Genomic DNA, 57,671 nt, shown 5'->3' with positions numbered 1-57,671 from the left:
CATCTTTATAATGGATGACAAAAAATCATACACAGACATTTCAGGTATATTGTCTTTCACAGTCACCTTATTATATATTTCTGTTCCGCTGAAAGATGTCACACTTACCGTTGAAGCTTCACGATTTTGCCAAATTCCAAAGACCCTTACTTTTTTGTATTGAGAAACTATTATCCTAGATTGGTTTAATGCAATATAACCGCCGTCTTTGACTTCGCATAGTATTCTAAAGTGTCTTTTTTTTCCAGGTAAAAGTGATGTATTGGTTAAGTCCCATGACCATTCAAGTATCTTTTCGAAGGGCCCTGTTATATAATGGTCAGTTTGAGTAACAATTCCAAAATTTGCTTGATTATTTGTAGAAAATTCATCAACTGTGCCATCCGGATTTAGCAAAACTTCTTGTATTTTACAGATATATTCCACTGAATTTGTGCTTAAATTTTGCGTGTCAAACCTTAAATACATGAAATCGGGCATTGTATTAGCAGGAAATGTTCCAGTTGCTAAATATTGAAGTTCAACTGTGAAATAATTAGAGCCAACAGGTCCAGAAATAGCTTTTACATTGTTAGTCGGGAAAGAACTTCCCAATTTTACGACATCGCCACCAGTGTTAAATACATTATCGTTCTTATTAAGCCATAAGTAAAGGTTGTTAATCCCAGCGATATCAATATTATCAGCAAAAAATCCTCCATTGAATTCAACATTGAACTTTTGCTTTATAGCTTGGATTATAGTGTCAAATTTAATGGCTGGTCTGAGTTCTGTTCTGCGTATGCCAACAGCATTGATAGTGGCATCGGAAACATATTTTAAACGACTGTATGGGGGCAAATATCTAGTTGATGAAATCAATGGAATCTCAATTGCATTGCCGCCAATTGTGTTGTTTATGCTGTTCACTACATTAACATCAAGGAATGGGATGAATTGACCACCGATAGCACTTGTGTAATCCAAATCAGCAAGCTTTTTATCTCCAAAAATTTCTTTTAATGCTTTCAATCCAGCTGTAAATTGAATTGTGTAACTCTTTAGTTGACCATCATCATTGTAATTCGCTGAATTAACTTTTACAACTCCTTTTTTGAAGTACACACCTCCAATATCTATTCTTGCGGGAATACCGTTGGCATTTTCAAGTTGGTTGTTGTTTTTGGGGTCAAACCAATATTTAAATGCTTTGTTGTTAGTGGGTGACGGCGGCACTGTAAATGTTTGACTGAAATCGGTATAATTAACAGCTATATCCCGGATATCAGTCTGTTTCATAGTCATCAAAATCGATTCATCATCAAATAAATCAAGAGCAATTCCGTCAAGGACAATTAGATTGTTATTTGGGTCTTTTGCAACATAGATTTTAACTCCATTCATTTATATTTTTACATTGTTTTTGTAATCGCTGGCTTCTTCAAAATTTAGAGTATAATTCATCTTTGAACGGTCATTGATTCTGGTTTTTTGGTCAAAATCAGTTGACGATAATAGAAGAGGAATAAAGGCTTCTTTTTCGTAATCGACAAGGAAATATCTTTCACTAACAATCAGTTCTTCAAGCACCTTTACATTGTAATTATCAAGTAAATCAGTACTGAAAGACCATTCAATCAGAGCGTTTTTATTTATATCAACCTTATTATGATAATTGGGATTAAAATTGCTCGAATCCTGCATTTTATAATAATTCTCGCTTCTGGTTTTCAAGCTTCTATTGTGAGATTTTGGAAATATAAAAGAATCGTAAACACCTGCCCTATTTAGAAATAATATCTGTTTGCCGTTGTATTTCCCTGTGCATACGGGCATGTAATCAGTCGTTAAACTTCTCACCAGACCACCGTCAAGTAAAGTTGGGTTTAAGCTGAGATTTAAATTGAAAGTCCTGAATTTTGTGTTTGAAAATCGATTTGAATTATCGATTATTGATGTAGATTGTAATGACGGATTTACTCCTTCTTTATAAAGTCCATAGCCTAGTGTAGCGCCTCTATTATTTCCATAAATCCTTTCTGCTCTAGTTGGATTATCAATCTTATAAGCATCAAAGCAAAAAGTCCAATAGATAATTTCATTTGAAAATTTTGGTGTGGAAGAATAGAAAAAAGAATAGTCAGGCATCGGATTTAAGTATCTCTTTATATAGTCACTAATATCAATTTTTACAAAATCATCCGATTGATTTACTTTATAGGCAACCAATTTCATTGTATCATTAGATTCAAGAACAGCTCTGCTTCCATTAGGTAAGGTTTGAATTAATCTCAAAACAACATAATCAAAAGCAGATGCAGTGTTATTATAGGTCAAAAAATATGGTGAATTAGTTAGTAAAATTTCATTTAGTTTAACAGCCATTTATCGCATTTCATTTTTGTAATCACCTTGCTGAAAAACAAGTGTGTATTGAATTTTACCACGGTCATTTTCTCGTGATTTCTCATCAAAAGTGGTTGTGGTAATATTTAGAGGAATAAAAGCTTGATTTTCGTAATCAATAAGCCAATGACGGTCACTATTTACTATTTCTTCGATTATCCCAACATTGTATATATCTAAAATGCCTGTATTCATTGTCCATTCTATCGTTATTTCTTTGTTTAAATGGACTTTAGAAGCTTGATAGATGTTGTATTTGTGTGGATTTGAAATTAACCTTATGTAGCTATCATTCTTGATTTTGAGTCTTCTGTTTTCTGCAAATGGGAAGGAAAAAGTATCTAAAAACCCATTACTATTCAAATACATCACGTGCCTGCCTTTATATTTCCCGCCACAAGTTGAAATAAAGTCATTGGTGAGTTGACGTAAAATCAGGTCATTTGAACCTATTGTTTTTTCATTTAGTAAGCCATTGAAAATCCTTTCACTATTCTTGTGAAACAGCCTGGAATGATTGAATAAATTTCTATAAGCATCATTATCCGGATTTCTATAACCACCATTATCAAGTGTATGCTCAATTGAATCAATAGTAACAAGTGTACTATCGATTGTAACTAATTCATCAATCGCATGTAATGATAAAACCGGATTTGCTCCTTCAGCATAAAGTCCATAACCAAGAGTTGCAAACTTCAATGTTGATTTGACCATTCCCCACTCAAAATATTCGTTATCAATCTTGTTTAAAACATCAAATTCATAATAAACGTTGCAGCATTCATTAAAACCATCAGGTTGAATAGACGTGAAATAGGTTGAATTAGGCTGTGGGTTCAAGAAATCTTTGATATACTGGCCTACCTCAAGGTAAGAACCATTAACCGTAAAAGTATGACTTGGATTTATTGGTATTTCGGCATAAGCGCCGGACCAAATGTATAATCTAACATTAAGAATTCCATCGAAAAAAGGAATCTCATCGAAATTGATATAAAAAGGTGAATTCACCAATAAAATTTCACTTGGAACAATGGGCAAATCCGCTGGCTCAACAATAAAAAGATTAGAATAATTACTTAAATTATCAAGTGATTGAATTTGATACCAAGTGGTTACGGTCGTAATTGGTAAACCACATCTTGGTGATGCAACTGAGCCTGTCAATGATGTCCATGTAAAACCACTATTTACAGAATACATTACGTTGAGACCATTACTAATTGTGCCGTCAATTAGGAATTCAATACATCCATTCTCGACCTTAGTTATTAGAATTTCGGGGGTTTCCAATTAAGTTATAATTATTTTTAATCGCCAAATCCGTTTAATATTGAATCAGCTTGTGCTTCGGCTAAATAGTCAGTAAAGTTTTCAAGTTCTTCATCAATAGTGCTTTCTAAAAAATGAAGCGGTTTTATACCTTTCCGATAAATGCTATTTACAGCTGCATAAGGGTTGATTCCTTTTGAATTGGCCCAAGGTGTCAAAGCTTCAACAGGTGGTCTTTTATTTTTGTAACTATAGGGTGAACCCTTGACAACATCACGATTTGACTTGAAGCGATTGTCTATCTTTCCCGATTTAGTCTTTTGAAATCCAACACCGTTTACGCCTTCGTCCTGGAAAGCCATGTAATCAGAACCAATGATTTCAATTTGGAATTCACCGTCATCTGATTGACCTATTTTTGCGTCAAGTTCTTCAAGCATTTTTCCTGTCCAAATTCCTTTTCGGGATGCCTGTAATTTTTCTTTTGCTCTTTTTCTCAGGTTAACGACAAGCATTTCATATGCCTTTTGCTCATTAATTTTTAACATGCTAAATATTCATTTTTGATTTGCAGTGTAAAGCCCTGTTCAAATCCATCAAGCAAAGTCTGACCAGTTAAAACAATAGGTTGCATTGAGTCAGCACTTAATAAATCAATACCAAATTCATTTTCTAAAGTGTACATTTTTGAATAAGCATTTATAAGAATCTGATAAGATTCATTCAAGTTATCAATTAAGTTATCGCCAAATATTTTTTGTGTTTGAAAATGGTCTGGAACTGTTCTAACACCAACAACTGCAATGTCAAATGATAGTGTAATGACACCGCCACTCGGCTGTACGACACGGGGCATAATATGAACCATCGGGAAGATATCAGCCTTATTCAATTCTCTGTCGGACACTTCGCCAAAGATTACGGTGTTTACAAGGCTATCTTGTTGAAATAGGTCGGTTAAATATTTTGATACAATGGCGTAATTAGTCATTACTTTTTAGTTAATTTTTTATTTTCTATATCCCTTTTTTCTAATTGAAAATTGCACCAAAAAAGAAAGGAATGGATGTTTGATTTACATACTTCTTCTACTTTGGTAAAGTCTTCGTTCGACATCATCCAGATTAAAGGCGCAAAGCCTCGATATTTTTGAGCAAAAGCATCTTCTGTTGACCTTGAAAAGTCGAATTCGTCTTTATCTTCTGCGCCATTCGTTCTATATACCCAGTCATATGCTTTTGTAATTCGTGAAGCAAAGTCAAAAAAAAATCTAAAACATTTTCAGCAATGTCATATGGCAGGTCATTGAACTTTTCATGTGTCCCTGAGTAAGGTTCAATCGTGTATAAGTCACCTTTTTCAAATACAATAGGTCGATATAGAATTGACGTTAAACGAACCAAATCACCCGCTTCCAGATACATATCTAGGTCAGCTTTTTCAGCAACTGTGATGTCCTTATCGAAGTTTGGAATTAAGCCATACTTCACCCCTTGGTGGTTGAAATGCCTTACCATTTCAGTTCTTTCGTTAAAGATGTTACTTAGATTAAAGATAATTTCAGCATAATCAACCGATTTCAATTGGTCAATGTGATTAAATGGAATCTTACAGAAAATCTTGATTGCCATCTTTTCTTTATAAACTTCATCCAATTCCGGATTAGTCAAAATTTCACGGTATTCCTGCCAGTCAGCTAGGGTTAAATCTTTCTTTTCAGTTGGTATGGTGTAGGTTATTATCTTCTGCTGAATCACTTTCGTTAATATGTTTCTCTATATATTAAATCTTGGCATTGTCCTTCATTTTATGTGCGAACAATTGAACAACAAATGATACCGGAATAATTCTAGCGATAAAGCGTAATATCCTGCCTGCGTCTGTAGTGGCTGGCGAATCAGCATAAGTAGTGGCGGCAGCTTGAAGTGTGTCTAATATCGGATGTGGAATCTCTTTTCTCATCAATTATATCTTTATATATAAACTTAAAAGAGAAGAAACGGTTTTAAGCTAAAACATCAATCATTAACTTAATCATTATATATATTAATTATTATACTAATATGTGTCCCCCTTTTTTTAAACAGTAAGAAATTCAACACCCAAAGTGGATTTCAAATTCCATAAACAATCCTCACTTTCAAAAAAGATATTTAAAAATTAATATATAGATAAGGAAACAAATCATAGAAATTATGATATAAGTACTAAGAGGTTGCTGGGACTAATTACCCCAGCTTCTGGACCTCTTTAAAAAACCAGATTAAAAATAATCCAGAATACAATGAAAACAATAATCCCAACGGAACTTCTAACCGTTATTACTAACCAAATTAACATTGACACAAGATTTGTCAATATAAGTATAAACCATTTTCAATCACTGGCTAAACAGCTTGTAACACTTTGGTACTTCATTTACACCAATCAGCAAAGCAAAATAACAGATGAAAACGAAGTAACCCTTCATTTTTATACCAATATCCACCGAGACGAATTAAAACATTTTAAAATTAAGATTAACAAAAAAGAGTATTCTTATGCTTCACTTATTGATGTCTTACAGTCTTGTAATGTCATAAAAGTAAATAATAAGTATTCAAATTCGGAAACACCATTTACAAAAGGATATAAAATAAACACTTATTTTCTTTCTAATTCAAATCATACTGAATTTGAAATTGATTTCAAAAAGATATTCCGTAATACAAGAGAAAAGCAGTACTGGCTTGATATTTACCCACAATATAAACACTTAATTGAAGACGTATATCAGTCATCTGTCAATCTTGATGATTACTTATATTGGTTACAAAAAAACATCGGAATTGACCTTAAAAAGACTAAAAGAAAAACTTATACTTTGCCTTGTGGTAAGAAAATTATAAAAACAGAAAAACAGTATTTAACACCTGAAAGAATATATCAGCACTTTCATCAATCCCTTAAATTAAACTTTAAAAACGTTTGGTTTGCAGTATCAAACGAAGGAAGATTCTATAATAGCGTATCAAACATTCCAAGTACAGCAGTTCAGTTTCTTAAAATCTCCGGAGCAGAAACATTTAACGTCGATATTTCGAATTCTCAACCGCTTCTGCTCTCCGTTTTACTATCGGATGAACAAACAGCCTATAAAAATGATGTTCAAAATGGTGTGTTTTACCAAAAAGTGGCTGATTTTATGGGTTGTGAGCGCCCATATTTCAAGGGATTAAGCTATCAATTCGTGTTTTTTAATGATAATGTGCTGAAATCCGGGATGATATTCGATGCATTAGAAGAAATTTATCCGGGATTAATTCACGAAATCAACCAAATTAAGACCAAATCAAAACTTGCTTGTCAATTACAAGCGATGGAAGCTGATATTTTTGTCAATAAAATAGGGAAATTAGATTTCCCAAAGCTATTAAGACACGACCAAGTGATTGTGACTAAAGAAAATTTCGAGATAGTGCAACAGGAATTGGTGCAAGAGTACAAGAAATTGGGTCTAAAAGTGACATTTTGATGTAATACATTATGCTATTCATACGACATTACAAATTGACACATCAGCCTATAACTGGCGCTTCCATTAAATATTACCAAGAACAACAACTTTATGAAGATGGTTTTGTTGGTTATTGTTATTCTTTCATTAAGGAAAGTGAATTAATTAATACAAATTTTCAGGAACTCACCGTTGACAGTTTTGGTTTGTTTCCGATGAATTTATTAAATGAATGCAACATTAAAAAGTTAGAATTATACTGTCATATTGAAATGAATTACGAAAATTTTAAAATCTTAGATAGGATAACTGAAAACGGTGGTGAAATATATTTTGAGTATACAGGATATTCGGAATGGTTCAAGAGTGAAAAGAGGATGGACACTATAACTAAAATTATAAGCTAGCTAACTTTCAAAATAAAAAACAAAATATACAAAAAGTACAGAGGTAAATACGAGAGTGTAATAAAACTATCTTTTATTTACCTTTTTTCACTTGGCATTCCATATTTTTCATTTATTTCAAAAATAGTTATTAACAACATTTTACATCTTCCTAGGCGCTATGAAGCTATACAGACTGCGAAAAGTTTGTATAGTAGTTTAAACAATGTCTTATTAATTGTTCGTAAAGTTGCGTAAAGTTTTAAATAATTAATTTTGAAATTTGTTTTTATATCGAATAAATATCTACATTTGTAACCAAGGAAATACAGATAAAAAATGGAACATACGTAATTCTGGAAATTATCTCAAAACATTTAGTAACAAAGATACAATTGATATGGAAGTAATTGAAAATTTAATAGAGAAAAGAAAAGATGTTTTGAAACAACTTGAAGCCATTGACACTGTTTTAAAACTATATGGCTATGTTGGTACGGATTACAAATTCAATAATACTGAAGCAACAACACAAACTTCTAATGTATTTCCTAGTAAAGGGACTCGAGAAAAACAAGTTCTTTGGATTTTTGAGAACAAAATCAGTCGAGCATGCAAATTAAAAGAACTGCAAACCGTATATAATGAGTTGCGTGGAAAAGATGATATAAATATTGACAATACAGCTAGAAAATTGAAAAAAGATTCAAAGTTGATTTTTGTACAGTATAACAGTAAAAAACTCTTAAGCTTTTGGGGACTTCCAACTTGGCTTGAAGGTGATGATTTTAAGGAGGAACATAAACCTGAAGCAGATGGACTACCTGACCTTGTAACATCGATAGTAATGATTGGCGAAGAAAAGAAATGATGCTAAGGATTTGGCAAATAATAATCTCTAACACGAGAGGGGCAAAACGCAAAAAACCCGAACACTACGAATGTTCGAGTTTTGGTCTACTAATTAAATGTATAACTTTTAAAATTACACACGATGAGAAAAGTAGTTATTGTAAGAACTGTTCCTGTTAGGGTTCAAGTTCAAAGAACTGTTCAAGTCCGTACAACGGTAACAATCAAGCGAGTTAAGTAATAACTCAAAACGAGTTTTCCCACATTAGAGGAAAATCAAAGTAACGGGACTTCTCATTAGAGTTGGTGAATTACCTAACCGTTATCCTAACAAGGGAGTGTTCACAGCACTCCCTTTTTCATTGCAAATATATGAAAGTTGATTAAAAAAACAAGTTTTTATGCATTTTAACTGCTAATAGGCAATTCAACAGGTCTTATATTATATATTAAACTTCCACAAAATCCCAACATTAAAAATCATAAAATGGATAAAGCAGTCATTGAAAGAAATTTTTCAACAAATTTGAACAATAATTACAGTAAAATATCTAAGTATTTAGAACCCAGTTTTGAAATTTTCTGTGAATTTGACCATGTGATATATGAAATTAATAATTGTTTAATTATGCAATTAAATAAAGCGTCTATTACACTAACAAATTATCTATTGGAAAGGCTTTTGAAATTAGCATTAATTTATAATGAAGCCGGAATTGGACCAGTTCAAGACCTTAATGATTTGGATGCTGTTTTTAGAGAACCTAACAGAAAATATGGCTCAATCATGCTGAATGAATCTATAAAGAAATGTAAAGAATTCGAACTTATTACTGATAATGAAGAACTTATTTTAGATAAGAAAGTTAGGGATTTGTTAAGAAACGGATTTGCTCATGCTGATTCTAAAAAGATTCTTAAGAACATACCCGATGAATCAAAAATGTACCAAGGTAGTTTGTCAAATCCAAATGGTGAATTAAAGGAGATAACTTTAAATACTAAAATCAATCCAACCTTTCAGGCAATTCATATGAGAGATTACGCAACTAGTAACGCTCTACCGTATTATGATTTTGTTTTTAACTTAATTGGCCTAATAGAAAAAAGATTAAAGGAAAAATCTAATTAATATAAATGATGACCGAAACAACAGACCTAGCCAAAAATGTAATTGTAAATTACAAAGATGTCACTTCATGGATTTTGCTTGGAATAATTATATTAATTGGAATAATCCGATATTTCCAAAGCGTCAAACTTTCTGAGACAATTGAAACGTTTAAATCAGAACTATCTAAAAAAGAAATCAAATTTACGAGACATACAGAAATGCAAATTGATTGTATAAAGGATTTATATAACCTTGTGGTGAGTTTTGATTTTAGTTACCAAGTGCTAACCAGTCCAAAATATTTAAGACATAATTTATTTAAGAAAAATATAAACTCATTTATTGATAGCCATAGTGAATTAATATTATTTGGACATAGAAATAAAATTCTAATAACAGATGAAATTATCAATCAATACAATTTAGTTTTTGAAAATTATCAGTTGGTGAAAGAGTTATGCGAAGGTGAATTAAGTAATATTTCAGAATTTGAAGAAGCGAATAGCACGAATGACATTCAATATTTGTATACTAATGATGAAGATGAAATTGCTTCAATAAAGATACGAGCAGAAAGATTAAACACAAATAGAGAAGGTGCTAAATTACATATTGAAATTAAAAGACTTCGAACGACTATAGAAAATTACTTTAAAGAATTAGTCGGTTAGTTTACAATATATAAATCACAGATATATATATTTGTATCTAAAAGTATAAATTTGTATAGTTTTTTGATTTACTTTTGTATTAAATAAAAAACCACCAGACCCTCAAAGAAAGTCTAGTGGATAAAGTTTTTACTTTTTCCAGGCTAGGATTAGTTTTCTAACCTGTTTTACTAAGGGAGTCAGCTTTGACAATATCAAAATGCCTCCCATTAAATATAGTATTTCCATAACACCGAAATAGGGAATTGTTATTAATTCCACCTTAAAACCAGAAGCAGCAACTTCTGGTTTTTTTATGGCTTCAAGTGACTTACTCGCTTGCATTACAAATATAATTAAACTAACGTTAAAGCCTATCAACACTTATCAACAGAAACTTTTGTGTTATCTCGAAGTTATTATTTTAAAAAATATTTTTAAAACCTAAATAGCATATACGTATTTTTGCACTTTATATTTTTGTAAAAAATAAGAAAAATCTTCACCACTTTGAAGTTATCAACAACCAAAAACGCTCTTTTCGTTTTGAAAAACGTCGTATTACAATAAAATTTAAATTTTAATGTAATTATATTTATAAGACGCATTTGAATCAACCGCCTTAAATAAAGCCAATAAAAAAGCCAATCAGGTTAGATTGGCTCGATAATATACTTCCTATTAACGTTATTCTTATCATCGTGACTGGTCCAGTTTTATTTCATTTTCAAACATATCGTAGTGAGTCCACGCACTTCTTGCTCGATTATATTTGTCAATTAGAAAAACAATTTCAATAGGGTCATCACATTTTGCCATACTATCAAGCATGTAGCTTGATAGATTAAAATAAGATTCTTTTGAATCGGTTATATGTTTTGCTATGGAAACATTATCATCCTTTGTATTTTGTTTGATAATTTTTTCCATTGTATAGAAATTATATCCTACTGTGTAATCGAATTTTAAATCTTCCATGACAATTGAATTAATGATTTATTATGTTATCTAAAGTTATACTTCTTTTTTTGTATAACTTTCAGTTGAAGATTTTTTTTTGAGTAATAATTCCCCCCGGTTTTATTAAATTTCATTTAGTATTCTATCAATTTGATTTGAAACAACATCCCTATCAATATTATTATTTAATGCAATTTTCAAATAACGAACAATTATTTCAATCGTGACTCTATCCAATCCTTCATGTTTGATTGATTCAATTAATACATCTATGTTTTCTGTAAATTTATCTTCATTCATATTATCTTTCATCTTGTTTAGTTAATAATTTGTGCAATTGTATGTTGGCGCTTAGCTATGGCATAATTAAACATACTTCCAGCTGGCAGAAGGTCATTAAATTCCAACCATGTTTTGGCATTAACATCAAAATCATTTCGTGAATCAATGTATTCGTTAAAATCAAAATACCCATTAATGAAAGTAAGAACTCTTTCTTCGGATTTTGGTGATAGTTCAAATATTGAATCAATTGTAACCAACGTGTCAAAGCAAACAAAACCTCCTAAAACCTCAGGCATTCCCTCTAAGCAAGTAATTGGATTTCCACTACATTCAAAATTATACTGAACGTAATCGGGTGCACCGTCAAGAGAAGTCAAACTTAAATCAGCACAATGTAAATTACCAAACACACTTCTAGGACTGCCTTTTAATGATGTAAAATTGTCACTTCCCGTTAATCGAAAGTCACCATTGACCTCATTAAATTGAACAGGAAGTTCGGTATCTTCAATAGTAAGACACACACTGCCATCCACATCAATTGAAAGGTCATCGTTAATATAATAGCTGGTAATTGCATTCGCTTTACAAAAAGCTTTAATTTCTTTTTTTGTCATATTTCTTTTGAATTAACTTACTCTTTCTATTTTTGAAATATTATTTAATTTATAGTCGAAACCATCTTTGAAATATCCTTTGCGATATCCATTAACCCGTGCATCAAATTTTATAACTTCATTTATTTCTAGCTTTAATTTTTCAATTGTCTTCCCTACAGTAAACCAAATATGGTCAGTTAACTGATTGCCATCGCTATCTTTAATATTACACAAACAAATAGTAGGTTCTGAATATCCGTGGTAGCTTTTCTTTGTTCCAAATCTTCCGACTTTAGCTGTAAAAGTCATTCGAATTGTTTTTAGTTTTTCTAATTCTTTTCTCAATTATCTTATTTTAAAATATCATTGATTATATTCATTCTACGGTTAGCTATAAAATCAAACCATCTATTATGAGATATAATTTTATCACTATGTGCATAGTCATTATATTTTTCAATTGTAAAAATATTTGGGTCATCTACATCTTTCGAAAGCTTTTCAATTTCGTTTATAATATTACTATAAATACGCATATTTGAACCAAAAGAATCCGGAATTTCCATCCAATCAACCACTGTCTTCAAATTTTCAAAGAGATTGAAGTTTGATGACTCCATATTTAATTTTTCATAATTCTCATATACTTTGTCCATAGCAACTTTAAATGCTTCCGTAATGCCAAGGCTTGAATCTTTTAGTGAAAGCAGCAATTTAACTTCAGTTATTAAAAAATCAACTAAATCATTATAATTTTTTTCTGTGAAATTATGTGTAAGTACTGATTCCATTTTATTCTTTCTGAAAGTATTGTCCGTTATCTTCATTACCTCGGCAGCTTTAACGCCAGACATACCTAGTCTTTCAATTATCATTAAAATTCTATCTTTTGGTGTTTCCATATTCAATAAATTAGATTGCAAAGATACTCAAAATATTTTAAATACGCAACTATTTCATTCTTTTAAAGAATCATTTTAATATCAACTACTTAAATAGGTCTGATACTGTTGAAGCATAGAATATACCACCACGGGATGACTTAAAGCCATTATTGTTTAGTTCGATTGCAATATCACGTAATGTTAACTTGGCATTTCTCAAGGATATAGCGAACGCCCTAGCTTTGACCAGGTTCGGATTGTTCTTCTTTTTGTCTTTAATTGCCTGAACACCCATAAGCCTATTTTCATCATTGATATGGTCACGTCCTAAAGACGTGATTCTATTTCCAGCCTTACTCATATGGTAACCATTCCTTTTAATATTATCCTTGATAGTGCTTAATGCAGATTTGGTTCTGTCTTGGATAAGTTTAAGTTCCTGCTCAGCAAATGAAGCAAAGATATGTAAATGAAAAGGAGTTGCATTGGGCAGGTCAATGGCACATAAAGTAATCTTTGATTCCATTAAAGCCGAAACGAAGGCAACGTTTCTTGATAATCGGTCTAATTTTGCAATCAATAATGTTGCTCCTGTTGCCTTGCATTGTTCAATAGCTTTATTCATTTCAATTCGGTTTGACTTTGAGCCGGATTCCTTTTCCGTGTATGTTTGTATGATAATATCATCTGACTGTACAAATCGGTTGATTATAGCCTGTTGTGCTTCAAGACCTAAGTCTTGTCTTTTCGTTGAAGTTCTTATATATGCGATATATGTATTCATAGTGTATCTGTAGTAAAATTATTATAAAAATTAACATTAAAAACTGGTGCAAGTCACCAAAATTTACGTTCTTTACGTTGGTGCTTTAGAATGAAAAAAACATGACGTAAATGAAGGGTGTATTTCTACACCCTTTGTTATTTAATCCTTTGTAGTATCTAGCCTAACGGGGTATATTTTGGTTGTTCCCATGTCCTGTAATACCACTTACCATCTTCAAATAAGTATGCAAAAGCATCGAATCTGAGTGTAGTATTATCCTTATGTATTCTAGGTTGTACATTTGCCATTGATTCACCCCTATCTCGCCAATATGAAAACACAACCGAATCATCATTAGATATTAAGGGGTCTTGCTCTGATAGCCTAGCGCCAATAAACGAAAGGTCGCCCAATTCTAATAATGCTTTGATTCGTTCCGAAGTATTATAATATTCTAACAGGATTGAGCCTGTATATTCTAAGTACCCATCATTGTGGCAATATATATCCTTGTAAATATTCCCATCTTTGTATGCAATAAAACATCTTGTAGCCATTTTTTAAAGTTTAAATTGGGTGGCTTTCGCCACCTGTAATTAATATTATTTCGTTTCAATTAACTTATCGACGGTATATTGCAACATATCGAAATAGATTCCGGTTTTCGGTTCGCCAACTACTTGAAGTTTAGAATCTAAAAGACTGACTATGTATGTGTCATCCCATCCTAAACTTATAAGCAAATAATCCTTGTGTAAAAAACCATTGACTTTTAATAATAATCCTTTGTGCTCAATGTGACCGTAGCTAGCAACTCCCCAACACCAATAAATATTAATAGGTGATTGCAACACTTTATGTGTTTCGTTTACATCAAATTCTCTTTGGAGTAGATGCTCCAAATGTTCAAACATTTTTTCCATAATTTCAATAATTTAAATTGTTTCATTCTTACAAAATAAATGTACGAAATCTCTGGCGAACGATAGTGATTTAGTACAGGTATTTCAATACTAAAAAACGATGTTAAACCTTACTGTAGAAGGTTTTAACTATACTACAGATACTCTAATTTCTTCTTACAAAAATGAAAATATTATTATAAATATAATTCACGAAAAGCTGGCGGGAACGGATATCATTTTGTATCTTAGCAGTAAATAAATGGAATGATTATGAAGAATAAAAAAAGGTCGGCACGAAAGGTTTGCGAGGTTGCAAGAATTTAGGATAATGTAAGAATTCTGAATAAGACATTCATATCGGTCATCGCTGTTTAATTTCATACATCTATCGTATTTCTTATAAACATTACGAGTTGTGTAATAATCTTAAGTATTACTTAAATAGGTTAATTAGCATTTAATAAACCGAGTGTTTACCTGACATTCCACCCCTTAAGTAGTGAGTGCAAGCGTATCTAATCGCATCTAAAAGGTGATTGAAATCATCACGAGCAATATTACCACGGTCCAGCCATACATAATTATTCAATTCAGTCATCAAATTTTTACTTGATGGGTCTACTATCAGTTCGTAATCCTTTAAAATCTTGATTCCCTCAAGTATTGACCCCGCTCCTTTCGTACAGGCACGTATTTTAAGTCCATGACCTTTGATTTCGGCAATCAATCTTGGTTCGGCTGAATCTGCTATGATTAGACGATTCCCACATGTATTTTGATATATTTCAGCCAATTGTGGCGTGGTTAAACCGTTTTGATATAAATGTTCTTTTAGATAAATTTTTCGTTGTCTTCTATTAATGTGAATTCCAACAAGCGTATCAGGGTCACGAGAAAAACCGAAATCACTACCGAAAATTACATCAACATCGTTCGGGAACTCACCCATCGACCAGTTATTGTAAATTGTACCACTTAGCTTGGTTAACCAGCCACCCATTACATCTAAGTTATAAGATGCTGGGTCAGTTAACTTCAAAGTTTCTAGCTGTTTCACAAAGCTTTCAGAAAGATTCTCTTTATTATCCAAATAAGTTGTATGAACATAATTAACATCACCCACTACACCATTGTGTCCAGGATTAACACCTTTCGATTGAAAGAATCTATTATAAACCCAGTGCGCCTTAGTTGTAGGGTTCATCACAAGGAATATTCGATTCTGTCTTAATTTGGAACGAATCGACAAATCAATTTTATTAAAATCCTTTTCGACGCATTCCTCCGCTTCTTCAATAATTAAAGTTGTGGCCCCAGTTAATGATTTTGTATTTGATGTTTGAGTTCCACCTCCCGATTTCAAACCGATAAAACGTATCTTAGAACCTGATTGTTTGTTTTCTATTTCATTCGCCACGACACGGAAATAATCATCCAACCCCATGTCAGTTATCTTTTCTTGCAATTCTGTTATTCCGGAATTCACCAATGATTTAGCAGTTTGCCTGGCAAAAATTATGATATGGTCAGGCTCGAAAGACAACAACACCAATAACACAGCGATACTGTATGATTTTCCAGAACCCCTTCCTCCTGTAATTAGTCCATAACGACAATCACTAGTTAATAGACTTGAATACTTGTGGTTCAGTATTACTTTTGATTTCAATCATCTTCATTATTTTTATCATCATCAACCTCAATCGTTGCGACATCAATAACCTCAGGTTTAGTAAATTGTAGCATCGACTTTATATCAAAAGACGTAATTGTTTGGTCGATGTTTATTGTGCTTGTAGTGGTTGTGCTTGTCGCTGGCTGACCATGCATGTAAGCAAATAAGAGTTTGGCAGCATCATACGCTTTGGGGCCATTAGAACGCATTGTTTCAAGTATCTTCTCTATTACTTCTTCTCGGTAGGGTTTGAGATTTAAAGCCATCTGCGCCTCTTCTTTAGCTGATTTACGACCTGCACCAGCCCTCGCACCGCCGTTAGTAGTTAACGGTACAACTATTTCATCCTGCTTCTTCTTTGGTGGCATTATTATTCATTAATTTTCAGAACACCATTATAATAATTGGTTAGTTCTTTGTAGATTGATAATACATGGTCTAGGGTAACTTTATCATCCAACTCATAAGTATCAGTCGCTTTGATTTGATTACCATAACTTGCAGTGTATCTGAAGTTTACTTCAGTGAACATACTATTATCTTTCACTTCTACTTTATAAAACACTAAAGCATTATCTAATATTAATATTTTAGTATTCAGTAGTTTATATATTAACTTTCTTATCATGTTTTGATTTACAATTGTAAAATAGGATTTTAGCAAAGAGTGCCAAAGGGAATGCTTGCCACAGCGAAACATATACTAAACCTGCAGCAAGATGGACAAGTAGATAACCAATTGACCAGACCAATGATGTTTCCAATAGAAAGGTTACAATCACAATAAGTGTAGTGAATGAGTATACCAAAAAGTTATTACTCGATAACAGGATTTGGTTGTATTTGGTTTTAAGAAAGTTCGTTAAATTCGTCATCTTGGTTATAATTAAATTTGTCATTGTAATTGGCTTCAAGTCTTTCTTTCTCATCGAATGCCTTATCAATTAAGTCTTGGATTTTGATTATGTATGTTCCTTCAGGAAAGTCAAAGTTCAAGTAGTTTTCATGTGGTAATTCTTCCAAATGATAACATTCGAGATAAGAGTAATAAAACTTTAAGCATTCAATGTGGAAGTATTCACCAAATCTGTCTATAGGTGGTGGTGTCATTATTTTTCATCAGGATTTTTTGAGTAGTCAGCTAGATAAATGTTCCATAGCTTATCGAGCATTGATAAGATGACACCGGGACAAGCACAAGCCACTAGCTTTGCTGTTAAGATGTAATTATAAAGTTCAAATAATGTCTGACGGTCGGCACTTCCAATAACAGATGAAGACTTTATTCTTTTAATAAAAATAATATTATCATCAGTCATTTTCTTTGCTTGTTTAATAAAAGGGAACATTTGATTTAATAGTTTCTGACGTTTCTTGCAGTCATCACACTGCTCGATGCCTATAGCTTTTGTAACTATGTGAATGATATCACCTATACCTTCTACTTCTACAAGATTTGATTCTTTAATTATGAAATCATCTTCTTTTATTTCGGGTGCTGTTTCAGGTAATTCAATAAACTGCGATTCCTCTAAAGGTTTGGGCCTGGACTTATCAGTTAAATCATCAAACAATGATTCATCTGTAAAATCGATATCAGATTCAATCTCCGGATTATCAAATTTGATTATTTTCTTTTCTATTTTATTGGACTTTGCCATTTTTTAATTCTTGCTTATTTTTTAGATATAGTTTGGTTTTGACAACTGATTTTTGGATGGTGTTATAGCTTATACCTGATTGCCTGGCAAGTTTTCTCATGCTGATTTTCTTCTCATATACTATGATTTGAAAAAGCTTTTTATCAAACCATTCCAGCTGAGAAGCATCGTTTAAGATTTCATCAGTCAGACATTGGTTAATGCAGTCCTGTACGTAATCATAACCATCTTCATCATCAATCAAATTGAAATTGTCATTGTATGAGATACGCTGGCTGTTCTTTTTAGTATGAGTTCTAAAGCCATTCTTTAATGCGGTGATAACATAGTTTGCATTGATTTCTAAATCTTTATTTACCTTCGCTTTATTATCTGTTAAAGTGATTATGTTGTTGTAAAAACTGTGCAGTATTTCATCCGCTAGTTCTTTATCCAATGTAATATTAAAGGCTAACTGTCGCCACTTTGCATCATCCGTAGCCAAGTCTTCAAGACTTCTGTATAATTTCAATTGTCGTTGTTAGTTGTTTAAACTATATATAAAAAACAACCCCCTCTATAATAAAATAGAAAGGGGTTATTAATAAAAATAAAAATGAATTAGGTAAACATTTCGTTTAGTTCATTTCGCTTTACAAGGAAGAAAATCTTGTAGTGCTTAATGTCTAAATAGAATGATTTATTCTCAGTATTGGAAATATAATCTATTAGGTCTTTTGTTTTGAAACAGATGAAGTGTTTTTTAGAAATTCTGTACATGTTGATTAATATATTTTTATATTATATATATTAAAAATTTATTTCAAGATATTATCCCTAATATATTGAAATAGTATATTTTTATATAAATAGAATTCCAATAGTTTGATAAATCTATTCTATCTATTTGAATAAATATAGCGACCTATTGGATTATCTATTTAAATAGTTTGATACATCTATGAGAATATTTTAATAAATATATTTATTCTATACTATTTGAATAAATATAGTGACCTATTGAATTATCTATGGTATTTATAGTGTATTTTTATTAAAAATTATTGCTTATATATCTTTATGTCTATATATTTGAGAAGTATTTCCATTTTTTTATTGACTTAATCCACTATATCTAGTGAGATATCTATTAAAAATTCTTTAAATGGAATAATTTCATTTATATCTCATTGTTTTATTAAATATAAACATTATATTTGCACCCATGATTATATAATAAAAACGAAACCCGATGTATTTCAGTACATCGGGTCTTTGTCTAACCTTACTTATTTAAAAATAGTAAGATTATTTTAATAAATTCTATTACTCCAGGTATCGCGCCTATAATGGAAATAATAGTTTTGAACATTGTCCATCCGGACTTCGAATCGTTATCCATTCGTGTGAAATTAAATAATGAGGGGCTGGTTCACCGTCGCCCTTTCGGTTTTTGTAAAAACTTTGCGTGTTTTTCATGATTACTATTATTTAATTAAACATTAAAAAAAGAACTTTTTTTATTTAGCCCACTTGTTATTAAACGAGATTGGGCAAATTTTTATTTTGTGCACAAAGATAAGGTAATGATTGCGTCGAAAAAAGTTTTTTAAGAGATTTTTAAGTTAAATTTTAACATATTTCACAATCCTTTGACAGTTAATTAGTTAAGAAGTTGTTTTGTATTTTAATTATAAGTTTATCATAACCTCAGTTCCACAAGCCATTTTACGAAAACTAATAAAAAAAAGAAACCCCAATGTATCTCTACGTTGGGGTTGTTTTTTATTTTACACTAAGTAAGAGTAGAATAAATCCTAAAATAGTGCATACCGAAGCTATGAAGCCAACGAAACGACAAACTATTTCAAATTTAGTTTTCTGTTTCAATTCCATTGTAATAAGAATTAAGTTTATCGAGTAATTTCTCACTCTCAGTTTCTTAAAAACGATGAATGTAATTTGATATACATCCGAAAACTCTTTAAAAGACTCAGTACTAAAATTCAAAGATATGATTGTTAAGATTTACTGACAAGGTTTATTTAATATATTTCCTGTCTACAACATTCATTATCTCTAAAGAATCATCAAAACCGAAATGTTTTTTTATATAATTTTCTGTTGTTGAAATTCTTGAATGTCCAAGCATCTTTGAAATTTCATATATACCTATCTTTTGTTCACGGCAATTGGCAACAAACTTATACCTAAAAGCATGGCTTGATAATGAAAATCCAAAATCATGGTCAATTGAATACTGCCTTAAATTGGTGTTATATAAAGTTCTAGCCCTTGAAAATGCTGCAAACTGTTCGTCATTAAAAGGTTCTGCCGAATCATATTCCCAAAGTTCTTTTGGTACAAATCGGAAGAAAAATGCTTCAGGTCGGTATTCAGAAACATATTCCAAAATACTATCTCGCAACCATTTCAGTTTTTCCTGTTCGTTAAGATAATTACCGATGCGCTCCAATTCGAGCAATGTAAATTTTGACTCACGATGAATGTACTTGTACATTGTCGTTAGTAGCATAATGCTATAAGGTATTTGTTTGTACTTCTTTGTTTTAGGAAGTTGTATATAAATGCATTCTTTAGTGAAATTTCCATGTCTTAATAAAAGCATATCAGAAAACCTTGCTCCCATTCCAAACAATTGACATAACCCGAAACTGATATATTCAAATCTTCTCTTGTTTATTCTATTAGGATGTTCTGTGTTGTACTTGTATTCCAAAAGTTGATTGACATCAGCATCATTCAGAAGTATATGGGTTGCATTCTCATTATTTTTTAATTTTAACTTTGAAATTTTAAAATGAATCTTGTCTATGTTCAGATTATCATCATCATTTGCTACTTGGCAAGCATGGATAATAGTAGCCATGGTAAACCTGGTATAACCTTGACTTAGATTGTGTTTTGTGCGAAGGTTCTTTGTGTATGAAAAAAACCAATTAGAGTTCATTTCAGCAAATTTTAGTCCGTCCGGAAAATCTTTTACTAGTCGATTGTAAACCGTTCTGTAAGTTGTTCTTGTACCACCATGCAACAAGGTATCCATCCATGTTTTGAAGTAAACGATATAATCGTCAGTAGCTGACTTAGGCAAACTGTTTCCTGTGATAATTTCCACAATCTTTTGATTTAAAGATTGATAATCAAATTCTTTTGTGGGATTAAAAGTTGGCAACTCGTCATTTTTAAAATCATCAAAATATTTACGGTTAATTTTAATCTTTGTCGAAACTCGTTTAGAGGATTGTCCCCTTTCTTTAAAATTCACATAAACGTACCCTAAATCGGTGTCACCTTTGTCTTTTTGAAAGATTATATTTTCAGTTACCATATTTTTTGATTAGTTTTATAAGAGCAAAATTATATGTTTTTACTAACTAATTTACTAACAACAACTATAGTTACTAACAAAATATCGTAATTACTAACACCAAATTTTAAACTAAAAATAAACACAACTCATTAATTTACAATGCTTTAATTTTTAATTAACATTGATTGCATAAGTGGTAAATTTGAGTAAAAGCATTTAAAATGATCCAAAAATTATTCAGTTATATCATTCCAATAAAAATATTTAAAAAAAAATCAGAAAGAAGTAAGATTATAGAAATTACGTGGTCAAATGGAGAATTGGTTCTGGATTCTGAGAACACCAATTATTCATACGGAAGTTTGCAGCGTATATTAAGGTACGGACTTAGGAATATTGGTTATGAGGCCATTCTTAAAATGGATCACATTTTATTATTAGGAGTTGCGGGCGGAAGTGTTATCAAAACATTAGTAGACGAAATTGATTATAAAGGAAAAATTACTGGTGTCGAAATTGATCCGGATATGATTCAGATAGCAAATCAGTATTTTAACCTTGATCAAATTAAACAATTGGAAATTATTATTGATGATGCTTTTGAATTTGTTTTAAAGACAAAAAATAAATACGATCTTATTATTATTGATATTTTTGAAGATATCAAAATGCCAAATTTTTTATTTGAAAGTTTTTTTAGCGGACGCATTTGTTCTCTTTTGCAAAATCAGGGTTTCGTTCTTTTTAACACTATGATTCTTGATGAAGCGCACAATGTTCGAAACCGAAAATATATTTCTGAAATAAATTCTGAATTATTTTCTTCAAAAATGCTGCCCAGGATAGAAGTGCATAATGAATTAATAATTATTGAAAAAGTTGCCTAAATTTTAAAATTGTATGAAACCTCTCGTCTCCATATTAAAAGCCTTACCACCTACTAAGATTATTGATGCTGATATTGATATTTCAAAATATATTCCGCTTGATTTATCAGTGACCAATCAGGAGCTGGTTCAGGTTAAACCTGAAAGTGCTGCCGAATTTGAAAATTTCATTTCAAATTATTTAGAAAAGAATAATGCCGAAGTAGCATTTGGCGGCTATATCGAAGGCCGGACATTGTATAAACGAAGTACAATCTTTAAAAATGATGCCATCCCTGAACGCAATATTCATATAGGTCTGGATTTATGGGCAAAAGAAAATACGTCAGTTTTGGCACCAATAAACGGAATAGTGCACAGCTTTAAGAATAATATTGGTTTAGGAGATTATGGTCCAACAATAATTTTAGAGCACATTATCGAAAATGAAAAATTTTATACTTTATACGGGCATTTATCGTTAGAAAGTATAGAAAACCTTAGTGTTGGAAAAGTTTTTAATAGAGGTGAAATCATTGGAACCTTAGGAAACTCTACAGTTAATGGCGATTACGCACCACATTTGCATTTTCAGATTATAAAAAATATTGAAGCATATTATGGTGATTATCCCGGAGTTTGTAATACAAATGATTTGAATTTCTATATAGAAAACTGCCCCGACCCCAACTTATTATTAAAAATTACTTAAATAGTTATGAAGAAAGCAGGATTGATTATATGTTTGTTGTTGTTAATTGGATGTAAATCGAAAACAATTAGTAGAGATACTGAAGATTTGAAGATTAAGAAAATTTCCAGTTCAGAAATTAATTCCAACCAACAGCAAAAAGCGTACGAATTAGGAAAAAGAGTTTTAGAAACTTGCAATACCTCTAAGTTTAAACCTTTTAATGAAACTGAAGTTACGGCATCGGTTAGGGAAAACACAACTGAGGAACGTCTGACCAAAACATGTCAGCGTTTTAGACAATATTACGGAAGTTTTATAGACTTAAAATTAGATGGCGTTTACAAAACTAAACAAGAGATTGTTTACCGTTATCGCGCCTTATACACAAAAAAAATAGCCAATAAAGAATTGCGCGTTTTTGTAAATGAAGATAATTTGGTTTCTTCCATTAAATCAATGGATTGGGACGAAAAATTTGATTCAAAACTAACTGAACAATAAAGTAACACTATGAATTTAAAATTGCCTTTTTTAATATTACTGTTAATTTCAACATTTGCAAATGCTCAGCAAACAATGAGTATAAAAGGATCAAAACCTTATCCTGCGACTGAGAATTATACTTTCATAGTCGAAAAATATGTTTATACAGGCGAAGCTAATGTTCAGATTGCAAAAACAGAAAAAGGAGGCGTTTTAAAATTAACCATTAAGACTACGGATGATAAAACCAGAATTTCCGGAGGTTTATACGTTGATTTGGCCAATGCCGATGTAATACCTTGTGTTGACAAAAATACCAATGAAAATGCCGATGGCACAACATCAACATATTATTATTTTACACCGGCCGAAATGGCAAAATTAAAAAAGAATGATATTAGAGGCATTAGATTTATCCTAAAAGGAAGCTCTAATGCATTTGGAGATCAAACCGGATATTTTACCGCCTTAAATAAAATGACATATTTTTCTACGGCTTTCGATAAATCTAAAAAATCATTTGATACTGCAGCAGCGATTAGCGCTTTGTAAATAAATTATTTTGATCTAATAAATCCTATATTTATACTTTTAATTTATTCCTTATGGATGCTAACGAAGCTTTGATCACAAAATTTTATACTGCTTTTGCAAATAGCGATGCTAAAACTATGAGTGAATGTTACCATCCTAAAATTCATTTTACAGATCCTGCTTTTGGTTTGCTAAAAGAAAATCAGGTTTCTAAAATGTGGGAAATGCTAATTTTAAAAAGCAAAGGAAATATTAAAATAGAGTTTTCAGATATAAAAGCAGATGATTTTTCAGGCTCAGCGAAATGGGTTGCTTCCTATAATTTTAGTAAAACCAATAGAAACGTAGTCAATAAAATCACGGCAAAGTTTACTTTTCAAGACGGATTAATCATCACGCATATTGATAGTTTTGATGTTTGGAAATGGTCTAAACAGGCTTTTGGTCCTATGGGTTATTTGTTAGGCTGGACAGGCTTTTTTCAGAAGAAAATTCAGCAACAAGCCTTATTGTCACTCAAAAAATTTCAGGAATCCAAATAATTTCTATAACTTAGAAATTCAAAAATACGCACATTAGCTAAAATATATTTTTAGTCTTTATCAATATATCTGCCACTCTTAAGAATTTGCTTGCTTGTTACTAGTTTTGTTGAGTTAATCGTGTTTTAATCTTGAATTACTATGAAAGAACTTGTACACAAAAAATTAAACCAGCTGCAGGCAACAGCAATTTGCGGAAATGATATTAGCTCTTCTTGTTTGTATGTTTCAGCATTAACTATTTTATATGCAGGTCAGTATGCCTGGATTTCTTTATTAATTGTTGCAATTGTTTTATTCTTATTCAGAAAAATTTATGGAGAAGTTGTTGGTGCAATTCCTTTAAACGGTGGTGCTTACAATGTTTTATTAAATACATCGACAAAACGATTGGCATCATTGGCTGCAACATTAACCGTTTTGTCTTATATGGCAACAGCAGTAATTTCGGCATCAGAAGGAATGCATTATCTGCACGGAATTTTTCAAAGTTTAGATGTAACCATTGCAACAGTTGTTGTTTTAATTCTGTTTACCGGACTTGCAATTTTAGGAATTGGCGAATCTGCATTTGTTGCGGTTATTATTTTTATAACCCATCTGGCAACTTTAAGTTTACTTGTTCTGGCATCGTTGTGGTTTGTCCTGAATAATGGTTTAGAAACTTTTTATATCAATTGGCAAGCCCCCATTGCATACGGAAATATAAAAACTGCGCTTTTTCTGGGATTTTCGGCAGCAATGCTTGGAATCTCAGGTTTTGAAAGTTCAGCCAATTTTGTTGAAGAACAAGAGCATGGGGTTTTTCCAAAAACACTGCGAAATATGTGGGCGATCGTAAGTTTCTTCAATCCTGTAATAGCTATTCTATTAATAAGTATCATTCCGCTTGCAGAAGTTGGCGAAAACAAACAAGCACTCCTTGCCTATTTAGGACAAACAACCGGCGGATCCTGGTTGGCATGGTTAATTTCTATCGATGCCGTTTTAGTATTATGCGGAGCTGTACTTACTTCCTTTGTTGGGGTTTCCGGATTATTAAACCGAATGACATTGGATAGAATTCTTCCCAATTATTTCCTGAAACAAAATAAAAGAGGTTCGCATTATCGAATCGTTATCAGTTTTTTAGTCCTTTGTATTTCTGTGCTTTTTGCTACCAGCGGACACTTAGAATCATTAGCCGGTGTTTATACATTTTCATTTTTGGCTGTAATGGCATTATTCGGAATTGGAAATTTATTACTTAAATTTAAGCGTAAAAAATTACCAAGACCTGAGCGCGCGCGCGGGATTGCAGTAGTTGTAGCAGTTTCATTTATTATCGCCGCTTTTATCGGGAACATGAAATTGAATATCAATTCATTTTATACATTTCTAAAATACATGGTTCCCTCTTTGATTTTTATCGGAATCATGCTCAATCGTGTCATTTTAATTCGGCTATTAATTCAAGCTTTAGAATATTTCTATCAGCCTTTACGAAAAATGGTAATTCTAAGTAATCGTTATTTACAAAAACTTAGTGTCGAAATAAATTCGCAGGAATTTGTTTTTTTTACCAAAGGCGATGATATTGCTATTTTAAATAAAGTGCTTCAATATGTTCAGGGAAACGAAACGACAAATAAATTAAAGATCGTATATGTAACAAACAATACTTCAAGAAACGAAGCTTTAATAAAAGATCTCGAAGTTCTTGATCGCGCTTACGACGAAATAGATTTGGAATATCTCGAAATACAAGGTGTTTTTGGTCCTGAAATAATAGACGAATTATCCAAAAAATGGAAAATCCCAAAGAACTTTATGTTTATAGGTTCGCCCGGAAATAAATTCTCTTACAGAGTTTCTGATTTAGGCGGAGTTCGTTTGATTATGTAATTGTATATGTTCCGTAGCAGATAAATCAGGTTTTCAAGACTTTTAGTCCCGCTTTCGCCTTTATCTTTGTTCGTTCCTCTCAAAGGATACCGCCAATATCCTACCGTCTGGACACAAGCACAAAACAAACACGAATTTCACTAATTGACACTAATTTAGTTTGTGGAATTAATTTCACAAACTAAATTAACCTATTAAAATTTGTGCAAATTCGTGACCCGAGACTGAAAGTCGAACAGGCGAAGCAAATTCGTGTTCAAAATTGATTAATAATATATTTGTATCCAGACAGTAGGGCTCTATCTGGGCTAATCCAAAAATTTATTATTCATAAGAACCAAAAAAAAGGAGTTTGCAAACTAGATTGATTTTTAACCTGCAATTTTATGAAAAAGATCCTTTTTACCACAAAGATCTCAAAGCTTTTAAATTAAGCACTTTTATAAAAACACAAAGTTCGCAAAGCTTTGTATTAAATTAGCTTTGCGAACTTTGCGAAAAATCTTAGCACCCTTTGCGGTTAAATTTAAGTTCCTAAAATAAAAACTTTAAGATTAAAAAACATTACGAATTAAACCAACCAGCAACCAATTCATCCTCAAATGAATTTGCGTTTTTATGAATAAACTCGTTCGTGTTTTTATTATACGAATAATCCAAAGCCCATAATTCATGGTTTTGAGCTAAATCTTTAATGCTTTCGCAAACAAAAGCAATTTCTTTATCAGTAGTAGTTGGGTGAATTGACATTCTGATCCATCCCGGTTTTTTGATTAAATCGCCAATAGTAATTTCATCAACCAATTTATTTGAAGTTTCCTGATCTACATGCAGTAAAAAATGTCCATACGTTCCCGCGCAGCTGCATCCTCCCCTGGTTTGAATTCCAAATTTGTCGTTCAGTAATTTTACTCCCAGATTAAAATGTAGATTTTCTACAAAAAACGAAATTACACCTAAACGATTCTGGTGCTGTCCTGCCAAAATTTTAATATTAGAAACAGGATTCAATTCGTTAAAAACGTAATCAACAATTTCATGCTCACGCTGCAGAATATTTTCGATCCCCATTTCTTCTTTCAGCTCGATGGCCAGTGCAGTTTTAATAACCTGCAGGAAACCTGGAGTTCCACCGTCTTCACGATCCTCGATATTATCGATATATTTATGTTCTCCCCAAGGATTTGTCCAGCTTACCGTTCCTCCGCCCGGACAATCAGGAATCATATTATTGTATAGTTTTTTATTAAAGATCAAAACGCCTGAAGTTCCCGGGCCTCCCAAAAATTTATGAGGAGAAAAGAAAATAGCATCAAGATAAGATTCAGGATCTTCAGGATGCATATCAATTTCGACATAAGGTCCTGAACAAGCAAAATCTACAAAACAAACTCCGTGATGTTTGTGCATTAATTTTGCAGCTTCATGAAAAGGAGTTTTTAATCCCGTAACATTTGAGCATGACGTAATCGAAGCAATTTTGATTGTTCTGTCAGCATATTTTTCTAATAATAAAGCTAAATTATCCAAACAAAAAAGCCCTTTTTCACAAGACGGAATAATCTCAACATCAGCAATCGTCTCTAACCATGAGGTTTGGTTAGAATGATGTTCCATATGCGAAATAAAAACAATTGGCTTTTTTTCTGCCGGAACACTAATAAAGTCTTTTAAATTCTCAGGGATTTTAAGACCTAAAATACGTTGAAATTTATTAACAACACCCGTCATTCCGGTTCCGTCTGTAATTAAAACATCATCATTATTGGCATTTGTATGACGTTTGATGATATTTCTGGCATGATGGTATGCTTTTGTCATGGCAGTACCTGACACAGTTGTTTCTGTATGTGTATTGGCTACAAAAGGCCCAAAATCATTCAGAAGTTTATCTTCAATAGGGCGATATAACCTTCCGCTGGCAGTCCAATCAGTATAAATGATCTTTTTTTTGCCATAAGGTGAAGTAAATTCCTGCTCAATTCCAACAATATGTTGTCTAAAATCCTGAAAATAAGTTTCTAAAGTGATGGTACTATTTTTGCTATTCATTAGTGTGCCTGTGTTTGATTGCAAATATATTGCTTTTTAATAGAATTGCGAATTTATCAATTGTAAACTTCAAATATTAAATAACCAATTGATATATTTAATTAAACAGCTTATTTATTAGCAATTTATCATAATATTCTATCGGATTAATAGGGCAATAGAAACTTAACAATACTATTTTATGGAAAATTTATCAATAGCTACTTTTGGTGGTGGATGTTTTTGGTGTATTGAGGCTGTCATTCAGCGTTTAAAAGGAATAGAATCCTTGAAGTCAGGATACTCCGGAGGTTTTATTAAGAATCCGCCTTATCGCGAAGTTTGTACTGGCAGAACCGGTCATGCCGAAGTGATACAAGTTACTTTTAACCCTGACATAATTTCATATCATGATCTCATTTTCATATTCATGACAAGTCACGATCCTACTACCCTTAATCGTCAGGGAGCTGATGCAGGAACGCAATATCGTTCTGTCGTATTATATCATGATGCTGAACAAAAGGAAATAGCTGAAAAAGTTTTTGAAGAAGTTACACCTTTATACGAAGATCCAATCGTAACTGAATTGATCCCTCTTGAGGTATTTTATGAAGCCGAAGAAGATCATCAAAACTATTACAATAACAATCAGGACGCCCGTTATTGCCAGATCGTAATTGATCCGAAAGTACAGAAATTAAAAAAAATGTACGCAGATAAATTGGTTGACTAATAAAAGTTTTTGCTGCAGATTAGAAAGATTGCAATGATTTTCCTTACTTACTTTTAAATCTATCAAAGATTTAAAAAGAATCATTTTAATCTGTATAATCTGTGGCTTAAAAAATTATCCAGATGAAAAATTTAAAAATAAATAACAGATTTACTGCCGAATTACCTGCAGATCCCAACGAAACCAATGAAACTCGTCAGGTTTCTAATGCGGTTTTTTCTTATGTAAATCCAACAAAACCGTCTAATCCTAAACTTATTCATGCTTCTAAAGAAGTAGCTGAACTGGTAGGTATTTCTAAAGATGAAATTAAGTCTGAAGCTTTTTTGAATACTTTTTCCGGAAAAGAAATTCTTCCTGAAACACGTCCGTATGCTATGTGTTATGCTGGGCATCAATTTGGGAACTGGGCTGGACAATTGGGCGATGGCCGGGCTATTAATTTAACCGAAGTCGAACATAATAACGATTTTTTTACACTTCAATTAAAAGGAGCAGGAAAAACACCGTATTCCAGAACTGCTGATGGTTTAGCGGTTTTGCGCTCTTCTGTCAGAGAATACCTTTGTGCTGAAGCAATGTATCATTTAGGAGTTCCTACTACCCGATCGCTTTCGCTGATGTTATCAGGTGATCTAGTTTTACGTGATATTTTATACAACGGAAATCCAGCATACGAAAAAGGTGCAATTGTTTGTCGTGTTGCTCCTTCTTTTATTCGTTTTGGAAGTTTCGAAATGCTGACAGCCAGAAATGAACTCAAAAATTTAAAAGATTTTACAGAATACAATATCAAACATTATTTTCCGGAAATTAAAGGTGAACCTAAAGAACAGTATTTGCAGTTTTTTAAAACAGTAGCTGACAAGACCCGCGAAATGATTCTACATTGGCAGCGTGTTGGTTTTGTACATGGTGTTATGAATACAGATAACATGTCGATTCACGGTGTTACAATTGATTATGGTCCTTATGGCTGGCTGGAAAACTATGACCCAAATTGGACGCCAAATACTACGGACAGTCAAAATAGAAGATACCGTTTTGGAAATCAGCCTCAAATTGCTCAATGGAATTTATATCAATTAGCAAATGCTCTTTATCCGTTAATTAACGAAGCTGAGCCTTTAGAAAAAATATTGGAATCATTTTTTACTGATTTTGAATCTGATTATAAAACAATGTTTTTAAGCAAATTAGGTGTTTTTACTTTAAGTAAAAATGACGATAAATTAATTACTGCTTTAGAAACAGTTTTACAATTATCTGAAACTGATATGACAATCTTTTTTAGAAATTTAAGCACAATTCAAAAGATAGATTCAGTCGAAACTGCAATAGAAAAAATTAAGAATTCCTTTTATATTCCTGAAGAAATTTCAGGAGATATTCTCGATTCCTGGAAAAAATGGTTTGCTGTTTATCTCGAAAGATTAAAAACCGAAGAGTTGTCAGATGAAAATCGTTCAGAAAAAATGAATGCAATAAATCCAAAATATGTACTGAGAAATTATATGTCTCAATTGGCAATTGATGCCGCTGATCAAGGCGATTATTCTTTGATAGACGAATTGTATTTATTATTGCAAAAACCATACGATGAACAGCCGGAATATGAAAAATGGTTTGCAAAACGACCGGATTGGGCACGATCTAAAGTGGGCTGTTCTATGCTTTCTTGTAGTTCATAAGCTGACGAGTATTTCGAATTTGCTTGAAGCCAGTAAGATTTCTTTTTGCCACGAATTCAACGAATTAGCACTAATTGATTCAGTAAGATTGTCTCATTGAGCGAAGTCGAAATGCGTAAAGTGTTCTCTGCTTCGCTTGAAATGACAGTAATATCATTTTTTTTGCCACGAATTTCACGAATTCGTACTAATTTTTTATTTGAATTACTAAAAAATAATTCACTTGTTCGTTATCGCGAAACTCATGGCAAACTTTTTTTACTCATAAGTAATGTAATCCACGATCATATTGGCATGAATACGGGAATTTTCTATGAACCATTTATGCGTCTGCATTCCGCCGCAAACAACTCCTGCCAAAAACAAACCTTTTATATTTGTTTCCATTGTTTCAGGATTGTACATTGGCGTTTTTAATTCATCATCTGATAATTGAATCCCCATTTTCTCAAGAAAAGTCAAGTCTGGTTTATATCCTGTAAGTGCTAAAACAAAATCATTTTCTATCGTAATTTTTCCATTTGGAGTTTCTATCTCTACTTCCTTTTCCCTGATTTCAGAAATATTAGATTCGAAATAAGCTGTAATACTACCTTCTGCAATTCGGTTTTCGATATCAGGTTTTACCCAGTATTTTACCCGATTGTTGATTTCGTTTTTGCGAATAACCATCGTCACATTTGCTCCTTTTCTCCAGCACTCCAAAGCGGCATCAACTGATGAATTATTTGCGCCAACAACTAAAATATTTCTAAAAGCATATTCATGAGCTTCCTTATAATAATGGCGCACTTTTGGTAATTCTTCTCCTTTTATATTCATTAAGATCGGAAGATCATAGAAACCTATTGCTATTACAACATTCTTTGCTTCATAGGAAGATTTATTTGTTGTAATTTTAAAAAGTAAATTCTCTAATTTTTTAACCTGAGTTACTTTTTCAAACAAATGAATTGAAAATTTAAAATAACGATGAATGTTTCTGTAATATTCTAAAGCTTCTTGTCTACCAGGTTTTGGTGCGAGACAATTAAACGGAATATCCCCGATCTCCAGTCTTTCAGCTGTTGAAAAAAAGGTCATATACAAAGGATAGTTGAAAATACTATTTACAATTGCTCCTTTTTCGATAATTAAGTAACGTAAGTTTTTCTTTTGAGCCTCGATTGCACAAGCTAATCCAATAGGACCGCCTCCAACAATGATCAAATCATATTGTTCTGTCATAACTCTTTATTTTCCCCATTGTTTAAAAGGATTTTTACTCAAATAAGCATTGTAATATCTTTCGTCATTTGTTACTTCTTCTCCCAGCCATTCCGGTTTTTCGAATATTTCGTCTTCAGATGCTAATTCAATTTCTGCCATAATTAAACCTTCGTTTTCTCCGTAAAATTCATCGACTTCAATAATATGATTTCCTGATTTTATTTCAAAACGGGTTTTTTCTATTTTGCCTTTTTCGCATAATTTAAGCAGCTCTTGTGCTTCGTCAAGAGGTATTTCATTCTCCCATTCAAAACGTGACATTCCACCTTGCTGACTAATTCCTTTTATCGTAATAAAGCCTTTATTGCCTTTAATTCTAACTCTGACAGTTCTTTCAGGAACGGAACTTAAATATCCCTGCGCTATTTTATTTTGAGTAAAAGACTGCTCTTTAAAATCAGCTGATTTTACGAGAAATTTTCTTTCTATTTCGACCATTTCGCTTCCTTATATTAATTTTTTATGCAAGTTACTCAATTTAGTTCAGTCCTAAAATGGAGATTTATTAATATATCATGTTTTTAAGTCACACTTGTAAACAACTCAAAATTAAATAGATAAGTTGAAAATATCTGATTATTAATGTATTCTGTATTTATTTTTTTGTTAAATTTGATAGAATCTTAACTTCATTCCTTATGTCTAAAAAAGCACTTTATCTATTAGGCATTGCAATAACAATCATTTTGGGTACTTTTTTGTATGTGAAATTTTGTTGCAATTGTACTATGAAAACACCAACAGTTGATACCGAAAAAGTACCGGTTGTTGTGGCTCAGGACGCTATTTTTGTCCCTTTTATTCTAAATGGTTCAGGAATTGATTATCATACCAATGATAATATCAAGTTCCTTAAAAACAGTTTTGCAGTAGTTCTGCCTGTTAGTGATTCTATATCAATTGGAATTGAAAATCTTAAAACATTTTTAATTGCAAATCCAAAGCAAAAAATAACCATAACGGGTTATGCTACATCTGACGAAAAAAACACGACAAGTTTTGAGAATCTCGGTCTTGCGAGGGCAAATGATATTAAAAAATATTTTGTCTCTAAAGGTTTATTAGCTTCTCAGTTTGATACAAAAGGAACAATAACGGACAAATGGAAAACAAGTTCTGATACACTATTAGGACCTGCGGAATACAAATTTGAAGCTTTAGAAGCTGCTCCCGCCGTATCAACTGATGAATGGGTGATTTTGAAGGATAAAATTAATGGTGATCCGCTAATTCTGCATTTCAACACTAATAAATCAAGTGATAAATTAACTGATGTTGAGAAACAAAAAGTGGCAGATTTAGTAAAATATATGGAACACGTAAAAGATGCGCTTATTTTAGCTGTTGGACATACTGATGATGTTGGTAATCGCGATTCTAATGTTGCTCTTGGTCAAAAACGTGCGGAATTTTCTAAAAATTACTTATCTAAAAAAGGTATTGACGGCGCTCGTATCACAACAGAATCAAAAGGTCCGGATGAGCCAATTGGCGAAAATACAACTAAAGAAGGTAAAGCAAACAACAGAAGAACTGTAATTACTATCAAATAATTAATCAAAAATGTACTATTATGAATATACCTTGTATCTTAATACCTGCACTAGTGGGGTTAATCTGTGGAATTTTAGGTTACTTACTGGGAAAAATGAATTCGAAAGGAGATGATTCTCTTGCATTGTCATTACAAGCTGATTTAGATGCGTGCAAAGCAAACACAAGAAGTTTAAATGCTAAAATTTCTTCACTCGAAGCTGATTTGGCATCAAAAGCTTCTGTTAGTACACCTACACAATCTTTTGCCTCTAATGTTGCCACTGGAATATTATTCGATGGTGCTTTGGCAGCAACTGTTTATGGCAAAAAAATAAAAGAAAATGATCTGAAGGTTGTCGAAGGAATTGGTCCTAAAATCGAAGCATTATTTAATACTGCAGGAATTACCACCTGGCGTGAATTATCAGAAACTCCAACTGAAAAACTACAATCAATTTTAGATGCCGGCGGCGAAAACTTTGCAATTCACAATCCAAGTACCTGGGCAAAACAAGCCTTGTTGGCGTATCAGGGAAAATGGCAGGAATTAAAAGACTGGCAACAAAATTTACTTGGAGGAAAAGAGTAAAAAAATAATTTTAAAGGTTCAAAGGTGCAGATTTACAAAGGTTCAAAGGCTTTGTACTCTGTACCTTTTTTAATATGGAATTTTCAGCTTGTTTTTTATGAATTTTCCAAAAAAGAAGCGTCCCATTTTTTACTTGTATTGTACCATAATTTCCCTTGTAAAACTTCAAGTGGGCAATCAAAATTATTGGTATAAAGTGCTCCGGTTCCCAAGCCTTGCGGCATTTTTGAATTTTGAGTGAATGTCCATTGTGCAATCGCATTTAGTCCAATATTACTTTCTAATGCTGAAGTAATCCACCATCCTATTTTAAATTTTTCTGCTAAATCAATCCATTCTTTTGTCCCTTTGAAACCACCAACAAAACTTGGTTTAAGAATGATGTATTGAGGCTTAATTTCCTGTAGCAATTTTTCCTTTTCCTCCAGGGAGAAAACACCAATTAATTCTTCATCCAAAGCGATAGGAAATGGAGTATTTTTACACAAACTTGCCATTGCATCAATATTTCCTTTTTTTATAGGTTGCTCTATACTATGTAATTGAAATTGATTTAATTGATTCAGTTTTTCTAAAGCTTCACTTAAAGCAAAAGCGCCATTGGCGTCCACTCTTATTTCTATTTGATCTGCGGAAAAATGGGATCTTATAAAACGTAATAATTCTAACTCTTTATCGAAATCTATAGCACCAATTTTAAGTTTAATACAATTAAAACCATCTGCTAATTTTTCTTCGATTTGCTGTTTCATATACGCCTCCTCGCCCATCCAGACTAAACCATTTATGGTAATTGATTTAGAATTATTAGTAAAATCAGATGGAAACAATAGGAATGGATTTTTACTGTTAAGGGATAAAAAAGCCATTTCGATTCCGAATTGTATCGACGGAAATTCTAATAATGCTTCCCAAAGAGCTGTTTCTCCCAAATGTATATTCTGGCAAGTCCAATTGAGTTTTGCTTCGTAATCGTCGCGATCATCGGCACTTAAACCACGGAGAATTCCGCACTCGCCTATTCCTTTTTTTCCGTTTTCCTCAAGGACAATAAACCATGTTTCTTTTTCGGTCATAACACCCCTGGAAGTTCCGGAAGGGCGTTTAAACTCTAACATGTATTTGTGGTAAGTTGCTTTCAAAATATCTTATTTTTTGGCCACAGATTGCACAGATTAATTTTTTTTTTAAACATTAGATGTTTTATTTTTTTTACCATTAAGAGATTAAGAAAATTAAGAAGAAATGCTTAATTTTCTTAATGGCTTAATGGCTCGTTTAAAATAATTATATTTAATATTTCGTTACTCTTTTTAATCTGTGTAATCAGTGGCGAAATTTTTATTAATTGTATAATTTTAAAACTCTTTCAAAATCTTTTGATGGCAGACCTGCTTTCTCAAAAACTGTGAAGTCTTGTTTTGTTTTTTCTTTCCAGCTTAAACTGTCTGTAACATTTTGTGTCTGGTATTTTTTATAGATTGCTTTTGCTTCACTGTAATCATCACTCACTAAATAAACATGTGCCAGATTTAATTTTACCAATAACTCTGTGTCATCTAACTTTTCGCCTTCTTTTAGAAATTTTATTGCTTTTGCGTATTGCCTGGTCAAAATATAGCAATATCCAATAGAGCTATAATCGATCGCAGTTGCTTTTCCGTCATTAATAATGACATTCAGCTTTTGAATCGCTTCGTTGTATTTTTGCAGTTTTATTAAAATCGAAACCTGAGTTCTTAAGTCGTTGTAAACGTTTTTAGAAATATCAGCATCTTTATAACAGTTGTTTCCAAAGTCTTTATAAGCTTTATTTTTTTCTATTGGCAATAATTTCTGAAACTCGGAATAACGGTATTGTTTGCTGATTTTATCAAGTATACAAACACAAAAATCATCAGAATTGGCCATTTTCTGAGCCATCGTAGAAGTTTTACAAAGACTTATAATCTCATTTTTATTGTCCTGATTCCATCCTCGATTTAATTTTGTGTCTACCCATGGCACAACTTCTAAGACAATTTTTTGATTTAAAAGCCAGTTTTTGCTATGAAAACCAAACCAGATTGTATTGATGTCTTGTCCTAAACAAGATGATTTATCGAGAGATAATCGTTTAGCATCTTTACTCAGTGCAACTTCCTGAGCATAACATGCCTTATCAGTTTTACCATCTGCAACGTATTTCTTTGCATTTTCATTTGAAGTAAAAAGTGCATATGTACAGGTATCGTCGCCAGAAATTTTAGACATTAAAAAAACTGCTCCCGCAGATCCCTGGCTAATTCCGGTGGGATCGGGAATTGACTTTAATATTGAAACCAAACTATTTGACATTTGTTGATTTTCGTCTAAAAGTGTAATTCTATATACGATTTCTGTAGTGCCAACTGGTAGATCTTCTGTTTTTAGAAGAATTCTGTCTCGTGCCGAAACTATAATTTCCTTTGTTGTAGCGCGCTCTTTGTCCCAATAACCATCTTTTTGAGCGAAAGAATTGTATGATGATACAACGAAAAGAAATAAAAATATTTTCTTGAAATTCATTTTCTATAAATTTTAAAACCTAATTTGCTTTCAATATGTTTTCTGTAAATCTAACCCAATCATAATCCTTAATAGTTTTATCAATGTAAAAATCTGGCTGAATACCTTTTTGATCAACTTCCATATCTGGAATTCTTAAACTTTTTGAAAGCGAATATCCCAGTTTTAAATCTTTGCACGGAAAATCAACAAAATGCATGTTAGAAATATCCAAAACACCTTCTGTTGTAGTTCCAAAAAGTTTTACTTTTTTACTTTTTTGCTAAAAAGATTATTATGATTTTGATACTCAGTCAATCCCTTTTTGTCAATTACATATTGAAAACCGGCATCGTTTTCTTCGAAGTTTTTTTTGAGCCAGTTAAAATTATCTTCACATGAGCATTTTTGTGCAAAAGCGGCATTTGAAACAATAATAAAAACAAACAAGAAAACTGTCCTTAAATTCATACCTATGTAATTTGATTGGTTGATTGCATCATGCTTTTAATCCTTTTTTGGGCTTCTTCTTTTGTAATACCATCATAATAATCTTTTACAAAGGGATGCTCGGAATCTTTATGAGGGAAAATTTCAGGTCTGTCATTACCGGTTTTTGTAATAACTGTTGTTGTAATGCTTTCAGGAAATTCATATTCTGGAATATAACTCGAAAGCCAGCCAAAATATTGTGTTTCATGGTTTTCATTATCAAAGTTTTCAAGATAATCGTCAAAACTTTTTTCGCTTAATGAAACCCAAAAACCATATTCCAGGTTTTCGCAATGATCTTTTACTTTTTGAACTAGAACGACTCTTATAAATCGGTCAATGTCATTATCAGCATATTTAACGACACAAAAATCCTGATCAATTACTGCAATCTCTTCTTTTTCCTGAGGGGAAAGATTACTATAACTATAAGGGGAATTATAAGTTATTGCGGGCCAGCTTTCATGTTCTTTGCCGCAACAATCGCAAATGAATTTAATCGTATCGTTCATGTAAATTTCTTATGAAAACTAAAATTATAGCCCCGATAGAGGTGGTATCCTTTTTTGAGAAGATTTTTTATCTTCTCAAAAAAGATATAGCCGAAAGCGGGAAACAGCTCCTTAAAAAATTCTAAAAAGCCTGCCACGATCTTAATTATTACAATTCAATTGATTCTCCTATTTCAAGAAGCATCAAGTCTTTTCCTTTATCAAAAAATTGACGAATAGCATCTTCATGATTGATTTCGATGTAACCAAAAGTATCAAAATGATATCCAAGGATTTTGTCGCATTCAATAAAGTCTGAAGCAATAATAGCGTCTTCGACATCCATTGTAAAGTTATTTCCTATTGGCAGAATTGCCAAATCTAATTTTGTTCGCAACGGAATCAGTTTCATATCGAAGGTTAGCGCTGTATCTCCTGCGATGTAGATATTTTTATGTTCGCTTTCGATCACAAAACCACCGGGATTTCCTCCATAAGTTCCATCTGAGAAGGAGCTTGAGTGAATTGCGTTTACGTATCTTACTTTTCCAAAATCGAAATTCCAGCTTCCACCGTGATTCATTGGGTGCGCTTTTAATTCTCTTTGAGCGTAGTAACTTGTAATTTCGGCATTAGAAACAATCGTTGCATTGGTACGTTTTGCAATAGCTTCAACGTCCAGAACGTGATCGCCATGTGCATGTGTAAGCAAAATATAATCTGCTTTTAGTGTATTTATATCAATTGCCGAAGCCTTTGGGTTTCCTGTAATAAAAGGATCAACAAGAATGTGTTTCCCTCCCACTTCAATGCCTAATGATGCGTGTCCGTAAAATGTAATTTTCATTTTGTTTAAATTTTAAAGTTGAACTTTTGTTTTATCTTCCGCCTAAGAAAAGGTTAACAATAATGTCTGAAATCAACGAAATCATACATACTGTGAGTAAAATCGAAAGTAAAAATGTACTCAATGCGAGTATTTTTAATTCCGGATCTAAAAGCTTAGGATCTTGATTTTTATAAACGGTAATTAAATGTTTGGTTAAAGGTATATAAGCTAATAAAAATAAATACTGATCGAAATTATAATCGCTTAAAATGGCAAAAAGCACCACTGCTACCATAGCGGTAATGATAAGCGTAAAATGATATATTTTGGCTTTTGCCCCGCCCATTTTAACAACGATTGTGTTTTTTCCTGATTTTCGATCTGATTCTTCATCACGCATATTATTAAGATTTAAAACCCCTACGCTTAATAAACCAATGGCAACTGCAGGAAGAATTAAAAGCGGATCAATTTCTTTAGAATATAAAAAGTTCACTCCTAAAGTACTTACTAATCCGAAGAATACGAAAACAAACGCATCGCCTAATCCTTTATATCCGTAAGCAGAATTACCTACTGTATAGCGAATTGCTGAAACGATGGCAGCTATTCCCAGCAATAAAAAGAAAATTGAATAACCGAAATTGGTTTCGCCAAAGGCAAAATAAATTAAGGTAATGGCAGACAATAAAGTCAATACAGCTGTAATTGTTATCGCTTTTTTCATGGCCTGAGGTGTAATAACTCCACTCTGAATAGCACGCTTTGGCCCTACTCTGTCTTCGTTATCTGTACCTTTTACACCATCTCCGTAATCATTGGCAAAATTGGATAAAACCTGTAAACCTAATGTTGTTAATAATGCAAAACCAAAAATTTTCCAGCTGAATACTTCTGTCGGTGTATCAATGGTTGCGGTTGGATTTGAAAGCGCGTAAATACTTCCAACTATAATTCCGGAAACTGATAAAGGCAATGTGCGCAATCGTGCGGCTTCAATCCAATGTTTCATGCGTATTTTTTGTTAAATTTATTTTCAGGTTTCAAATTACGAAACCTGGAACTTGGAACTATTTTATTTTTTTATGGCAACCATTTGTTTTCGCCAAAGTTTGGTTTTCTTTTTTCTAAGAAAGCATTTCTTCCTTCTTTTGCTTCTTCTGTCATATAAGCAAGACGGGTTGCTTCTCCGGCAAAAACCTGTTGACCAACCATTCCGTCGTCGGTTAAATTCATTGCAAATTTTAGCATTTTGATCGAAGTTGGTGATTTTTGAAGAATTTCCTGCGCCCATTCGTATGCAGTATCTTCTAACTCATCGTGTGGAATAACAGCATTTACCATTCCCATATCCATAGCTTCCTGCGCTGAATAGTTTCTCCCTAAAAAGAAAATCTCACGTGCTTTTTTCTGACCTACCATTTTTGCCAGATAAGCAGATCCGTAACCACCGTCGAAACTAGTTACATCAGCATCTGTTTGTTTAAAAATGGCGTGTTCTTTACTGGCCAATGTCATGTCGCAAACTACGTGTAAACTATGTCCGCCGCCAACTGCCCAACCCGGCACAACTGCAATGACTACTTTTGGCATAAAGCGAATTAAACGCTGCACTTCAAGTATATTCAAACGATGTTGTCCGTCTTCGCCAACGTAACCCTGATGTCCGCGAGCATTTTGATCGCCTCCGCTGCAAAAAGAATAAACACCATCTTTAGTCGATGGCCCTTCTGCCGAAAGCAACACTACTCCTATCGAAGTATCTTCTTGTGCATCGTAAAAAGCCTGGTATAATTCTGAAGTTGTTTTAGGACGAAAAGCATTTCTAACATTTGGTCTGTTGAAAGCAATTCTTGCAACCCCGTTACATTTTTTATAAGTTATATCTTCAAATTCTCTGGCAGTTATCCAATCCATTTCTATTTGTTTTATTTTAAATAATTATAGTGTAAAAATAAAGCATTTTTATATTTTTACCTACTCAATTTAATTTAAGTCTGTGAGAAAATGACTTCTAATGTTAACAATTGGTGCCTGCCGACAAAAAATAACATTTTTTAACATTAGTTTCGAAAAATAATAAGTAATTTTACACCCTAGAAATCAATGAGATACATTTTATTTCGTCGATTTTAGATTGATTTTCTTTCACTGATTTATTAACCTAAAAAATGATTTTTTTGAGAAAATTTAAAAAATTTGTCGCTCATTTTTTTACGGTTTTTATTAGTAAACCCTTAAATAATGAGCAAATGATTTATTCATTTGTTGAAACTTCGAAAAGGAGAAAGTAACACCTAAGGTTAAATGCTGGAATTGTTTAGTAATTAGTATATAATTGATTACGAAAAGAGGAAAAAATGCTAACTAAAACTTTCTATAAGTTATTTTATCAAACCAAATGGACAACCGTGAACTTGATGTTTCGCTTTTAATATGAATGTATAGATTGTTTAAAGACATACCGATTCAGGAAGTAATTTCTAAAATTTTTAAAGCTGTTATTTTTTGAACGGATTCGAATTTATTTTATTTCTGTTTTTTTTTAATTACAATTTTTTTTTAAAACTAGAATAAAAAGGGAAAGGCTACTTGTAATGAGTAGCCTTTCCTGTTATTAGTTAAAACTCCAAATTCCAATATGAACGTTTATATTGGAATTTGATTTCAAATACTAGTTACTCTGATTAAGCAAACCTCGCTTAATCTTTTTCTCAGCAAATACAACATAGCGAACGGTTTCAACCATTTGGACACAATATTTTAGCACAACCCGTCCCCAAGGTTGAAACCTCGGGCTATGATTTAAATAAATTCCAAATTTTTTAAATTCCAAATTCCAATGTAAGCGTTAATATTGGAATTTGAGATAAAGTACTAGTTAAACTGATCAAGTAAATATCATTTAATGTTTTTATCAGCAAATACAACATAGCGAACGGTTTCAACCGTTTGAACATAATATCTTAGCATAACCCGTCCCCAAGGTTGAAACCTCGGGCTATGTTTTAAATAAATTCCAAATTTTTTAAATTCCAAATTCCAATGTAAGCGTTAATATTGGGATTTGTGTTCAAATACTAGTTAAACTGGTCAAGTAAATCTTGTTTAATATTTTTCTCAACAAATACAAACATAGCGAACGGTTTCAACCGTTTGGACACAATATTTTAGCATAACCCGTTCCCAAGGTTGAAACCTCGGGCTATGTTTTAAATGTGATGCAAATAAATTCCAAAATAAAAAATTTCCAAATTCCAATATAATCGTTAATATTGGAATTTGATCTTAAATACTAGTTACTCTGATCAAGCAAACCTCGCTTAATCTTTTTCTCAGTAAATACAAACATAGCGAACGGTTTCAACCGTTTGGACACAATATTTTAGCACAACCCGTCCCCAAGGTTGAAACCTCAGGCTATGTTCTAAATGTGATGCAAATAAATTCCAATATAAAAAATTCCAAATTCAATATAACCGTTAATATTGGAATTTGATCTCAACTACTAGTTAAACTGTTCAAGCAAATCTTGTTTAATCTTTTTCTCAGTAAATACAAGCATAGCGAACGGTTTAAACCGTTTGGACAATATTTTATCATAACCCGTTCCCAAGGTTGAAACCTCGGGCTATGTTTTAAATGTGATGCAAATAAATTCCAAAATAAAAAAATTCCAAATTCCATATGTACGTCTCGTATTGGAATTTGGAATTTTTTTATTTTGGAATTTTAATCTTTTTAATTGTTTTCTTTTACAAGATAAATCCCATCGTCTTTAATTTCAATGAGTTTGTCTTTATATAAAGCTCCAATCGCTTTTTTGAAAGTCTTTTTACTCATTTTCAGAACTGTTTTAATATCTTCCGGGTGCGAAGCGTCATTTAGACGTAAAAAACCGCGATTGGCTCTTAATTCGTCTAGTATCTTCTCTGCGTTTGGTTCAATACTCTGATAACCTTGTACTTGCAAAGCCACATCTATTTTATTGTCAGGACGAATATTTTTTATAAATCCTATCATTCTGTCTCCGGTTCTGATCGCGTCATCGTAAACTTCGTCTTTGTACAACAATCCTTTGTGCTGCTCATTGATAATCACATTGATACCTAATTCGGTAATATGCGAAACGATCAAATCAACTTCTTCTCCTTTTTCAACCGTCAGGTTTTCATTGCTTAAAAATTGATTCAATTTACTTGAAGCTACCAAACGATTGGTTTTTTCGTCCATGTAAAGGTAAACGAGGTAACGTTTTCCTTTTTCCATAGGGCGGGCTTGTTCCTTGAACGGAACGAGAATATCTTTTTCCATTCCCCAGTCCATAAAAGCACCAACCTGATTGGTGTAATTCACTCTTAAAAGAGCAAATTCATTCAATAAAATATAAGGTTCAAGTGTTGTTGCGACCGGGCGTTGTTCGTGGTCCAAATAAACAAAGACGATTAATTCCTCGCCTATTTCAAATTCATTGGGAACGTATTTATTGGGTAATAAAATATCGTGAATCCCTTCCGGATCTTCTTCAGGATTTCCTAAAAATAAACCAACTTTGGTATCACGTAATATAGTAAGGGTATTGTATTTTCCTATTTCAATCATATTCTTGAGATTCTAAGCTAAAAAGTAGCTGAGTTTTTAAAGTGCAAATGTACGAAGTTTGAAAATGGTACGACGAAAAATGTTTTGCATAAATAATGAAGAAAGATCTTTTTTCGGATTTCTCTTTTTTTAATTAAATTTGAGCATCTAAAATTAATTCCAAATCAATGAAAAAACCTCTTTTTTATTCTGTTTTTGCTTTTCTGTTTTTTACTCAGATTGCCCTTTCTCAAGTTGCCGAAGATCCGGAGATAAAAAAAATGATAACCGAAATTAAAGCCGAAAATCTGGAAGCGACTGTTCGTAAGCTAGTCTCTTTTGGAACAAGGCATACACTAAGTGATACTAAAAGTAAAACTAAAGGAATTGGCGCCGCACAGCAATGGGTGAAATCTGAGTTTGACAAATATGCTTTAGAGTCTAACGGAAGATTAACTGCTACAATTGATTATTTTACTGTAAAAGCAGATGGAAAACGTATCAATAAAGACAGTGAGCTTGGTAATGTAATGGCAACCTTAAAAGGAACTGATCCAAATGACAATCGTGTCCTTATTATAAGCGGACATCTTGATTCCAGGGTTTCAGACGTTATGAATATAAAATCAGATGCTCCGGGTGCAAATGATGATGCGTCAGGAGTTGCTGCTGTAATGGAACTGGCTAAAGTAATGAGTAAAAGAGCATTTTCTGCTACGATTATCTTTGTTGCTGTAGTCGGTGAAGAACAAGGTCTTATTGGTGCTCGTCATCTTGCAGAAACAGCCAAAGCAGCAAATTGGAATGTCATTGCAATGCTAAACAATGATATGATTGGAAATAGTCTGTCAAGCGGAACAAATTTGAGAGATAACACGCAAATAAGAGTTTTTAGTGAGACAATTCCGTTCATAGAGACTGAAGAGGAGGCTAAAATGCGTAAAGCAACAAATCGTGATAATGATAGTCCGTCGAGATTATTGGCGCGTTATATCAAAACTGCTACAGAACAATATGTAGATCAATTGACTGTGAAATTAGTATATAGAAATGACCGTTTTTTGCGTGGTGGCGATCATACACCATTCAGCCAGAATGGTTTCACAGCGGTTCGTTTTTGTGAAATGAATGAAAATTTCGATCATCAGCATCAGGATCTAAGAACAGAAAACGGCATTAAATATGGTGATCTCGTTGAATTTATGGATTTTGATTATCTAAGAAAAAACACCTGTTCTAATTTAGCCACTTTAGCCAACTTAGCATCGTCACCAAAAGCACCGATTAATGTAGGTATAGAAGTTAAAAACCTTTCTAATTCTTCGACTCTGTCCTGGAATGCTCCTGATGAAAAAGCACAATTTGGCTATCAAATTTTGATGAGAGAAACGGCATCGTCTCATTGGGAAAAAACTTTTTTTGTAAAAGATACAAAGGCAGAAATACCCTATTCTAAAGATAATTACTTTTTTGCTGTTCAAGCGGTTGATGCTTTAGGACACGCAAGTTTACCTGTATTCCCTATTCCAATTCGTTAAGTATAAAATATAAAAGCGCCAATAGGCGCTTTTTTTATTATAGAAATATACTCTGATATTTTCTGTATTGTAATATAAAATCTTACGTTAGCTCTTTAAAATATTGTTTTAGAACAACATCATTTTCAAAAGTTGGTGTAAAAATTTCTAAGATACACGGTTTATCATTCGCTTCGTATAACGCTTCGATATTCCTGGTTAGAGAATCTTCATTAGTTGCCGAAAAATAATTCATCTGATACATCTTAGCCAAATGTTCAGCTGTTAAGTTATGAGAAGTTTCGAAAAAAGTATTAAAAACGGGCTTCTCTTCATGTCCCGGAAGAATTCTAAAAATGCCTCCTCCTCCATTATTAATTAAAATAATTTTGAAATTTTCAGGAATATAAGAATTCCACAAGGCATTGCTGTCGTAGAGAAAACCAATATCTCCGGTAATAAATACAGTTTGTTTTCCACTTCCAACAGCAGAACCGATAGCCGTTGATGTACTTCCGTCAATACCACTTGTTCCTCTGTTGCAAAAAACTTCTATAGACGGATCGATATCTATTAATTGAGCATAACGAATTGCAGAACTATTACTAATTTGCAATTGACTTTGTATAGGTAAACTCTCAATTACTTTTTCGAAAACTTTGAAATCTGAAAACTGAATTTTACTAAGATATTCGTTTCTTCGAATTTTTCTTAACTCATAAATTTTATCTGTTTCGGCAAAATAAGTACTTTCTGTAAAAGCGGTTTTAGCAAGCAATTCTTTGAAAAAATCATTGGGCTGCATCACAAAATGCTGCGTTAAAGCACTAAAAGTGTCATATGCGCGCAAAGTATCAATATGCCAATGTTCTTTTGGTTTGTATTTTCGTAAAAATGCCTTGATTCGTTTAGAAACGATCATTCCGCCAAAAGTAATTAAAATTTCCGGCTGAAAAGCTTTAAAATCAGCATCATCAAATGGCGTAATTAAAGTATCTATACTATTAATAAAACTTGGATGATGCAAATTTGATGTTGTTTCTGTCAATACAACAATTGACGGATCATGGGCTAAGTTATCTATTGTTTCCTGATCAATACTATTTGCTTCATCAACGCCAACAAGAACAAGCTTTCTTTTGGCTGAATTCCAAAGTGAAGTAAAATCTTCTAAATTTTCGATAATTTTTGTACCTATAATTTCCTCCGAATGTGTGATTTTTGATTGTACAAAAAGTCTATCAACCATTTCGTATAATGGTTCTTCGAATGGAGCATTAATATGAACCGGACCTTTTTGAAGAATAGCGGTTTCGATTGCTTTATTGATTTTTAAATCATTTTCAACAGAAGCATCTTCGGTCAAATTAGCATTGAAAACAGAATGGTTCTGAAAAACATTCTCCTGACGAATCGTTTGCCCGTCGCCAATATCAATCTTGCTTTGAGGACGATCTGCAGAAATCACGATTAATGGTATCTGGCTGTAAAATGCTTCTGCTACAGCAGGATAATAGTTCAACAATGCAGATCCTGAGGTACAAACAATTGCAGTTGGCAATTTGGTTTGTTGTGCAATTCCCAGTGCAAAAAAAGCTGCACAGCGTTCGTCAGCGATGCTGTAACATTTAAAATCAGGATTTTGAGCAAATCCTATCGTTAAAGGTGCGTTTCTTGATCCCGGAGAAATTATAATATTGGTGATTCCTTTTGCTGAACAAATTTCGATAATGCTTTGAGCAAGCGCTATTTTGGGGTAAATCATTATTATGTCGTATTACTATTGTAAAGAAATCTAAAAGTCAAAGATTTCTTTTTGATACTACAAAGTTACAAACTTCGCGGTGGATTTAACTTATAAATAGGAAGATATTAAGGCTGTTTTTAGAAAAAGGGGATATATTTGTAAAACAGATTTTTTAATAAAATAAACTCGATATGCGTTTCTTCTACCTATTTTTTCTTTGTCTTTCCTTGCAAATCGCAAACTCTCAAAATCAGTTTGTTCCAGTTGATGTACCGTATAAAACAGCGATAGAAAATGCAAAAATTCAGGGAAAACCTCTTTTTGTAATGCTTTATGCTGATTGGTGCCCACATTGTAACCAAATGAAAAAAGAAGTATTTAGTGATCCTTCAGTAATGGATTTTTTAAATAAAAATTACGTTTGCGTTTGGAAAAATGTAGAAAAAGAAGAAGGAATTGCGCTAAAAGATAAGTACAATACTAAATCATTGCCTACATTTTTATTTATAGATCCAAAAACTGAAACGCTTTTATATGCTTTAAAAGGAGAATCAAAAAAAGCAGATTTTCTGACCGAAGCTAATTATGCTTTGAATTCAAGAATGCAATTGCCTTATTTAGAAAAAGAGTTTCTTGCAGATCCAGGTAATTCAAACAAATTTTTCGCCTATTTAAATACATTGAAAAAAGGAAAAGATCGTACTGATTTGTCTATTCCGACTCATATTTACCTAAATACACAATCAGATGCTCAGTTGGTTAGCGAATTGAACTGGCGCGTGATTGCAAACGGAGTCACGGATATTAAATCAAGAGAATTTCAATATGTTTTGAATCACCAAAAGGATTTTGCGGCGGTAGCTTCTCAAAATCGTATTGATCGCAAAATCGAAAGTATCGTTAATGAGTCTCTCCGTCCTTATGTTGATAATTTAGATACGATAAACTATTATAAACAAAGAGAAATAATAAAATCTATTCGCTTGCAAAAAACAGATTCTCTCGTTTTTAAGTTTGATTTAACTTTAGCAGAAAGAACTGAAAAATGGGATTTTTATAAAAAAGTGACGCTGGAAAATACAGAAAAGTTAGTTTGGAATGATGCCAGTTTCCTTAAGGATATCGGACAAACGTATTTGAAACATATTTCAGATGCTGAAGCATTGAAAAAGGCAATTTCGTGGGTAAAACACTCTATAGAGTTAAACGATTCTTATGATGGGAATTTACTTTTGGCAAGACTTTACAATAAGATAAAAGATAAAAAATCAGCTTTAAAGTATGCCAAAGATGCTAAGGTTATTGGTGCCGAAATGGGCTGGGGCACTAAAGATGCAGATGATTTATTAGCAGAACTCAATAAGAAATAGGATTGAATTTCAATAATTATCCCAAAGCGTACTGTGCCAAGTAAAATTTAAAAAAAACAACAATTAAAATAGCCATGAATACACGAATTAATTTTGCTAACTAATTTGTGTATTCGCAGCAAAAAACTATCAAAAAAACCATGAACGTAATACTTAGACCGGCAACAACTAACGACTTAGAAAAAATCTTAGAAATTGTAAATCATTCAATTTTACATACAACTGCAAATTATAATTATGACATTCAAACTCTTGATATACAAACAAAATGGTTTGAAGATAAAACAGCTAAAAATCTTCCCGTTGTCGTTGCTGAGTTAGATAAAGAAGTGGTTGGTTTTGGGAGTTATGGTCAATTTCGTGAAAAAATTGGTTATCAATACACAATCGAACATTCCGTTTATGTAGTTGATAATATCATAGGAAAAGGTATTGGGTCGAAACTATTGACGGAATTGATTCGTCTGGCAAAAGAACAAGGTTATCACGTAATGATTGGCGCTATCGACGCTGATAATGCAGGCAGTATCGCTTTTCACGAAAGATTTGGTTTTGTTGCAACAGGAACTATTCGTGAGGTTGGTTATAAATTTGATCACTGGCTTGACTTAGTCTTCATGCAATTGATATTGAGATAGTAGGATGGCACGCGGATGATACGGATTCGCTTATACGAAAATACTGATGGACGCGGGTTTTATTCTCATTTTTAATACAAGAAACTCTATCTCCAAAAACGCTAATCTTTATCGATCAGCTAGTATGATTTACTGCGTCTGTCGCTATCACGCAGGTCTCCTTCGTAGAAATGACAAGATTATGATAAAATCTATATAAATACATTATTGTAAATGCGCAATGGAGTTCGCAAAACTAAGTTAATACAAAGCTTTGTGAACTTTACAATTTTATAAAAGCCCAGAGTAAAAAAACTTAGCGTTCTTTGCGGTAAATTTTTTCCTCTCCACAGGTTTTCATATTGATTCATCTTAAATATGCTAAAAAATTAGCATAACTAAAAAAAATCCACAAACTTGAAAATTCAAATTTGTGGATTTTTTGGTTGAGATAGTTATTAATTAACTTTTTATCCAATTGATTACTTCAGGTTCTGTAACTAAAGTTCTTGGTTTAATTACTTTAACCAATTCGCCCTTTTCGTTGATTAGGTATTTCTGAAAGTTCCATTCAACTTCAGAATCCTGTAAACCATTTTTAGATTTTTGCGTCAGGAATTTATATACTTCGCACATATCATCTCCTTTTACAGAAACTTTATCCATCATTGGGAATGTTACACCGTAATTTTGCTGGCAGAATGTTTCGATTTCTTTGTTTGTTCCCGGTTCTTGCGAGGCAAAATTATTAGCAGGAAAACCTACAATTACAAAACCTTTGTCCTTGTATTCTTTGTAAATTGCTTCAAGATCTTTGTATTGAGGTGTTAAACCGCATTTTGAAGCTGTGTTTACAATCATTACTTTTTTACCTTTTAAAGAAGCGAAATCGAATGTATCTCCTGATAAATCCTGAACCTTAAATTGGTAGATGTTTTCTTTTGCCATGACCTTATCTGTTTTAGATACTTTATTTTTACTCGTTTGAGCCTGAAGTTGCGAGCTTAACAATAAGACTGCCCCAAAAGCTATTAATGCTATTTTTTTCATCGTTTAATTTTTTATAAAATTAGTTAAAATCCGTTTTCTTTAAATACTTTGATTGCTTTATTTTTATTAAACAAAAGTTAAATAAAAAATTGAAGCCTAGCGTTAATCAGACGCTAGGCTTCCCCCCATACAAACAAATCAAACCATGAATTAATTGTTGTTTTTTATTTTATTCTGTTAGTTAAAATTATAGTTGATGTCTCTCTGTTTATACTGAAAATTATTTTTAGAATCATATAACCTTAATATATATCTTATCTAATCTTTTTTATTGGCGTTTATTATTATGAGTGTAAATTGGGCATTTAATATTCTATTCATTTTCAGTTTGGAAGTCCGGAGACACCAACTATTTTTTTATTTTAACCTACCTGATTAAAATTTGAATATTTATTTTTTACAATATTATTTTTGAAATCATTACCAGTAAAGCTTGTTAATGCAAGAACGGTCGTTAAACCAACAACCAATATTTTTAAATTATTTATCTTAGTCATGACGCTGAAATTTTATTTATTGAGATTTGTTTTACTTTTTTATTATCTGATTGATAATAAATTTTATGCTCTCTCATCATGATAAACACCTCCATATTTTAAAATTTGAGGTTGTTTTCTTTCCTTCTGCTATTTTTCAAAATTATTATGTGATGTTATAATAGCATTTACGTAACTGGACTACTTTTGGTTTTCAAAAAATGAAAAAAAAGCAATATTTATTTTAAATGCTTTATTTTCCTAGGTTTAAGCCTGTTAAAAAAATTCTATTTTTCAAGAAAAAATAAATTATCTTTATCTCAGGTTACACATTATATACTTGTTACACATTATATACTTGAAAATTTTGTTTAAGCTTAAAAATCCACATCTATGAGTCAGGAAGAATTATTAGTTTTAATTTACAAGAAAGACGAAAGAGCTTTTACCCATTTGTACGATATGTACTCAAAAAGTTTGTTTTCGGTCATCAATGTTCTTATAAAAAACCGTGAAGAGGCAGAAGATGTTTTGCAGGAAGTTTTTGTCAAAATCTGGAAAAACATTGATTCTTATAACGAGAGTAAAGGTCGATTTTATACCTGGATCCTTAATATTGCCCGAAATACGTCTATCGATAAATTAAGATCTAAAAATTTTAATAACAGTCAAAAAAACCTTTCTTCAGATAATTTCGTAAATCTGTTAGACGACAGTAATAAACTTACTAATAGAATTGATACAATTGGAATTCAGGAATTTGTAAAAAAATTGAAACCAAAATGTATTGAGATTATTGATTTATTATTTTTTAAAGGATATACCCAACAAGAAGCTTCAGAAGAATTGGCAATGCCATTGGGAACTATCAAAACGCAAAACAGAAACTGTATTAACGATTTACGTAATTATTTAAAAATATAATGGAAGCACAAGAATATATAGAATCAGGAATTCTGGAATTATATGTTTACGGTTTATTGACCGAAACTGAAAATCTGGAAATAGCCGAAGTAGCTAAAAAGAATGTTGAAGTTGATCAGGAAATTATTTCGATAGAAAAAGCGATTGTCGCTTTATCGTCAAGTTTTTCGCCTTTTCATTCGGTAGCTAATTTCGAAAAGATAAAAGCTCGTTTAGAACTCAAACATGGCAAGGTTGTCGATATGAAACCAGCATCAAACTGGTCTCAATATGTGGGTTGGGCTGCGGCTGTATTGTTGCTTTTAGGCCTTGGATATCAGACATTAGAGCTTACAAAAACAAAAGAAGTGATCAGTGCTGTTGGTACGGAGAAAAATAAAATCGAGAGAGAATATGCTTTCTTAGACCAGCAAAATAAGGAAACGGAAAAAAACTTAACAATTGTTAGAGACATTAAAAATACTGGCGTAACACTTGGTGGTCAGGCAGTTTCTCCTAATTCATTTGCAAAAGTATATTGGAACAAGGAGACGAAAACCACTTATATTGATGCGGCGGGTTTACCAACACCTCCAAAAGGAATGGTATATCAGGTTTGGTCTTTAAAATTAAGTCCTGTTCTTACGCCAACAAGTATTGGTTTACTGGATAATTTTGAAGGAAATAATCAAAAAATATTTGCAGTAAGCCAAACAGATTCAGCAGAAGCTTTTGGTATTACTCTTGAACCTGCAGGAGGAAGTTTAACTCCTACAATGACGCAATTGTATACATTAGGAAAAGTTTAAAACTAAATTTAGCATAAATATCTGAGCGCATATTAATTTATTTTAATATGCGCTTTTTTATTATTTTTAATACAGATAACTACCACTAAACCAAAACCAGTTAAATCATGAACGGAACTTTGATTTTACGACTTGCAGTTGCTATTATTCTTCTCTCCCACTCTGTTTTGGGGATATTTAATAACGGAATTAATGATTTTGGGAATTTATATCTCAACCAGATTGGTTTTGCTCCTTTTGGTGTTGTTATCGCCTGGCTAATTAAATTGTCGCATATTATAGCTGCAATACTTTTAGTTTTGAATAAATATATTAAGCTTGCCGGATTTGTAACTATTTTTGTACTGATAATGGGAATTATACTCGTTCATTTTCAAGAAGGCTGGTTTGTTGTTGGCGGCGGAAGAAACGGTATGGAATATAATTTTTTACTCATTATTGTTTTACTTGCGATTATGTATCCTCAAGGATTTGCAAAAAGCACAATCAAATAAAATATAACTGAGAATGGAGATCATCTGTAAAAATTGCCATCAAACTTACAAAGGGCATTATTGTAATAATTGTGGCCAGCCTGCAGAAACGCATAAAATAAATGGGCATTTTTTATGGCATGATATACAGCATGGCTTATTGTATTTTGACAAAGGGATTCTTTATTCTTTAAAGCAATTATTTACAAGGCCCGGAGATTCTGTCAGGGAATTTATCGAAGGAAAGAGAGTGAATCACTTTAAACCTTTGTCTCTGGTAGTGATTTTAGCTACACTTTACGGTGTTCTGTATCACTACTTTAATATTAATTCATTATCAAATACAGCAAATAATGATTTTAATTATAATAAATTCAACGAATGGATGTCTACGCATTTTTCATGGATAACAATTGCTATAATTCCTTTGTTTACCATAGGAACTTATATTTGTTTTAGAAAGCAAGGCTATAATTTTGTCGAACTTTTTGTTCTGAATACTTTTAAGGCTTCTCAAAAGCTTTTTTCACATCTCTTATTATTTCCGTTGCTGATCTATTATAATGGAACACCTGAAATTCAAAAGGCTACAAGTTTTATTTATGCAATTGATATTGTCCTGACAATGTGGACTAATATTCAATTTTTTAATAAAATATCAAAAATCAAAGCATTCTTTTTATCGGTATTAAGTCACATCATTTTTTTAATTTGTTTTTTAATAATCATGGCTATTATACTGATAGTGACCGGTAGACTTTTTTAAAATATTCTTAAATAACAAAATTATAACATTTTTTTTCTTTTTTTACTTCAATCTATATCGTAATATTGCAATATAAAAATAAAACGATGGGGGCTACAAAATCAGATCACTTTACAGAGAAACAAAACGAGTTGGCTATTTTGACGAAAGCATTGGGGCATCCGGCAAGAATTGCCATTATAGAATATTTGCTTAAGGTAAATACCTGTATTTGCGGCGATATCGTAAACGAATTACCGCTTTCGCAGCCAACAGTTTCTCAGCATTTAAAAGAATTAAAGAATGCAGGACTCATAAAAGGAAATATTGAAGGAAATGCGATATGTTACTGCATTAACGAAGTTGGCTTTGAAAAAATCAAAGTTTTCTTTACGCAAATAGACCTTCATTTAGAAAAAAGAAAAAACGAATGTTGTTAACCATTAAAATAAATTATTATGAAACTTTCAGAAATTAAAAACATACTTACTACTGTTGAAGCAGTAAATTTTCAATTACCGGATGGAAACTTTGTTCCGGAATATTTTCATGTAACCGAAGTAGGTTTGGTGACCAAAAACTTTATCGATTGTGGCGGAGTTGTACGTAAAGAAACTGTAGTGAACTTTCAGCTTTGGGATGCAAACGATTACGAACATCGTTTAAAACCTAAAAAATTAGTACATATTATAGAACTGTCTGAAAAAGTTTTGGGAATTGAAGATTTTGAAATAGAAGTCGAATATCAGAATAATACCATTGGCAAATATGATCTGGGTTTTAACGGAAAGGATTTTCTGTTATTAAATAAAACTACAGCTTGTCTGGCTATGGATCAATGCGGAATTCCGTCTGAAAAACCAAAACTTAAACTGACTCAATTAAATACGGATGATGCTAATTCCTGCACACCTGGAGGAAGTTGTTGTTAAATTTTAAAAGATTATAAAATGCAGGATCAGAACCCTTTATTTCCAAAAATTCAATCTTTAGTTTTGTCTTTTGATTTTACAGTAATTTCTAAAGATCGTAAAGATACATTGCAGCCACTTGTTGAGTTTGTTCAGTCGAAATTTGACTATCAACAAGAAATCAGGTTGAATTTAATTTGTACACATAATTCGAGAAGAAGCCACTTAGCACAAGTTTGGGCGCAAACCGCGGCTCATTATTACGGAATTGGAAATATTTTTTGCTATTCTGGCGGAACCGAAGCTACTGCGTTATTTCCTAAAGTTACTGAAACATTAGAAAAATCAGGTTTTAAAATTAAGGTGCTTTCTGAAGGAAATAATCCTGTTTACATGATAAAGTTCTCTGAAAATGAAATTCCGGTTATAGTTTTTTCCAAAACTTATGATGATGATTTTAATCCTCAAAATAGATTTGCCGCTATCATGACCTGTTCTCAGGCTGATGGCGGCTGTCCTTTTATAACTGGGGCAGAAAAAAGAATTGCGATTACTTATGAAGATCCAAAAGATTTTGATAATACTATTGAACAAACCGAAAAATATCAGGAACGCAGTTTGCAAATTGCCACTGAAATGTTTTATGTTTTCTCTCAAATAAAAAAATAATATGACTGTTAATCATTGCTATCCTGTAGCGGAAAGAAAAAAATTAAGTTTTCTTGATCGTTTTCTAACGCTTTGGATTTTTATCGCCATGGCTATTGGTGTTTCGATTGGTTACTTTTTTCCATCAAGCGGAAATTTCATTAATTCGTTTTCCAACGGTACAACTAATATTCCGTTGGCTATTGGACTAATTTTGATGATGTATCCTCCATTAGCAAAAGTGAAGTACGAAAAAATGGGAGAAGTTTTTAAAAATACGAAAGTATTGGGTGCTTCTTTATTTTTAAACTGGATTATTGGACCAATTTTAATGTTTGCTTTAGCGCTCTTATTTTTAAAAGATTATCCTGAATATATGATCGGGTTAATCTTGATTGGCTTAGCGCGTTGTATTGCAATGGTTGTAGTCTGGAATGATTTAGCAGATGGAAACCGGGAATATGCTGCCGGCTTAATTGCTTTAAACAGTATTTTTCAGGTTTTACTTTATAGTGTTTACGCTTATATATTTATCACTGTCCTGCCACCCTATTTTGGATATACAGGTTTCAATGTTACTATTAGCATTTTTCAGATCGCAGAAAGTGTTGGAATTTATTTAGGGATTCCGTTTGCACTTGGAATTATAAGCCGTTACGGATTAATAAAACTTAAAGGTGAAAATTGGTTTCAAAATAAATACATTCCATTTATTTCTCCTGTTACTTTAATTGCATTATTATTTACTATTGTTCTCATGTTTAGTTTAAAAGGAGAATTAATTGTTGAGATTCCGATGGACGTGATTCGGATTGCAATTCCATTAATGCTCTATTTTGGATTAATGTTTGTGATTAGCTTTTTTACCGGAAAGTATTTTGGTGCTGATTATTCTAAAAGTACTGCAATTGCTTTTACGGCTACCGGAAATAATTTTGAATTGGCAATTGCCGTTGCTATTGGTGTTTTTGGTATTAATAGTGGTCAGGCATTCGCAGGTGTTATTGGTCCTTTAGTCGAAGTTCCTGCTTTGATAGCTTTGGTAAATGTTGCTTATTGGTTTAGGAAGAGATATTTTTTGTAAGAGATTCTAAGGCTCTGAGAGTTTAAGTTGCTAAGTTTTTTTTTAGATTTTGGTTCTTTCGTATTCAACTATTGCCCAATGTCATTAGGTTAGGCTTTTTAGTAAATAAAATTAATCGCACAAAGGCGCAAAGTTTAAACACAATCTTTCATTCGGCCGATAGAGCCGAGCGATAGTGAACAGACGCAGTAAATCACACTCGTAACTCTATAAAGATTGGCGAATATCTGAAAGCAAATACTAGTGCGATCTCTCCTTGGTCGAGATGACAAACTTTGCTATTACTTCTCTGTCTTTTTACTAATTCCTTAACTTAATGACATTGAACTATAGTCCGAGGTTTCAAAAGGATGCGGATTATGATAATGTAATTTATTATTATGTGTTATTCATATAATACCTTCAAACGGTTAAAACCGTTTGCTATGTTCAAAAGATGGCATTTTTATTTTTAATCAGTATTAGCTACTGGCTTTATTTTACAGGTTTTGTTTTATTTCTTTACTTTTAATATGGTATTATAAAAACGAATATCCTAGCCCTGATAGTAGTGGAAATCCTTTTGCTTTTTTCTTTAAAAAGCAAAAGATTGGAACGAATAGCAGGAAATAGCTCCTAATGTGAAAGTTTCAAATTTCTATTGATAAAAACGACAAAGGTTCAACTTGACAGCTGAACCTTTTATTATTATTAACCCGTTGGGTGTAATTAAAAAAACATATATTTCGACGCGGATTTGACGGATTCGTTATCACGAAGACACGGATTTAAACGGATCTTTTTTAAATTCTATATAAAAATCTGCGAAAATCTGCGTTTTGCAAAGCAAATCTGTTTTATCCGCGTTCTAATTTATACGGTTTGTATTTTTAACTTAATTGCACCCAACGGGTTATTATTATTATTATTTAATCCAGGTCAGAAAAACCAAATTCTTCTTCCATTTCCAATAAATCTGATTTTGTTGGAATAGAAACAAACAAAGGATAATCTTCAGATAAATTTCCCTGATTGTCAGTATAGTACCATATTAATTTTCTGTTATTCTCATAGATAATCCAATTATTATGGTCCACGACTTTTTGCCAGTCTTTTGTTTTTATTTCTTCCAAAAATTCTAATAATTCATCCTGATCCATATCATAGATCGCTCCTGAAAATTCATATCCTCCTTCTGCACATTGGCCGTATAAGATCATTTCTATGAAATGAGAAAGTAAAATTTCCTCAGAGTGCCATTTAGCATCTTCTGCATTTTGAATTTGAAAAACTAAAGGATTCCCGTCCGGGCTTTCTAAACTAATCCCCCAATAACATACCCCTTGATTTTCTTCTAAAAAGACTAATTTTTCATCTTCAAAAAATAAATCTTCAGGTTGAATAAAACGTTGAAATGAAGACATGAAAATATCCAGTTTTCCCACAGCCAGATAAAACTCTTTTAAGGCAACTGGAATTTTTTGCCCTAATTTAATTTCTGTTTTATGGATTGTGTCGCTATCAAAACCATCTTTATTGGTTAGTGAGCGTCCTAATAATTTTTCTGCGATATCTTTTATCATAACTTTAATGACTTTTAAATCATAGGATCAAAAATAACAAATCCTAAATGTTTTCTTATTTTATAAGAGGCAAATTTTAATCTAAAAAAAAGGTTCAACCGTTAAGTTGAACCTTTTTTACGAATTAATAAAACTCCTTATTTACTTATTTTTTCTTTTTATAATACTTGCGGTATTTTGGATAGGTCAGGATTCCAATAAGCGAAATAGTTCCTAATGAATACCAGGTCCAGCTCAATGAATGTGCGTCTCCACTTGCATATGAGTGTAATCCTACCAAGTGAAAGTTTACTCCGTAATAGGTAAACAAAATTGAAACAAAAGCGTACATACTCATTAAATTAAAGAACCATTGTCCTCTTAACGAAGGAACAAAACGAGCGTGAATTACAAAGGCATACACCATAATCGAAATTAAAGCCCATGTTTCTTTTGGATCCCATCCCCAGTAACGTCCCCAACTTTCGTTGGCCCATTGTCCTCCAAGAAAGTTACCAATAGACAACATGATCAGACCAATCGTCAAGGCCATCTCGTTGATGTACGTAATTTCTTTGATATTCAAATCCATTTTGGCTTTGTTTTTCTCGTTGGTAAAGAAGATCAGTATCAACGATACAAAACCTAAAATCATTCCCAATGCAAATGGTCCGTAACTTGCTACAATTACTGCTACGTGAATCATTAACCAATAAGAGTTCAAAACCGGCTGCAGGTTTGCGATTTCAGGATCGATCCAGTTTGCGTTTGCTGCCATGAAAATCATAGAAGTAACAAAT

At 32.3% G+C, this 57,671-nt stretch carries 67 protein-coding genes (2 of these 67 cut by a window edge); 27 read left to right on the top strand and 40 right to left on the bottom strand.

Annotated elements, in window-relative coordinates; genetic code table 11:
* The 7 genes from NJT12_RS04970 to NJT12_RS04940 all read right to left on the bottom strand — a co-directional run.
* Window positions 1-1,383 carry the 5' portion of a hypothetical protein gene (locus NJT12_RS04970; protein ID WP_271334800.1) on the bottom strand. Its footprint begins 819 nt before the window's first position, so the window shows 1,383 of its 2,202 coding nt (coding positions 1-1,383); the start codon lies at window positions 1,381-1,383; its stop codon lies off the left edge, out of view.
* Window positions 1,384-2,364, bottom strand: a complete 981-nt coding sequence (locus NJT12_RS04965; protein WP_271334799.1) for a hypothetical protein — start codon at window positions 2,362-2,364, stop codon at window positions 1,384-1,386.
* The gene (locus tag NJT12_RS04960; RefSeq protein WP_271334798.1) at window positions 2,365-3,681 is read right to left on the bottom strand and encodes a hypothetical protein; all 1,317 of its coding nucleotides are present in this window, start codon (window positions 3,679-3,681) and stop codon (window positions 2,365-2,367) included.
* A 17-nt stretch (window positions 3,682-3,698) separates the two neighbouring features.
* Window positions 3,699-4,208 (bottom strand): hypothetical protein, encoded by a 510-nt coding sequence (locus NJT12_RS04955; protein ID WP_271334797.1) that lies wholly within the window; start codon window positions 4,206-4,208, stop codon window positions 3,699-3,701.
* Window positions 4,202-4,651 carry a hypothetical protein gene (locus NJT12_RS04950; protein WP_271334796.1) on the bottom strand — a complete coding sequence of 150 codons (450 nt, stop codon included), beginning with the start codon at window positions 4,649-4,651 and terminating at the stop codon, window positions 4,202-4,204. The genes NJT12_RS04955 and NJT12_RS04950 overlap by 7 nt, the downstream gene beginning before the upstream one ends.
* A gap of 133 nt (window positions 4,652-4,784) precedes the next feature.
* Entirely contained in the window at window positions 4,785-5,417 is a 633-nt protein-coding gene (locus NJT12_RS04945; RefSeq protein WP_271334795.1) for a hypothetical protein, read from the bottom strand.
* A gap of 25 nt (window positions 5,418-5,442) precedes the next feature.
* Window positions 5,443-5,622 (bottom strand): hypothetical protein, encoded by a 180-nt coding sequence (locus NJT12_RS04940; protein ID WP_271334794.1) that lies wholly within the window; start codon window positions 5,620-5,622, stop codon window positions 5,443-5,445.
* Between the two features lie 322 nt (window positions 5,623-5,944).
* Between NJT12_RS04940 and NJT12_RS04935 the strand changes: the two genes are divergently transcribed.
* The 5 genes from NJT12_RS04935 to NJT12_RS04915 all read left to right on the top strand — a co-directional run bounded on the left by NJT12_RS04935 (window position 5,945) and on the right by NJT12_RS04915 (window position 10,179).
* Entirely contained in the window at window positions 5,945-7,174 is a 1,230-nt protein-coding gene (locus NJT12_RS04935; RefSeq protein ID WP_271334793.1) for a hypothetical protein, read from the top strand.
* Window positions 7,175-7,185: 11 nt separating this feature from the next.
* Window positions 7,186-7,563, top strand: coding sequence for a hypothetical protein (locus tag NJT12_RS04930; protein ID WP_271334792.1), 378 nt, complete (start codon window positions 7,186-7,188; stop codon window positions 7,561-7,563).
* Window positions 7,564-7,942: 379 nt separating this feature from the next.
* Complete coding sequence (locus NJT12_RS04925; RefSeq protein WP_271334791.1) at window positions 7,943-8,413, top strand: hypothetical protein; 471 nt, start codon at window positions 7,943-7,945, stop codon at window positions 8,411-8,413.
* Window positions 8,414-8,881: 468 nt separating this feature from the next.
* Window positions 8,882-9,526 (top strand): hypothetical protein, encoded by a 645-nt coding sequence (locus tag NJT12_RS04920; RefSeq protein ID WP_271334790.1) that lies wholly within the window; start codon window positions 8,882-8,884, stop codon window positions 9,524-9,526.
* A gap of 5 nt (window positions 9,527-9,531) precedes the next feature.
* Window positions 9,532-10,179 carry a hypothetical protein gene (locus NJT12_RS04915; RefSeq protein ID WP_271334789.1) on the top strand — a complete coding sequence of 216 codons (648 nt, stop codon included), beginning with the start codon at window positions 9,532-9,534 and terminating at the stop codon, window positions 10,177-10,179.
* Between the two features lie 129 nt (window positions 10,180-10,308).
* Here the strand turns inward: NJT12_RS04915 and NJT12_RS04910 are convergent, their stop codons facing one another.
* From NJT12_RS04910 to NJT12_RS04870, 9 genes are all read right to left on the bottom strand, one after another.
* Window positions 10,309-10,503, bottom strand: a complete 195-nt coding sequence (locus NJT12_RS04910) for a hypothetical protein (protein ID WP_271334788.1) — start codon at window positions 10,501-10,503, stop codon at window positions 10,309-10,311.
* A gap of 351 nt (window positions 10,504-10,854) precedes the next feature.
* A complete protein-coding gene (locus tag NJT12_RS04905; RefSeq protein WP_271334787.1) occupies window positions 10,855-11,136 on the bottom strand; it encodes a hypothetical protein in 282 nt (93 codons plus the stop codon).
* Between the two features lie 105 nt (window positions 11,137-11,241).
* Entirely contained in the window at window positions 11,242-11,430 is a 189-nt protein-coding gene (locus NJT12_RS04900) for a hypothetical protein (RefSeq protein ID WP_271334786.1), read from the bottom strand.
* A 5-nt stretch (window positions 11,431-11,435) separates the two neighbouring features.
* Complete coding sequence (locus NJT12_RS04895) at window positions 11,436-12,020, bottom strand: hypothetical protein (RefSeq protein ID WP_271334785.1); 585 nt, start codon at window positions 12,018-12,020, stop codon at window positions 11,436-11,438.
* Between the two features lie 12 nt (window positions 12,021-12,032).
* On the bottom strand, window positions 12,033-12,347 hold the full coding sequence (locus NJT12_RS04890) for a hypothetical protein (RefSeq protein ID WP_271334784.1): 315 nt from the start codon (window positions 12,345-12,347) through the stop codon (window positions 12,033-12,035).
* 5 nt (window positions 12,348-12,352) lie between these two features.
* Window positions 12,353-12,904, bottom strand: a complete 552-nt coding sequence (locus NJT12_RS04885) for a hypothetical protein (RefSeq protein WP_271334783.1) — start codon at window positions 12,902-12,904, stop codon at window positions 12,353-12,355.
* Between the two features lie 85 nt (window positions 12,905-12,989).
* Complete coding sequence (locus tag NJT12_RS04880; RefSeq protein WP_271334782.1) at window positions 12,990-13,670, bottom strand: recombinase family protein; 681 nt, start codon at window positions 13,668-13,670, stop codon at window positions 12,990-12,992.
* 158 nt (window positions 13,671-13,828) lie between these two features.
* The gene (locus tag NJT12_RS04875; RefSeq protein WP_271334781.1) at window positions 13,829-14,209 is read right to left on the bottom strand and encodes a hypothetical protein; all 381 of its coding nucleotides are present in this window, start codon (window positions 14,207-14,209) and stop codon (window positions 13,829-13,831) included.
* A 45-nt stretch (window positions 14,210-14,254) separates the two neighbouring features.
* Window positions 14,255-14,554, bottom strand: a complete 300-nt coding sequence (locus tag NJT12_RS04870) for a hypothetical protein (RefSeq protein ID WP_271334780.1) — start codon at window positions 14,552-14,554, stop codon at window positions 14,255-14,257.
* Window positions 14,555-14,675: 121 nt separating this feature from the next.
* Between NJT12_RS04870 and NJT12_RS04865 the strand changes: the two genes are divergently transcribed.
* Window positions 14,676-14,816: a hypothetical protein gene (locus NJT12_RS04865; RefSeq protein WP_271334779.1), complete on the top strand. Its 141-nt coding sequence runs from the start codon at window positions 14,676-14,678 to the stop codon at window positions 14,814-14,816.
* A 198-nt stretch (window positions 14,817-15,014) separates the two neighbouring features.
* On the opposite strand, the gene NJT12_RS04860 is transcribed toward NJT12_RS04865, so the two are convergent.
* The 7 genes from NJT12_RS04860 to NJT12_RS04830 form a co-directional block, all read right to left on the bottom strand.
* Window positions 15,015-16,226 (bottom strand): PBSX family phage terminase large subunit, encoded by a 1,212-nt coding sequence (locus NJT12_RS04860; protein WP_271334778.1) that lies wholly within the window; start codon window positions 16,224-16,226, stop codon window positions 15,015-15,017.
* Window positions 16,223-16,600, bottom strand: coding sequence for a hypothetical protein (locus tag NJT12_RS04855; protein ID WP_271334777.1), 378 nt, complete (start codon window positions 16,598-16,600; stop codon window positions 16,223-16,225). Before NJT12_RS04855 ends, NJT12_RS04860 begins: the two co-directional genes overlap by 4 nt.
* A gap of 2 nt (window positions 16,601-16,602) precedes the next feature.
* Complete coding sequence (locus NJT12_RS04850; protein WP_271334776.1) at window positions 16,603-16,764, bottom strand: hypothetical protein; 162 nt, start codon at window positions 16,762-16,764, stop codon at window positions 16,603-16,605.
* 317 nt (window positions 16,765-17,081) lie between these two features.
* A complete protein-coding gene (locus tag NJT12_RS04845) occupies window positions 17,082-17,255 on the bottom strand; it encodes a hypothetical protein (RefSeq protein WP_271334775.1) in 174 nt (57 codons plus the stop codon).
* A gap of 86 nt (window positions 17,256-17,341) precedes the next feature.
* Window positions 17,342-17,893 carry a hypothetical protein gene (locus tag NJT12_RS04840; RefSeq protein WP_271334774.1) on the bottom strand — a complete coding sequence of 184 codons (552 nt, stop codon included), beginning with the start codon at window positions 17,891-17,893 and terminating at the stop codon, window positions 17,342-17,344.
* Window positions 17,877-18,404: a helix-turn-helix domain-containing protein gene (locus tag NJT12_RS04835; RefSeq protein WP_271334773.1), complete on the bottom strand. Its 528-nt coding sequence runs from the start codon at window positions 18,402-18,404 to the stop codon at window positions 17,877-17,879. The genes NJT12_RS04840 and NJT12_RS04835 overlap by 17 nt, the downstream gene beginning before the upstream one ends.
* A 1,509-nt stretch (window positions 18,405-19,913) precedes the next feature.
* Window positions 19,914-21,224: a site-specific integrase gene (locus tag NJT12_RS04830; RefSeq protein WP_271334772.1), complete on the bottom strand. Its 1,311-nt coding sequence runs from the start codon at window positions 21,222-21,224 to the stop codon at window positions 19,914-19,916.
* A 203-nt stretch (window positions 21,225-21,427) separates the two neighbouring features.
* Here NJT12_RS04830 and NJT12_RS04825 point away from each other — a divergent pair, with 203 nt between their 5' ends.
* The 6 genes from NJT12_RS04825 (at window position 21,428) to NJT12_RS04800 (ending at window position 26,209) form a co-directional block, all read left to right on the top strand.
* Window positions 21,428-22,093 carry a spermidine synthase gene (locus tag NJT12_RS04825; RefSeq protein ID WP_271334771.1) on the top strand — a complete coding sequence of 222 codons (666 nt, stop codon included), beginning with the start codon at window positions 21,428-21,430 and terminating at the stop codon, window positions 22,091-22,093.
* Window positions 22,094-22,106: 13 nt separating this feature from the next.
* Complete coding sequence (locus NJT12_RS04820) at window positions 22,107-22,784, top strand: peptidoglycan DD-metalloendopeptidase family protein (RefSeq protein ID WP_271334770.1); 678 nt, start codon at window positions 22,107-22,109, stop codon at window positions 22,782-22,784.
* Between the two features lie 6 nt (window positions 22,785-22,790).
* On the top strand, window positions 22,791-23,267 hold the full coding sequence (locus NJT12_RS04815; protein WP_271334769.1) for a hypothetical protein: 477 nt from the start codon (window positions 22,791-22,793) through the stop codon (window positions 23,265-23,267).
* Between the two features lie 9 nt (window positions 23,268-23,276).
* Complete coding sequence (locus NJT12_RS04810; RefSeq protein ID WP_271334768.1) at window positions 23,277-23,801, top strand: hypothetical protein; 525 nt, start codon at window positions 23,277-23,279, stop codon at window positions 23,799-23,801.
* 53 nt (window positions 23,802-23,854) lie between these two features.
* Window positions 23,855-24,325 carry a nuclear transport factor 2 family protein gene (locus NJT12_RS04805; RefSeq protein ID WP_271334767.1) on the top strand — a complete coding sequence of 157 codons (471 nt, stop codon included), beginning with the start codon at window positions 23,855-23,857 and terminating at the stop codon, window positions 24,323-24,325.
* Between the two features lie 141 nt (window positions 24,326-24,466).
* Entirely contained in the window at window positions 24,467-26,209 is a 1,743-nt protein-coding gene (locus NJT12_RS04800; RefSeq protein ID WP_271334766.1) for an APC family permease, read from the top strand.
* Window positions 26,210-26,773: 564 nt separating this feature from the next.
* On the opposite strand, the gene NJT12_RS04795 is transcribed toward NJT12_RS04800, so the two are convergent.
* A complete protein-coding gene (locus tag NJT12_RS04795) occupies window positions 26,774-28,261 on the bottom strand; it encodes an aminotransferase class V-fold PLP-dependent enzyme (protein ID WP_271334765.1) in 1,488 nt (495 codons plus the stop codon).
* A 181-nt stretch (window positions 28,262-28,442) separates the two neighbouring features.
* Here NJT12_RS04795 and msrA point away from each other — a divergent pair, with 181 nt between their 5' ends.
* On the top strand, window positions 28,443-28,976 hold the full coding sequence (msrA, locus tag NJT12_RS04790) for a peptide-methionine (S)-S-oxide reductase MsrA (RefSeq protein WP_271334764.1): 534 nt from the start codon (window positions 28,443-28,445) through the stop codon (window positions 28,974-28,976).
* 122 nt (window positions 28,977-29,098) lie between these two features.
* The gene (locus NJT12_RS04785) at window positions 29,099-30,667 is read left to right on the top strand and encodes a protein adenylyltransferase SelO (RefSeq protein WP_271334763.1); all 1,569 of its coding nucleotides are present in this window, start codon (window positions 29,099-29,101) and stop codon (window positions 30,665-30,667) included.
* 258 nt (window positions 30,668-30,925) lie between these two features.
* Here NJT12_RS04785 and NJT12_RS04780 read toward each other — a convergent pair whose 3' ends face one another.
* Both NJT12_RS04780 and NJT12_RS04775 read right to left on the bottom strand, forming a co-directional pair.
* Window positions 30,926-31,894 carry a YpdA family putative bacillithiol disulfide reductase gene (locus NJT12_RS04780; RefSeq protein ID WP_271334762.1) on the bottom strand — a complete coding sequence of 323 codons (969 nt, stop codon included), beginning with the start codon at window positions 31,892-31,894 and terminating at the stop codon, window positions 30,926-30,928.
* 6 nt (window positions 31,895-31,900) lie between these two features.
* Window positions 31,901-32,374, bottom strand: coding sequence for a CYTH domain-containing protein (locus tag NJT12_RS04775; RefSeq protein ID WP_271334761.1), 474 nt, complete (start codon window positions 32,372-32,374; stop codon window positions 31,901-31,903).
* Between the two features lie 290 nt (window positions 32,375-32,664).
* Here NJT12_RS04775 and NJT12_RS04770 point away from each other — a divergent pair, with 290 nt between their 5' ends.
* Both NJT12_RS04770 and NJT12_RS04765 read left to right on the top strand, forming a co-directional pair.
* On the top strand, window positions 32,665-33,489 hold the full coding sequence (locus NJT12_RS04770) for an OmpA family protein (RefSeq protein ID WP_271334760.1): 825 nt from the start codon (window positions 32,665-32,667) through the stop codon (window positions 33,487-33,489).
* Window positions 33,490-33,509: 20 nt separating this feature from the next.
* Window positions 33,510-34,061: a hypothetical protein gene (locus NJT12_RS04765; protein ID WP_271334759.1), complete on the top strand. Its 552-nt coding sequence runs from the start codon at window positions 33,510-33,512 to the stop codon at window positions 34,059-34,061.
* Window positions 34,062-34,156: 95 nt separating this feature from the next.
* Here the strand turns inward: NJT12_RS04765 and NJT12_RS04760 are convergent, their stop codons facing one another.
* From NJT12_RS04760 to NJT12_RS04720, 9 genes are all read right to left on the bottom strand, one after another.
* A complete protein-coding gene (locus NJT12_RS04760) occupies window positions 34,157-35,203 on the bottom strand; it encodes an o-succinylbenzoate synthase (protein WP_271334758.1) in 1,047 nt (348 codons plus the stop codon).
* Between the two features lie 202 nt (window positions 35,204-35,405).
* Window positions 35,406-36,608 (bottom strand): tetratricopeptide repeat protein, encoded by a 1,203-nt coding sequence (locus tag NJT12_RS04755; RefSeq protein WP_271334757.1) that lies wholly within the window; start codon window positions 36,606-36,608, stop codon window positions 35,406-35,408.
* Window positions 36,609-36,627: 19 nt separating this feature from the next.
* Window positions 36,628-36,822 (bottom strand): hypothetical protein, encoded by a 195-nt coding sequence (locus NJT12_RS04750; protein ID WP_271334756.1) that lies wholly within the window; start codon window positions 36,820-36,822, stop codon window positions 36,628-36,630.
* 29 nt (window positions 36,823-36,851) lie between these two features.
* Window positions 36,852-37,058: a hypothetical protein gene (locus NJT12_RS04745; protein WP_271334755.1), complete on the bottom strand. Its 207-nt coding sequence runs from the start codon at window positions 37,056-37,058 to the stop codon at window positions 36,852-36,854.
* A 2-nt stretch (window positions 37,059-37,060) separates the two neighbouring features.
* Entirely contained in the window at window positions 37,061-37,591 is a 531-nt protein-coding gene (locus tag NJT12_RS04740) for a DUF2199 domain-containing protein (protein ID WP_271334754.1), read from the bottom strand.
* A gap of 148 nt (window positions 37,592-37,739) precedes the next feature.
* Window positions 37,740-38,417 (bottom strand): metal-dependent hydrolase, encoded by a 678-nt coding sequence (locus tag NJT12_RS04735; protein WP_271334753.1) that lies wholly within the window; start codon window positions 38,415-38,417, stop codon window positions 37,740-37,742.
* 31 nt (window positions 38,418-38,448) lie between these two features.
* Entirely contained in the window at window positions 38,449-39,411 is a 963-nt protein-coding gene (gene menA, locus NJT12_RS04730; RefSeq protein ID WP_271334752.1) for a 1,4-dihydroxy-2-naphthoate octaprenyltransferase, read from the bottom strand.
* 71 nt (window positions 39,412-39,482) lie between these two features.
* A complete protein-coding gene (locus tag NJT12_RS04725) occupies window positions 39,483-40,316 on the bottom strand; it encodes a 1,4-dihydroxy-2-naphthoyl-CoA synthase (protein ID WP_035681238.1) in 834 nt (277 codons plus the stop codon).
* A 1,824-nt stretch (window positions 40,317-42,140) separates the two neighbouring features.
* Window positions 42,141-43,001 (bottom strand): CvfB family protein, encoded by an 861-nt coding sequence (locus tag NJT12_RS04720; protein ID WP_271334751.1) that lies wholly within the window; start codon window positions 42,999-43,001, stop codon window positions 42,141-42,143.
* Between the two features lie 167 nt (window positions 43,002-43,168).
* Between NJT12_RS04720 and NJT12_RS04715 the strand changes: the two genes are divergently transcribed.
* The gene (locus NJT12_RS04715) at window positions 43,169-44,518 is read left to right on the top strand and encodes a M28 family metallopeptidase (protein ID WP_271334750.1); all 1,350 of its coding nucleotides are present in this window, start codon (window positions 43,169-43,171) and stop codon (window positions 44,516-44,518) included.
* Window positions 44,519-44,600: 82 nt separating this feature from the next.
* Here NJT12_RS04715 and menD read toward each other — a convergent pair whose 3' ends face one another.
* A complete protein-coding gene (menD, locus tag NJT12_RS04710; RefSeq protein WP_271334749.1) occupies window positions 44,601-46,262 on the bottom strand; it encodes a 2-succinyl-5-enolpyruvyl-6-hydroxy-3-cyclohexene-1-carboxylic-acid synthase in 1,662 nt (553 codons plus the stop codon).
* Between the two features lie 173 nt (window positions 46,263-46,435).
* Here menD and NJT12_RS04705 point away from each other — a divergent pair, with 173 nt between their 5' ends.
* Together NJT12_RS04705 and NJT12_RS04700 are read left to right on the top strand one after the other, a co-directional pair.
* A complete protein-coding gene (locus NJT12_RS04705; protein ID WP_271334748.1) occupies window positions 46,436-47,614 on the top strand; it encodes a thioredoxin family protein in 1,179 nt (392 codons plus the stop codon).
* 140 nt (window positions 47,615-47,754) lie between these two features.
* Complete coding sequence (locus NJT12_RS04700) at window positions 47,755-48,252, top strand: GNAT family N-acetyltransferase (RefSeq protein ID WP_271334747.1); 498 nt, start codon at window positions 47,755-47,757, stop codon at window positions 48,250-48,252.
* A 441-nt stretch (window positions 48,253-48,693) separates the two neighbouring features.
* Here NJT12_RS04700 and NJT12_RS04695 read toward each other — a convergent pair whose 3' ends face one another.
* Together NJT12_RS04695 and NJT12_RS04690 are read right to left on the bottom strand one after the other, a co-directional pair.
* Window positions 48,694-49,281, bottom strand: a complete 588-nt coding sequence (locus NJT12_RS04695) for a glutathione peroxidase (RefSeq protein ID WP_271334746.1) — start codon at window positions 49,279-49,281, stop codon at window positions 48,694-48,696.
* A 362-nt stretch (window positions 49,282-49,643) separates the two neighbouring features.
* On the bottom strand, window positions 49,644-49,778 hold the full coding sequence (locus NJT12_RS04690; protein WP_271334745.1) for a hypothetical protein: 135 nt from the start codon (window positions 49,776-49,778) through the stop codon (window positions 49,644-49,646).
* Between the two features lie 372 nt (window positions 49,779-50,150).
* On the opposite strand from NJT12_RS04690, the gene NJT12_RS04685 reads away from it, so the two are divergent.
* The 8 genes from NJT12_RS04685 to arsB all read left to right on the top strand — a co-directional run bounded on the left by NJT12_RS04685 (window position 50,151) and on the right by arsB (window position 55,330).
* Entirely contained in the window at window positions 50,151-50,681 is a 531-nt protein-coding gene (locus tag NJT12_RS04685) for an RNA polymerase sigma factor (RefSeq protein WP_068840691.1), read from the top strand.
* Window positions 50,681-51,469 carry an anti-sigma factor gene (locus tag NJT12_RS04680; RefSeq protein WP_271334744.1) on the top strand — a complete coding sequence of 263 codons (789 nt, stop codon included), beginning with the start codon at window positions 50,681-50,683 and terminating at the stop codon, window positions 51,467-51,469. Before NJT12_RS04685 ends, NJT12_RS04680 begins: the two co-directional genes overlap by 1 nt.
* Window positions 51,470-51,576: 107 nt before the next feature.
* Complete coding sequence (locus NJT12_RS04675) at window positions 51,577-51,963, top strand: DoxX family protein (RefSeq protein ID WP_271334743.1); 387 nt, start codon at window positions 51,577-51,579, stop codon at window positions 51,961-51,963.
* A gap of 13 nt (window positions 51,964-51,976) precedes the next feature.
* A complete protein-coding gene (locus NJT12_RS04670) occupies window positions 51,977-52,708 on the top strand; it encodes a DUF3667 domain-containing protein (protein ID WP_271334742.1) in 732 nt (243 codons plus the stop codon).
* An 86-nt stretch (window positions 52,709-52,794) separates the two neighbouring features.
* Window positions 52,795-53,127: an ArsR/SmtB family transcription factor gene (locus NJT12_RS04665; protein WP_271334741.1), complete on the top strand. Its 333-nt coding sequence runs from the start codon at window positions 52,795-52,797 to the stop codon at window positions 53,125-53,127.
* 18 nt (window positions 53,128-53,145) lie between these two features.
* Entirely contained in the window at window positions 53,146-53,619 is a 474-nt protein-coding gene (locus tag NJT12_RS04660) for a DUF6428 family protein (protein ID WP_271334740.1), read from the top strand.
* 18 nt (window positions 53,620-53,637) lie between these two features.
* Window positions 53,638-54,267, top strand: a complete 630-nt coding sequence (locus NJT12_RS04655; RefSeq protein WP_271334739.1) for a low molecular weight phosphatase family protein — start codon at window positions 53,638-53,640, stop codon at window positions 54,265-54,267.
* Window position 54,268: 1 nt separating this feature from the next.
* Window positions 54,269-55,330: an ACR3 family arsenite efflux transporter gene (arsB, locus tag NJT12_RS04650; RefSeq protein ID WP_271334738.1), complete on the top strand. Its 1,062-nt coding sequence runs from the start codon at window positions 54,269-54,271 to the stop codon at window positions 55,328-55,330.
* A 908-nt stretch (window positions 55,331-56,238) separates the two neighbouring features.
* Here the strand turns inward: arsB and NJT12_RS04645 are convergent.
* Together NJT12_RS04645 and NJT12_RS04640 are read right to left on the bottom strand one after the other, a co-directional pair.
* Entirely contained in the window at window positions 56,239-56,892 is a 654-nt protein-coding gene (locus NJT12_RS04645) for a hypothetical protein (protein ID WP_271334737.1), read from the bottom strand.
* Window positions 56,893-57,037: 145 nt separating this feature from the next.
* Window positions 57,038-57,671, bottom strand: partial view of a cytochrome c biogenesis protein CcsA gene (locus NJT12_RS04640; protein WP_271334736.1) — the 3' end only. 2,579 nt of this gene lie beyond the right edge of the window; 634 of the gene's 3,213 nt are visible here — the last part of the coding sequence; the start codon falls outside the window, past its right edge; it ends in the stop codon at window positions 57,038-57,040.

Origin of the sequence: Flavobacterium azizsancarii, from assembly GCF_027980145.1 — a bacterium.
Lineage (GTDB): Bacteria > Bacteroidota > Bacteroidia > Flavobacteriales > Flavobacteriaceae > Flavobacterium > Flavobacterium azizsancarii.
Note: the sequence above shows the minus strand (reverse complement) of the source record. Positions and strands in the feature narration are given on the sequence as shown.

Coding starts and splice junctions, on each gene's coding strand:
- NJT12_RS04965 (WP_271334799.1), bottom strand. CDS start 2,364: ATGGCTGTTAAACTAAATGAAATTTTACTAACTAATTCACCATATTTT.
- NJT12_RS04955 (WP_271334797.1), bottom strand. CDS start 4,208: ATGTTAAAAATTAATGAGCAAAAGGCATATGAAATGCTTGTCGTTAAC.
- NJT12_RS04950 (WP_271334796.1), bottom strand. CDS start 4,651: ATGACTAATTACGCCATTGTATCAAAATATTTAACCGACCTATTTCAA.
- NJT12_RS04940 (WP_271334794.1), bottom strand. CDS start 5,622: ATGAGAAAAGAGATTCCACATCCGATATTAGACACACTTCAAGCTGCC.
- NJT12_RS04935 (WP_271334793.1), top strand. CDS start 5,945: ATGAAAACAATAATCCCAACGGAACTTCTAACCGTTATTACTAACCAA.
- NJT12_RS04930 (WP_271334792.1), top strand. CDS start 7,186: ATGCTATTCATACGACATTACAAATTGACACATCAGCCTATAACTGGC.
- NJT12_RS04925 (WP_271334791.1), top strand. CDS start 7,943: ATGGAAGTAATTGAAAATTTAATAGAGAAAAGAAAAGATGTTTTGAAA.
- NJT12_RS04920 (WP_271334790.1), top strand. CDS start 8,882: ATGGATAAAGCAGTCATTGAAAGAAATTTTTCAACAAATTTGAACAAT.
- NJT12_RS04915 (WP_271334789.1), top strand. CDS start 9,532: ATGATGACCGAAACAACAGACCTAGCCAAAAATGTAATTGTAAATTAC.
- NJT12_RS04910 (WP_271334788.1), bottom strand. CDS start 10,503: ATGCAAGCGAGTAAGTCACTTGAAGCCATAAAAAAACCAGAAGTTGCT.
- NJT12_RS04905 (WP_271334787.1), bottom strand. CDS start 11,136: ATGGAAGATTTAAAATTCGATTACACAGTAGGATATAATTTCTATACA.
- NJT12_RS04900 (WP_271334786.1), bottom strand. CDS start 11,430: ATGAAAGATAATATGAATGAAGATAAATTTACAGAAAACATAGATGTA.
- NJT12_RS04895 (WP_271334785.1), bottom strand. CDS start 12,020: ATGACAAAAAAAGAAATTAAAGCTTTTTGTAAAGCGAATGCAATTACC.
- NJT12_RS04885 (WP_271334783.1), bottom strand. CDS start 12,904: ATGGAAACACCAAAAGATAGAATTTTAATGATAATTGAAAGACTAGGT.
- NJT12_RS04880 (WP_271334782.1), bottom strand. CDS start 13,670: ATGAATACATATATCGCATATATAAGAACTTCAACGAAAAGACAAGAC.
- NJT12_RS04875 (WP_271334781.1), bottom strand. CDS start 14,209: ATGGCTACAAGATGTTTTATTGCATACAAAGATGGGAATATTTACAAG.
- NJT12_RS04865 (WP_271334779.1), top strand. CDS start 14,676: ATGTTAAACCTTACTGTAGAAGGTTTTAACTATACTACAGATACTCTA.
- NJT12_RS04855 (WP_271334777.1), bottom strand. CDS start 16,600: ATGCCACCAAAGAAGAAGCAGGATGAAATAGTTGTACCGTTAACTACT.
- NJT12_RS04850 (WP_271334776.1), bottom strand. CDS start 16,764: ATGTTCACTGAAGTAAACTTCAGATACACTGCAAGTTATGGTAATCAA.
- NJT12_RS04840 (WP_271334774.1), bottom strand. CDS start 17,893: ATGGCAAAGTCCAATAAAATAGAAAAGAAAATAATCAAATTTGATAAT.
- NJT12_RS04830 (WP_271334772.1), bottom strand. CDS start 21,224: ATGGTAACTGAAAATATAATCTTTCAAAAAGACAAAGGTGACACCGAT.
- NJT12_RS04825 (WP_271334771.1), top strand. CDS start 21,428: ATGATCCAAAAATTATTCAGTTATATCATTCCAATAAAAATATTTAAA.
- NJT12_RS04820 (WP_271334770.1), top strand. CDS start 22,107: ATGAAACCTCTCGTCTCCATATTAAAAGCCTTACCACCTACTAAGATT.
- NJT12_RS04815 (WP_271334769.1), top strand. CDS start 22,791: ATGAAGAAAGCAGGATTGATTATATGTTTGTTGTTGTTAATTGGATGT.
- NJT12_RS04810 (WP_271334768.1), top strand. CDS start 23,277: ATGAATTTAAAATTGCCTTTTTTAATATTACTGTTAATTTCAACATTT.
- NJT12_RS04805 (WP_271334767.1), top strand. CDS start 23,855: ATGGATGCTAACGAAGCTTTGATCACAAAATTTTATACTGCTTTTGCA.
- NJT12_RS04800 (WP_271334766.1), top strand. CDS start 24,467: ATGAAAGAACTTGTACACAAAAAATTAAACCAGCTGCAGGCAACAGCA.
- NJT12_RS04795 (WP_271334765.1), bottom strand. CDS start 28,261: ATGAATAGCAAAAATAGTACCATCACTTTAGAAACTTATTTTCAGGAT.
- msrA (WP_271334764.1), top strand. CDS start 28,443: ATGGAAAATTTATCAATAGCTACTTTTGGTGGTGGATGTTTTTGGTGT.
- NJT12_RS04785 (WP_271334763.1), top strand. CDS start 29,099: ATGAAAAATTTAAAAATAAATAACAGATTTACTGCCGAATTACCTGCA.
- NJT12_RS04780 (WP_271334762.1), bottom strand. CDS start 31,894: ATGACAGAACAATATGATTTGATCATTGTTGGAGGCGGTCCTATTGGA.
- NJT12_RS04775 (WP_271334761.1), bottom strand. CDS start 32,374: ATGGTCGAAATAGAAAGAAAATTTCTCGTAAAATCAGCTGATTTTAAA.
- NJT12_RS04770 (WP_271334760.1), top strand. CDS start 32,665: ATGAAAACACCAACAGTTGATACCGAAAAAGTACCGGTTGTTGTGGCT.
- NJT12_RS04765 (WP_271334759.1), top strand. CDS start 33,510: ATGAATATACCTTGTATCTTAATACCTGCACTAGTGGGGTTAATCTGT.
- NJT12_RS04755 (WP_271334757.1), bottom strand. CDS start 36,608: ATGAATTTCAAGAAAATATTTTTATTTCTTTTCGTTGTATCATCATAC.
- NJT12_RS04745 (WP_271334755.1), bottom strand. CDS start 37,058: ATGAATTTAAGGACAGTTTTCTTGTTTGTTTTTATTATTGTTTCAAAT.
- NJT12_RS04740 (WP_271334754.1), bottom strand. CDS start 37,591: ATGAACGATACGATTAAATTCATTTGCGATTGTTGCGGCAAAGAACAT.
- NJT12_RS04735 (WP_271334753.1), bottom strand. CDS start 38,417: ATGAAAATTACATTTTACGGACACGCATCATTAGGCATTGAAGTGGGA.
- menA (WP_271334752.1), bottom strand. CDS start 39,411: ATGAAACATTGGATTGAAGCCGCACGATTGCGCACATTGCCTTTATCA.
- NJT12_RS04725 (WP_035681238.1), bottom strand. CDS start 40,316: ATGGATTGGATAACTGCCAGAGAATTTGAAGATATAACTTATAAAAAA.
- NJT12_RS04720 (WP_271334751.1), bottom strand. CDS start 43,001: ATGATTGAAATAGGAAAATACAATACCCTTACTATATTACGTGATACC.
- NJT12_RS04715 (WP_271334750.1), top strand. CDS start 43,169: ATGAAAAAACCTCTTTTTTATTCTGTTTTTGCTTTTCTGTTTTTTACT.
- menD (WP_271334749.1), bottom strand. CDS start 46,262: ATGATTTACCCCAAAATAGCGCTTGCTCAAAGCATTATCGAAATTTGT.
- NJT12_RS04705 (WP_271334748.1), top strand. CDS start 46,436: ATGCGTTTCTTCTACCTATTTTTTCTTTGTCTTTCCTTGCAAATCGCA.
- NJT12_RS04700 (WP_271334747.1), top strand. CDS start 47,755: ATGAACGTAATACTTAGACCGGCAACAACTAACGACTTAGAAAAAATC.
- NJT12_RS04695 (WP_271334746.1), bottom strand. CDS start 49,281: ATGAAAAAAATAGCATTAATAGCTTTTGGGGCAGTCTTATTGTTAAGC.
- NJT12_RS04690 (WP_271334745.1), bottom strand. CDS start 49,778: ATGACTAAGATAAATAATTTAAAAATATTGGTTGTTGGTTTAACGACC.
- NJT12_RS04685 (WP_068840691.1), top strand. CDS start 50,151: ATGAGTCAGGAAGAATTATTAGTTTTAATTTACAAGAAAGACGAAAGA.
- NJT12_RS04680 (WP_271334744.1), top strand. CDS start 50,681: ATGGAAGCACAAGAATATATAGAATCAGGAATTCTGGAATTATATGTT.
- NJT12_RS04675 (WP_271334743.1), top strand. CDS start 51,577: ATGAACGGAACTTTGATTTTACGACTTGCAGTTGCTATTATTCTTCTC.
- NJT12_RS04670 (WP_271334742.1), top strand. CDS start 51,977: ATGGAGATCATCTGTAAAAATTGCCATCAAACTTACAAAGGGCATTAT.
- NJT12_RS04665 (WP_271334741.1), top strand. CDS start 52,795: ATGGGGGCTACAAAATCAGATCACTTTACAGAGAAACAAAACGAGTTG.
- NJT12_RS04660 (WP_271334740.1), top strand. CDS start 53,146: ATGAAACTTTCAGAAATTAAAAACATACTTACTACTGTTGAAGCAGTA.
- NJT12_RS04655 (WP_271334739.1), top strand. CDS start 53,638: ATGCAGGATCAGAACCCTTTATTTCCAAAAATTCAATCTTTAGTTTTG.
- arsB (WP_271334738.1), top strand. CDS start 54,269: ATGACTGTTAATCATTGCTATCCTGTAGCGGAAAGAAAAAAATTAAGT.
- NJT12_RS04645 (WP_271334737.1), bottom strand. CDS start 56,892: ATGATAAAAGATATCGCAGAAAAATTATTAGGACGCTCACTAACCAAT.